The 57671-nt window shown below is 70.4% G+C and carries 49 protein-coding genes, 1 pseudogene and 1 riboswitch (2 of these 51 running past the window's edge); of the genes and pseudogenes, 30 read left to right on the forward strand and 20 right to left on the reverse strand.

From position 1 onward, the window contains the following. Positions 1-573, reverse strand: the 5' end (the start) of a protein-coding gene (locus IE153_RS29600; protein ID WP_189592848.1) for a DNA gyrase/topoisomerase IV subunit A. The gene continues 1884 nt to the left of window position 1, outside the view; the window shows 573 of its 2457 coding nt (coding positions 1-573); it begins with the start codon at positions 571-573; its stop codon lies beyond the left edge, outside the window. 342 nt (positions 574-915) lie between these two features. Between IE153_RS29600 and IE153_RS29605 the strand changes: the two genes are divergently transcribed. The 4 genes from IE153_RS29605 to IE153_RS29620 all read left to right on the forward strand — a co-directional run bounded on the left by IE153_RS29605 (position 916) and on the right by IE153_RS29620 (position 5732). Then, entirely contained in the window at positions 916-2295 is a 1380-nt protein-coding gene (locus IE153_RS29605; protein ID WP_189592849.1) for a M16 family metallopeptidase, read from the forward strand. After that, on the forward strand, positions 2292-3680 hold the full coding sequence (locus tag IE153_RS29610) for a M16 family metallopeptidase (RefSeq protein ID WP_097221345.1): 1389 nt from the start codon (positions 2292-2294) through the stop codon (positions 3678-3680). The genes IE153_RS29605 and IE153_RS29610 overlap by 4 nt, the downstream gene beginning before the upstream one ends. Before the next feature lie 202 nt (positions 3681-3882). Continuing rightward, positions 3883-4047, forward strand: a riboswitch (cyclic di-AMP (ydaO/yuaA leader). Positions 4048-4059: 12 nt separating this feature from the next. Beyond that, positions 4060-4848, forward strand: coding sequence for a M23 family metallopeptidase (locus IE153_RS29615; protein ID WP_189592850.1), 789 nt, complete (start codon positions 4060-4062; stop codon positions 4846-4848). 188 nt (positions 4849-5036) lie between these two features. Next, positions 5037-5732, forward strand: coding sequence for a GntR family transcriptional regulator (locus IE153_RS29620; protein WP_185013679.1), 696 nt, complete (start codon positions 5037-5039; stop codon positions 5730-5732). Between the two features lie 287 nt (positions 5733-6019). On the opposite strand, the gene IE153_RS29625 is transcribed toward IE153_RS29620, so the two are convergent. Next, on the reverse strand, positions 6020-6301 hold the full coding sequence (locus IE153_RS29625; protein ID WP_003993478.1) for an HPr family phosphocarrier protein: 282 nt from the start codon (positions 6299-6301) through the stop codon (positions 6020-6022). Between the two features lie 180 nt (positions 6302-6481). Between IE153_RS29625 and IE153_RS29630 the strand changes: the two genes are divergently transcribed. From IE153_RS29630 to IE153_RS29645, 4 genes are read left to right on the forward strand one after another with little or no spacing between them, the layout of a single operon-like run. After that, a complete protein-coding gene (locus tag IE153_RS29630) occupies positions 6482-9304 on the forward strand; it encodes a bifunctional acetate--CoA ligase family protein/GNAT family N-acetyltransferase (RefSeq protein WP_189592851.1) in 2823 nt (940 codons plus the stop codon). A 51-nt stretch (positions 9305-9355) separates the two neighbouring features. Beyond that, complete coding sequence (locus IE153_RS29635) at positions 9356-9943, forward strand: DUF5998 family protein (protein WP_189592852.1); 588 nt, start codon at positions 9356-9358, stop codon at positions 9941-9943. Further along, positions 9943-11139, forward strand: a complete 1197-nt coding sequence (locus IE153_RS29640) for an alkaline phosphatase family protein (RefSeq protein ID WP_189592853.1) — start codon at positions 9943-9945, stop codon at positions 11137-11139. Before IE153_RS29635 ends, IE153_RS29640 begins: the two co-directional genes overlap by 1 nt. 58 nt (positions 11140-11197) lie before the next feature. Continuing rightward, on the forward strand, positions 11198-11848 hold the full coding sequence (locus IE153_RS29645; protein ID WP_031108015.1) for a thymidine kinase: 651 nt from the start codon (positions 11198-11200) through the stop codon (positions 11846-11848). 103 nt (positions 11849-11951) lie between these two features. On the opposite strand, the gene IE153_RS29650 is transcribed toward IE153_RS29645, so the two are convergent. Next, positions 11952-12755, reverse strand: coding sequence for a VOC family protein (locus IE153_RS29650; protein ID WP_189592854.1), 804 nt, complete (start codon positions 12753-12755; stop codon positions 11952-11954). A 251-nt stretch (positions 12756-13006) separates the two neighbouring features. On the opposite strand from IE153_RS29650, the gene IE153_RS29655 reads away from it, so the two are divergent. Further along, positions 13007-13855 (forward strand): sulfurtransferase, encoded by an 849-nt coding sequence (locus IE153_RS29655; protein WP_189592855.1) that lies wholly within the window; start codon positions 13007-13009, stop codon positions 13853-13855. A gap of 91 nt (positions 13856-13946) precedes the next feature. Here the strand turns inward: IE153_RS29655 and sepH are convergent, their stop codons facing one another. Next, a complete protein-coding gene (gene sepH / locus IE153_RS29660) occupies positions 13947-14975 on the reverse strand; it encodes a septation protein SepH (RefSeq protein WP_189592856.1) in 1029 nt (342 codons plus the stop codon). 471 nt (positions 14976-15446) lie between these two features. Here sepH and IE153_RS29665 point away from each other — a divergent pair, with 471 nt between their 5' ends. Next, on the forward strand, positions 15447-16289 hold the full coding sequence (locus IE153_RS29665) for a hypothetical protein (RefSeq protein ID WP_189592857.1): 843 nt from the start codon (positions 15447-15449) through the stop codon (positions 16287-16289). Here IE153_RS29665 and IE153_RS29670 read toward each other — a convergent pair. Together IE153_RS29670 and IE153_RS29675 are read right to left on the reverse strand one after the other, a co-directional pair. After that, complete coding sequence (locus IE153_RS29670; RefSeq protein ID WP_189592858.1) at positions 16213-17532, reverse strand: D-arabinono-1,4-lactone oxidase; 1320 nt, start codon at positions 17530-17532, stop codon at positions 16213-16215. The two genes, IE153_RS29665 and IE153_RS29670, sit on opposite strands and share 77 nt — an antisense overlap. After that, positions 17492-18733, reverse strand: coding sequence for an MFS transporter (locus IE153_RS29675; RefSeq protein WP_189592859.1), 1242 nt, complete (start codon positions 18731-18733; stop codon positions 17492-17494). Before IE153_RS29675 ends, IE153_RS29670 begins: the two co-directional genes overlap by 41 nt. Before the next feature lie 170 nt (positions 18734-18903). On the opposite strand from IE153_RS29675, the gene IE153_RS29680 reads away from it, so the two are divergent. Both IE153_RS29680 and IE153_RS29685 read left to right on the forward strand, forming a co-directional pair. Beyond that, entirely contained in the window at positions 18904-20031 is a 1128-nt protein-coding gene (locus IE153_RS29680) for a ferrochelatase (RefSeq protein WP_189592860.1), read from the forward strand. Between the two features lie 8 nt (positions 20032-20039). Further along, entirely contained in the window at positions 20040-20855 is an 816-nt protein-coding gene (locus IE153_RS29685; protein WP_189592861.1) for an inositol monophosphatase family protein, read from the forward strand. 121 nt (positions 20856-20976) lie between these two features. Here IE153_RS29685 and IE153_RS29690 read toward each other — a convergent pair whose 3' ends face one another. After that, a complete protein-coding gene (locus tag IE153_RS29690; protein ID WP_179878997.1) occupies positions 20977-21150 on the reverse strand; it encodes a hypothetical protein in 174 nt (57 codons plus the stop codon). Between the two features lie 414 nt (positions 21151-21564). On the opposite strand from IE153_RS29690, the gene IE153_RS29695 reads away from it, so the two are divergent. The 4 genes from IE153_RS29695 to IE153_RS29710 all read left to right on the forward strand — a co-directional run bounded on the left by IE153_RS29695 (position 21565) and on the right by IE153_RS29710 (position 25142). Continuing rightward, on the forward strand, positions 21565-22218 hold the full coding sequence (locus IE153_RS29695; protein WP_003993508.1) for a response regulator transcription factor: 654 nt from the start codon (positions 21565-21567) through the stop codon (positions 22216-22218). Between the two features lie 6 nt (positions 22219-22224). After that, entirely contained in the window at positions 22225-23457 is a 1233-nt protein-coding gene (locus IE153_RS29700; protein WP_189592862.1) for a sensor histidine kinase, read from the forward strand. Between the two features lie 406 nt (positions 23458-23863). After that, complete coding sequence (locus IE153_RS29705; protein ID WP_003993510.1) at positions 23864-24160, forward strand: DUF4193 domain-containing protein; 297 nt, start codon at positions 23864-23866, stop codon at positions 24158-24160. Positions 24161-24173: 13 nt separating this feature from the next. Then, entirely contained in the window at positions 24174-25142 is a 969-nt protein-coding gene (locus IE153_RS29710; RefSeq protein ID WP_189592863.1) for a hypothetical protein, read from the forward strand. Between the two features lie 48 nt (positions 25143-25190). Here IE153_RS29710 and IE153_RS29715 read toward each other — a convergent pair whose 3' ends face one another. Next, entirely contained in the window at positions 25191-25649 is a 459-nt protein-coding gene (locus IE153_RS29715) for a DUF3093 domain-containing protein (protein ID WP_189592864.1), read from the reverse strand. A gap of 58 nt (positions 25650-25707) precedes the next feature. Between IE153_RS29715 and IE153_RS29720 the strand changes: the two genes are divergently transcribed. From IE153_RS29720 to IE153_RS29755, 8 genes are all read left to right on the forward strand, one after another. Beyond that, positions 25708-26292 carry a PaaI family thioesterase gene (locus IE153_RS29720; RefSeq protein ID WP_189592865.1) on the forward strand — a complete coding sequence of 195 codons (585 nt, stop codon included), beginning with the start codon at positions 25708-25710 and terminating at the stop codon, positions 26290-26292. Between the two features lie 77 nt (positions 26293-26369). Continuing rightward, positions 26370-26939, forward strand: a complete 570-nt coding sequence (dut, locus tag IE153_RS29725; protein ID WP_189592914.1) for a dUTP diphosphatase — start codon at positions 26370-26372, stop codon at positions 26937-26939. A 1-nt stretch (position 26940) separates the two neighbouring features. Next, the gene (locus IE153_RS29730) at positions 26941-27693 is read left to right on the forward strand and encodes a DUF3710 domain-containing protein (protein WP_031106683.1); all 753 of its coding nucleotides are present in this window, start codon (positions 26941-26943) and stop codon (positions 27691-27693) included. Positions 27694-27853: 160 nt separating this feature from the next. Next, positions 27854-29020, forward strand: coding sequence for an alginate lyase family protein (locus IE153_RS29735; RefSeq protein ID WP_189592866.1), 1167 nt, complete (start codon positions 27854-27856; stop codon positions 29018-29020). Between the two features lie 173 nt (positions 29021-29193). Then, positions 29194-31737, forward strand: a complete 2544-nt coding sequence (locus IE153_RS29740) for a sensor histidine kinase (protein ID WP_189592867.1) — start codon at positions 29194-29196, stop codon at positions 31735-31737. Then, positions 31734-32417 (forward strand): response regulator, encoded by a 684-nt coding sequence (locus IE153_RS29745; RefSeq protein ID WP_189592868.1) that lies wholly within the window; start codon positions 31734-31736, stop codon positions 32415-32417. The genes IE153_RS29740 and IE153_RS29745 overlap by 4 nt, the downstream gene beginning before the upstream one ends. Before the next feature lie 154 nt (positions 32418-32571). Then, positions 32572-32970 (forward strand): OB-fold nucleic acid binding domain-containing protein, encoded by a 399-nt coding sequence (locus tag IE153_RS29750; protein WP_104781211.1) that lies wholly within the window; start codon positions 32572-32574, stop codon positions 32968-32970. Between the two features lie 3 nt (positions 32971-32973). Continuing rightward, the gene (locus IE153_RS29755) at positions 32974-33708 is read left to right on the forward strand and encodes a DUF3159 domain-containing protein (RefSeq protein WP_189592869.1); all 735 of its coding nucleotides are present in this window, start codon (positions 32974-32976) and stop codon (positions 33706-33708) included. An 89-nt stretch (positions 33709-33797) separates the two neighbouring features. On the opposite strand, the gene IE153_RS29760 is transcribed toward IE153_RS29755, so the two are convergent. The 3 genes from IE153_RS29760 to IE153_RS29770 form a co-directional block, all read right to left on the reverse strand. Beyond that, positions 33798-34472, reverse strand: coding sequence for a potassium channel family protein (locus tag IE153_RS29760; protein ID WP_097221367.1), 675 nt, complete (start codon positions 34470-34472; stop codon positions 33798-33800). Continuing rightward, positions 34472-35143: a potassium channel family protein gene (locus IE153_RS29765; RefSeq protein WP_094053911.1), complete on the reverse strand. Its 672-nt coding sequence runs from the start codon at positions 35141-35143 to the stop codon at positions 34472-34474. Before IE153_RS29765 ends, IE153_RS29760 begins: the two co-directional genes overlap by 1 nt. Positions 35144-35259: 116 nt before the next feature. Further along, positions 35260-36534, reverse strand: a complete 1275-nt coding sequence (locus IE153_RS29770) for an MFS transporter (RefSeq protein WP_229829247.1) — start codon at positions 36532-36534, stop codon at positions 35260-35262. Between the two features lie 434 nt (positions 36535-36968). Between IE153_RS29770 and IE153_RS29775 the strand changes: the two genes are divergently transcribed. Further along, positions 36969-39020, forward strand: coding sequence for an APC family permease (locus IE153_RS29775; protein WP_189592870.1), 2052 nt, complete (start codon positions 36969-36971; stop codon positions 39018-39020). Positions 39021-39251: 231 nt separating this feature from the next. Next, complete coding sequence (locus IE153_RS29780; RefSeq protein ID WP_189592871.1) at positions 39252-40580, forward strand: class I SAM-dependent RNA methyltransferase; 1329 nt, start codon at positions 39252-39254, stop codon at positions 40578-40580. A 1239-nt stretch (positions 40581-41819) separates the two neighbouring features. On the opposite strand, the gene IE153_RS29785 is transcribed toward IE153_RS29780, so the two are convergent. The 9 genes and pseudogenes from IE153_RS29785 to IE153_RS29825 all read right to left on the reverse strand — a co-directional run bounded on the left by IE153_RS29785 (position 41820) and on the right by IE153_RS29825 (position 54952). Next, entirely contained in the window at positions 41820-42284 is a 465-nt protein-coding gene (locus tag IE153_RS29785; protein ID WP_189592872.1) for a barstar family protein, read from the reverse strand. After that, positions 42281-46990: a putative T7SS-secreted protein gene (locus IE153_RS29790; RefSeq protein WP_189592873.1), complete on the reverse strand. Its 4710-nt coding sequence runs from the start codon at positions 46988-46990 to the stop codon at positions 42281-42283. The genes IE153_RS29785 and IE153_RS29790 overlap by 4 nt, the downstream gene beginning before the upstream one ends. A gap of 2 nt (positions 46991-46992) precedes the next feature. Continuing rightward, a complete protein-coding gene (locus IE153_RS29795) occupies positions 46993-47649 on the reverse strand; it encodes a hypothetical protein (RefSeq protein ID WP_189592874.1) in 657 nt (218 codons plus the stop codon). Beyond that, complete coding sequence (locus IE153_RS29800) at positions 47639-48061, reverse strand: hypothetical protein (protein WP_189592875.1); 423 nt, start codon at positions 48059-48061, stop codon at positions 47639-47641. Before IE153_RS29800 ends, IE153_RS29795 begins: the two co-directional genes overlap by 11 nt. A gap of 741 nt (positions 48062-48802) precedes the next feature. Further along, positions 48803-49161 (reverse strand): annotated as a pseudogene (locus tag IE153_RS42450) (ATP-binding cassette domain-containing protein); the annotation flags it as partial. Between the two features lie 371 nt (positions 49162-49532). Beyond that, positions 49533-50084, reverse strand: coding sequence for an EF-hand domain-containing protein (locus IE153_RS29810; RefSeq protein ID WP_189592876.1), 552 nt, complete (start codon positions 50082-50084; stop codon positions 49533-49535). Between the two features lie 134 nt (positions 50085-50218). After that, the gene (locus tag IE153_RS29815; RefSeq protein ID WP_268251867.1) at positions 50219-52516 is read right to left on the reverse strand and encodes a molybdopterin-dependent oxidoreductase; all 2298 of its coding nucleotides are present in this window, start codon (positions 52514-52516) and stop codon (positions 50219-50221) included. Between the two features lie 328 nt (positions 52517-52844). Then, positions 52845-54425 (reverse strand): SpoIIE family protein phosphatase, encoded by a 1581-nt coding sequence (locus IE153_RS29820; RefSeq protein ID WP_189592878.1) that lies wholly within the window; start codon positions 54423-54425, stop codon positions 52845-52847. Then, positions 54422-54952, reverse strand: coding sequence for a methanogen output domain 1-containing protein (locus tag IE153_RS29825; protein WP_189592879.1), 531 nt, complete (start codon positions 54950-54952; stop codon positions 54422-54424). Before IE153_RS29825 ends, IE153_RS29820 begins: the two co-directional genes overlap by 4 nt. Before the next feature lie 267 nt (positions 54953-55219). Between IE153_RS29825 and IE153_RS29830 the strand changes: the two genes are divergently transcribed. The 4 genes from IE153_RS29830 to IE153_RS29845 all read left to right on the forward strand — a co-directional run. Further along, complete coding sequence (locus tag IE153_RS29830) at positions 55220-55624, forward strand: ATP-binding protein (RefSeq protein ID WP_189592880.1); 405 nt, start codon at positions 55220-55222, stop codon at positions 55622-55624. A gap of 228 nt (positions 55625-55852) precedes the next feature. After that, complete coding sequence (locus IE153_RS29835; protein ID WP_229829250.1) at positions 55853-56209, forward strand: STAS domain-containing protein; 357 nt, start codon at positions 55853-55855, stop codon at positions 56207-56209. Then, on the forward strand, positions 56209-57141 hold the full coding sequence (locus IE153_RS29840) for an anti-sigma factor RsbA family regulatory protein (protein WP_189592881.1): 933 nt from the start codon (positions 56209-56211) through the stop codon (positions 57139-57141). The genes IE153_RS29835 and IE153_RS29840 overlap by 1 nt, the downstream gene beginning before the upstream one ends. A 125-nt stretch (positions 57142-57266) precedes the next feature. Further along, a protein-coding gene (locus IE153_RS29845; RefSeq protein ID WP_189592882.1) for an RNA polymerase sigma factor SigF crosses the window boundary here: on the forward strand, positions 57267-57671 show its 5' portion. It continues 444 nt past the right edge of the window; 405 of the gene's 849 nt are visible here — the first part of the coding sequence; the start codon lies at positions 57267-57269; the stop codon falls past the right edge of the window.

Below are 57671 nucleotides of genomic sequence, written 5' to 3' on the forward strand. Positions count from 1 at the left end.
GGCCATGCCGACCGCGATGCCCGAGGCGCCGTTGACCAGGAGGTTCGGGAAGGCGGCGGGCAGAGCCACCGGTTCCTGCTCCTGGCCGTCGTAGTTGGGGTTGAAGTCGACGGTGTCCTCGTCGATCGACTCCGTCATCAGGCTCGTCGCCTCGGCCATCCGGCACTCGGTGTACCGCATGGCGGCCGGCGGGTCGTCGTTGCCCAGCGAACCGAAGTTGCCGTGGCCGTCGACCAGGGGGACCCGCATCGAGAAGGGCTGGGCCATGCGCACGAGGGCGTCGTAGATCGACGCGTCGCCGTGCGGGTGCAGCTTGCCCATCACCTCGCCGACGACCCGGGCGCACTTGACGTAGCCGCGCTCGGGGCGCAGGCCCATCTCGCTCATCTGGTAGACGATGCGGCGGTGCACCGGCTTGAGGCCGTCGCGTGCGTCCGGCAGGGCGCGGGAGTAGATGACCGAGTACGCGTACTCGAGGAAGGAGCCCTGCATCTCGTCGACGACGTCGATGTCGAGGATCCGCTCCTCGTACGAGTCGTCGGGCGGCGGGGTCTTCGTGCTGCGGCGGGCCATCGCTGCCGGCTCCTTCTGTTTCCTGGTCGCTCGCCTACGGGCACTGATGCCGGTGATGAGAGGCCGATCGTGCTCAACCCTTCGGGCCTCCGCGCGCTCGCCCTCTCATCACCGGCGCGCCCTTCGGCTCGCTCATGCTGAAGCGTGAACGAGAACTGACGCGGACCATTGTGGACCGCCGCACTGACAACCGGGACCAGGACCCTGCCCGGGGCGTCTCTCGTGCTGTCGGGCCGAGGTCGCCGCCGGGAACTTCACCAGGGCTTCGCGCGCTTGCATACAGTGGCAGGACCGGCAGGAATCCGCGGTCTGAACAACCGCTCAGCGATCGAAGGGACGTACATGCCCATGGGTCACACGGCCACAGCCCAGGCAGGCTCCGGGGGCCTGACAGCGACCGAGCACCGCCTGGCCAACGGCCTGCGCGTGGTGCTCTCCGAGGACCACCTGACCCCGGTCGCGGCGGTGTGCCTCTGGTACGACGTCGGCTCGCGCCACGAAGTCAAGGGGCGTACCGGCCTGGCTCACCTTTTCGAGCACCTCATGTTCCAGGGATCCGCGCAGGTCAAGGGCAACGGCCACTTCGAGCTCGTCCAGGGCGCGGGTGGCTCGCTGAACGGCACGACCAGCTTCGAGCGGACCAACTACTTCGAGACCATGCCCACCCACCAGCTGGAGCTCGCCCTCTGGCTGGAGGCCGACCGCATGGGCTCGCTGCTGGCCGCACTCGACGACGAGTCGATGGAGAACCAGCGGGACGTCGTCAAGAACGAGCGCCGCCAGCGCTACGACAACGTCCCCTACGGCACCGCCTTCGAGAAGCTGACCGCCCTCGCCTACCCGGAGGGCCACCCCTACCACCACACCCCGATCGGCTCGATGGCCGACCTGGACGCCGCGACCCTGGAGGACGCGCGCGCGTTCTTCCGCACCTACTACGCGCCGAACAACGCCGTGCTCTCCGTGGTCGGCGACATCGACCCGGAGCAGACGCTCGCCTGGGTCGAGAAGTACTTCGGCTCCATCCCCGGTCACGACGGCAAGCCCGCCCCGCGCGACGGGGCGCTGCCGGAGACCATCGGCGAGCAGCTGCGCGAGGTCGTCGAGGAGGACGTCCCGGCCCGTGCCCTGATGGCCGCCTACCGGCTGCCGCACGACGGCACGCGCGCGTGCGACGCGGCCGACCTGGCCCTCACCGTCCTCGGCGGCGGCGAGTCCTCCCGCCTCTACAACCGGCTCGTGCGCCGCGACCGTACGGCCGTGGCGGCCGGCTTCGGCCTGCTGCGGCTCGCCGGCGCGCCCTCCCTGGGGTGGCTGGACGTGAAGACGTCCGGTGACGTGGAGGTTCCGGTCATCGAGACCGCCATCGACGAGGAGCTCGCCCGGTTCGCCGAGGAGGGCCCCACGCCCGAGGAGATGGAGCGCGCCCAGGCCCAGTTGGAGCGCGAGTGGCTGGACCGGCTCGGTACGGTCGCGGGCCGCGCCGACGAACTGTGCCGGTACGCCGTGCTCTTCGGAGACCCGCAGCTCGCCCTGACCGCCGTCCAGCGCGTGCTGGAGATCACGGCGGAGGAGGTCCAGGAGGTCGCCAAGGCCCGCCTGCGACCCGACAACCGCGCGGTGCTCGTCTACGAGCCCGTCGCCGACGAGACCGCCGAGGACACCGGCACCACCGACGCCACCGCAGCCGCGGCCGACGAGAACGAGGAGGCGGCCAAGTGACCGAGCTCGCCACGATGGACTTCCACCCCCGGCCGCAGGCGGGCGACGCCCGGCCGTGGGCCTTCCCGGCCCCCGAGCGCGGCACGCTCGACAACGGCCTGACGGTGCTGCGCTGCCATCGTCCCGGCCAGCAGGTCGTCGCCGTGGAGGTGCTGCTGGACGCACCCTTGGAGGCCGAGCCGGCCGGACTCGACGGTGTGGCCACGATCATGGCCCGGGCCTTCTCCGAGGGCACGGACAAGCACTCCGCGGAGGATTTCGCCGCGGAACTGGAGCGCGCCGGTGCCACCCTCGACGCGCACGCCGACCACCCCGGCGTCCGGCTCAGCCTGGAGGTGCCCGCCTCCCGGCTCACCAAGGGCCTGGGCCTGATCGCCGACGCCCTGAGGGCGCCCGCCTTCGCCGACAGCGAGGTCGAGCGGCTGGTCAACAACCGCCTCGACGAGATCCCGCACGAGCTGGCCAACCCCTCCCGCCGCGGCGCCAAGGAGCTCTCCAAGGAGCTGTTCCCGGCGGACGCGCGCATGTCGCGGCCGCGGCAGGGCAGCGAGGAGACCGTCGCCGCCATCGACTCCGCGGCCGTACGCGCCTTCTACGAGAAGCACGTCCGCCCCGCCACGGCCACCGTCGTGGTCGTCGGCGACCTCACCGGCATCGACCTGGACGCCCTGCTCGGGGACACGCTGGGCGCCTGGACGGGATCCTCGGCCGAGCCGCGCCCCGTGCCTCCGGTCACCGCCGACGACACCGGCCGGGTCGTCATCGTGGACCGCCCGGGCGCCGTCCAGACGCAGCTGCTGATCGGCCGGATCGGGCCGGACCGGCACGACCGCGTATGGCCCGCGCAGGTGCTCGGCACGTACTGCCTCGGCGGCACCCTCACCTCCCGCCTGGACCGTGTCCTGCGCGAGGAGAAGGGCTACACCTACGGCGTACGGGCGTTCGGTCAGGTCCTCAGGTCCGCCCCGGACGGCACGGGTGCCGCGATGCTCGCCATCAGCGGTTCCGTCGACACGCCCAACACCGGTCCCGCCCTCCAGGACCTCTGGACGGTGCTGCGCACCCTCGCCGCCGAGGGACTGACCGACGCCGAGCGGGACGTCGCCGTGCAGAACCTGGTGGGTGTGGCGCCGCTGAAGTACGAGACGGCGGCGGCCGTCGCGAGCACGCTGGCCGACCAGGTCGAGCAGCACCTCCCCGACGACTACCAGGCCACGCTGTACCGGCAGCTCGCCGCGACCGGCACCGTGGAGGCCACCGCGGCGGCCGTGAGCGCCTTCCCGGTGGACCGTCTGGTGACCGTCCTCGTCGGTGACGCGGCGCAGATCAAGGCGCCGGTCGAGGCCCTCGGTATCGGCGAAGTCACCGTCGTCGCCGCCGAGTAGCGGCACGCGGAACGACACGCGCGCAGGGGCCCTGGTTGTCTTCAAAGGCACCAGGGCCCCTTTATGTCCGAATTGGGATGGGAGTTGCCTGTCTGCCCTGTGGGATGCGCTACAAAAGCCGGGATTCGTTTGGGAATTGAAAGTGGCGCCGCTTAGCGTCATCCGGGCTGTTCGTCAGGCAGTGCGCCGCACCCGCGGCACCGGACAGTCATCGCCGAGTCCCCGTACGGCGCGAGCCAGGGGAGCCGGGGACCCATCGCAGTCCCTGGGGTGAATCGGGCGCCCGCGCTGGTAGCGAGGGAGTCCGTAGGAGACCTTCCTGCTCCGAACCCGTCAGCTAACCCGGTAGGCGAGAGGGAAGGAAAGGACCAGCCACCACATGGCGTTCACTCGCGCCACCGGGAAGCACCGTCGTCCCAGCAGGATGCAGCGTTCCACCGCCCGCGCGGCGGGCGTCGCGGCCCTCGCCACCACCGGCGTGATCGGCACCGTGGCGGCCCCCGCCGCCTTCGCCGCCGAGCCGAGCGTCGAGCAGACCGGCCTCACTCCGGTCGTCACCATGAACGACACCGCGGCCCAGCAGATCGACGCCCAGGCCCTCGCGCAGCAGCACGCCGCCGACGAGGCCGCCGCCAAGCAGAAGGCCGAGGAGGCCGCCCGCAAGCGGGCCGCCGAGCTCGCCGAGCGGGCCAAGGAGGCGGCCGAGAAGGCCCGCGAGGCCAAGGAGCGCGCCGCCCGGGAGGCCGAGCGCAAGCGCCTCAACTCCTTCGTGCCCCCGATCTCCGGCTCGTACGTCTCCACCAGCTACAAGGCCAGTAGCGGCCTGTGGTCCTCCGGCAGCCACACCGGCGTCGACTTCCACGCCGCCAGCGGCACCTCCGTCCACGCGGTCGGCGCGGGCACCGTCGTCGAGGCCGGCTGGGGCGGCTCCTACGGCAACCAGGTCGTGATCAAGATGAACGACGGGACGTACACCCAGTACGGTCACCTGTCCTCCATCGGCGTCTCGGTGGGCCAGCAGGTCACCCCGGGCCAGCAGATCGCCCTGTCCGGCGCGACCGGCAACGTCACCGGCCCGCACCTGCACTTCGAGGCCCGCACCAGCCCCGAGTACGGCTCGGACATCGACCCGGTCGCCTACCTCCGCTCGCACGGCGTGAGTGTCTGACCGCACCCTCTCCGCTTCCCCGAAAGCCCCGGCTCCCCGAGCCGGGGCTTTCAGCGTTTACGGCCCCCCGCTGTCCAAAAAATATCCATGGATTGTCGCCTGCCGTCGGAAATTCCGGCTCATTGCAATAGAGTCACGGAACGCACGCCGCTCGTCGGCGTTTCACGGGGATTAAGCGGAGGTCGGTCATGCGTATTCCCGCGCACTCGGTGTGCACGGCCATCCGGGACGACATCGTCGCGGGTGTCCACGCACGCGGCAGCCGGCTCACCGAGGAACTCCTCGCGCGCCGCTACGGCGTCTCGCGGGTGCCCGTCCGGGAGGCGCTGCGCACGCTCGAGGCCGAGGGCTTCGTGGTGACCCGCCGGCACGCGGGCGCGTGCGTGGCGGAACCTACCGAGCAGGAGGCCGGCGACCTGCTGGAGATGCGCATGCTGCTGGAGCCGCTCGGTGCGGCCCGCGCCGCCCAGCGCCGCACCGAGGCGCATCTGAAGGTCCTGCGCGGCCTGGTCCGGCTGGGCCAGGAGCGGGCCCGCCGCGGGAACAGCGACGACCTGCGCTCTCTCGGCGGCTGGTTCCACGAGACGCTCGCCCAGGCCTCCGGCAGCCCCGCGCTGACCTCGATGCTCACCCAGCTCCGCCACAAGATCGCCTGGATGTACGCCGTGGAGGCGCCGGCCAGCCCGGTGGAGTCCTGGACCGAGCACGGCGCGATCGTGGACGCGGTGGCGCGCGGGGACGGCGAGCGCGCGCGGGCGGTCACGGCGCTGCACACCGAGCGCGCGAAGGGCGCGCACCGCCTGCGGTTCGGCTCCGCCCAGGAACGAGCCGACCGTGTGAGGAACTCGCAACATCCCGTAAACACGGCGAGCCCGCGGCATTAACACGGCGGCCGTATACAAAGAGCAGTGAATTCCCGGGGGTTTATTTCCGCTGCCCGGATTCTCGGAATTCCGAGCCGCGTTCACCGGGAATGGCGAAGGGCAGCCCACGCTGACCGGGGAATGGCGTGAAGGGCCCGCCCGCGCCGACCGGGGAATGGCGTGAAGGGCCCGCCCGCGCCGACCGGGGAATGGTGACATCTCACCCACGCCACCCGGGAACGGCGAAGGGCCCGCCCGGTGAATTCGGACGAGCCCCTCGCTGTGCGCCGGATCGGGCGCTCGGTGGATCAGACGGTCTCGGGCAGTTCCTCGAGACCTTCGGAGACCAGCTTGGCGAGCCGGTCCAGGGCGGCGTCCGCGCCCTCGGCGTCGGAGGCGAGGACGATCTCCTCGCCTCCCTGGGCGCCGAGGCCCAGGACGGCCAGCATGCTGGCCGCGTTGACGGGGTTGCCGTCAGCCTTGGCGATCGTCACCGGGACGCCTGCGGCCGTGGCGGCTCGGACGAAGATGGAGGCGGGGCGGGCGTGGAGACCCTCGGCCCAGCCGACGTTGACGCGGCGCTCAGCCATGTGTTGCTGCCCTTCGGTGTTCAGGGTTGTCTAGACCAGTTTCCCATATCGTGAAGCCCACCAGGAGCGGTCCTCGCGTTCCACTCCAGGGGTGCCGTCGGATCGCGGCCTCGACCCGACTGACGCCCTCCACAGACTGCCTCGCGCCCGCTGTCGGACGCTAGCCGTACTCTGGGGCCCATGCAGACCTCGCCGGACCGGCACGAGTATCCCGCCCACTGGGAAGCCGACGTGGTGCTGCGCGACGGGGGTACCGCGCGCATCCGGCCCATCACCGTTGATGACGCCGATCGCCTGGTCAGCTTCTATGAGCAGGTCTCCGACGAGTCGAAGTACTACCGCTTCTTCGCGCCGTACCCTCGCCTGTCCGCCAAGGACGTCCACCGCTTCACGCACCACGACTTTGTGGACAGGGTGGGACTCGCGGCCACGGTCGGCGGCGAGTTCATCGCCACCGTACGCTACGACCGGATCGGCCCGGACGGAACGCCCGCGTCGGCACCCGCCGACGAGGCCGAGGTCGCCTTCCTCGTGCAGGACGCCCACCAGGGCCGCGGGGTCGCCTCCGCCCTGCTCGAACACATCGGCGCCGTCGCCCGGGAGCGCGGCATCCGCCGCTTCGCCGCCGAGGTGCTGCCCGCCAACACCAAAATGATCAAGGTGTTCACGGACGCCGGCTACACCCAGAAGCGCAGTTTCGAGGACGGCGTCGTCCGTCTGGAGTTCGACCTCGAACCCACCGACCGCTCCCTGGCCGTGCAGTACGCGCGCGAACACCGTGCCGAGGCCCGCTCGGTGCAGCGGCTGCTCGCCCCCGGCTCGGTCGCCGTCATCGGCGCCGGTCGCACGCCGGGCGGTGTGGGCCGCAGCGTCCTCGGCAACATCCGGGACGCCGGGTACAGCGGCCGCCTCTACGCCGTGAACAAGGCCCTCCCCGACGGGCAGAAGGAGCTCGACGGGGTGCCCGCCCACCGCTCGGTGCGGGACATCGACGGCCCCGTCGACCTCGCGGTCGTCGCCGTGCCGGCCGAGCACGTCACCGAGGTCGTCACCGAGTGCGGCGAACACGGCGTGCAGGGGCTGGTCGTGGTCTCCGCCGGGTACGCCGAGAGCGGCCCCGAGGGGCGCGAACGCCAGCGCGCACTCGTGCGGCACGCGCGCATGTACGGCATGCGGATCATCGGCCCGAACGCCTTCGGCATCATCAACACCTCACCCCGGGTCCGGCTCAACGCCTCCCTCGCCCCCGAGGTGCCGCGCCCCGGCCGCATCGGTCTGTTCGCCCAGTCCGGCGCCATCGGCATCGCCCTGCTGTCCCGGCTGCACCGGCGCGGCGGCGGTGTCACGGGCGTGACCGGTGTCTCCACCTTCGTCTCCTCCGGCAACCGCGCCGACGTCTCCGGCAACGATGTCCTGCAGTACTGGTACGAGGACCCCGACACCGACGTCGTCCTCATGTACCTGGAGTCCATCGGCAACCCCCGCAAGTTCACCCGCCTCGCCCGCCGCACCGCCGCCGCCAAGCCCCTGGTCGTCGTCCAGGGGGCACGGCACGGCGCCGCTCCCCAGGGGCACGCCGTCCGGGCGACCCGGCTGCCGCACGCGACCGTGTCGGCGCTGCTGCGGCAGGCCGGGGTCATCCGGGTCGACACGATCACCGAGCTGGTCGACGCGGGCCTGCTGCTCGCCCGCCAGCCCCTGCCGGCCGGCCCCAGGGTGGCGATCCTGGGCAACTCGGAGTCGCTCGGCCTGCTCACCTACGACGCGTGCCTCGCCGAGGGGCTGCGACCGCACCCCCCGCAGGACCTGACCACCGCGGCCTCGGCGGCCGACTTCCACGCCGCCCTGTCCCGGGCCCTGGCCGACGACCGGTGCGACGCCGTCGTCGTCACCGCCATACCGGCGGTGGGGGAGGGCCCGGTCGGCGACGCGGCCCTCGCGGAAGCGCTGCGCTCGGCATCGGCCGCTGCCCCCGGCAAGCCGGTCCTGGTGGTCCACGTGGAGCTCGGCGGCCTGGCGGAGGCCCTGTCGGCGGCGGCGAGCACGGCACCGCAGGCCACATCGGATGATCCGCCACAAAACGCTCCGACTCCTACGCCCACAGCGGAACAACTCCCCGCCACCGAGGCCCCGGAAGGCGCCCACCTCATCCCCGCCTACCCCGCCGCCGAGCGCGCCGTCCGCGCCCTCGGCCAGGCCGTGGCCTACGCGCAGTGGCGGCGTGACGCCGCCGAGCCCGGCAAGGTGCCCGAGTACGAGGACATCAACGAGAAGGGTGCCGCCGCGCTGATCGACGGCCTCCTCGCACGCGGCCAGGGACTCACGCTCGGCACGGACGAGACCTGCGACCTCCTCGGTCACTACGGCGTCCAGGTCCACCGCGCCCTCCCTGCCCCCACACCCGACGCCGCCGCCGAGGCAGCCCGCGACCTCGGCTACCCCGTCGCCCTCAAGGCCACCGCCCCGCACCTCAGGCACCGCGCCGACCTGGGCGGCGTCCGCCTCGACCTCGCGGACGAGGAGCAACTGCGCCGCTCGTACGCCGAGTTGACCGAGCTGTTCGGCGCGCCGGAGGAGCTGCGGCCCGTGGTGCAGCGGATGGCGCCACGCGGCGTGGACGTCGTCGTACGGGCCGTCATCGACCCCGCGGCCGGAGCCGTGCTCTCCTTCGGGCTCGCCGGGGCCGCGTCACAGCTGCTCGGGGACACCGCGCACCGGCTGATCCCGGTCACGGACCGCGAGGCGACCTCGCTGGTGCGCTCGATCCGCACCGCCCCGCTGCTGTTCGGCTGGCGCGGCTCCGCACCGGCCGACACCCGTGCCCTGGAGGAGCTGCTGCTGCGGGTGTCCCGGCTGGTCGACGACCACCCCGAGGTCGTCGCGGTCACCCTGGAACCGGTCGTCGTCGCCTCACACGGCCTGAGCGTCCTCGGTGCCTCCGTGCGCCTCGCGCACCCGCCCGCCCGCGACGACCTCGGCCCGCGGACCCTCCCCGCGTACTGACAGGGGGCGAGCTGTCCCTCGCAGTCAGTGGTCCCCCGTAGGATGGGCGTCATGGCCAAGACCAGTACGACGACCCAGGGGCTGCGGGCGGCGATCGAGCGCAGCGGCTACTACCCGGCCCTCGTGGCCGAGGCGGTGGAGGCCGCCGTGGGCGGCGAGCCCATCCGGTCGTACCTGGTCCACCAGGAGACGACGTTCGACCAGAACGAGGTCCGGCGGCACGTGACGGTGCTCGTCCTCACCGACAACCGCTTCATCGTCAGCCACACCGACGAGCAGGCCGCCGACAGCACCTCCCCGACGCCGTACGCCACGACGTCGACGGAGTCCGTGAAGATCGGCCGCATCTCGTCGGTCGTGGTCAGCCGCGTGGTCGCCAACCCCGAGTCGTACAAGCCGGGGACCCTGCCCCGCGAGGTGGTCCTCACCATCGGCTGGGGCGCCGTCTCCCGCATCGACCTGGAGCCGGCCGCGTGCGGCGACCCCAACTGCGAGGCGGACCACGGCTACACCGGCAACTCGACGGCGGACGACCTCAGCCTGCGCGTCAGCGAGGCCGGGGACGGACCGGAGACCGTGCGCGAGGCGCTCGCCTTCGCCCAGTCCCTCTCCGAGGCGACCGCGGACACGACCCGCTGATGGCACACCCCAAGACGGTCTGGGACGACCACCCCGAACCGCTCACCGTCGCCTCCGCGCCCGTCCCCGAGTACGGCAGCGGATCGCTCGCCGACCTCCTGCCCACCCTGGCCGCCGGACTGGGCGTCCCGGACATGAGCGCCGCGATCACCGAGCTGACCCCCGCCGACCGCAACTGCGTGTTCCTGATCGACGGCCTCGGCTGGGAGCAGCTGAGGGCGCACCCCGAGGACGCCCCCTTCATGACGTCCCTGCTCGCCACCTCGCGCGGCGGCACCGGGCGTCCGCTCACCGCCGGCTACCCGGCGACCACGGCCACCTCGCTCGCCTCCGTCGGCACCGGCCTGCCGCCCGGCGCGCACGGCCTGCCCGGCTACACCGTCCGCAACCCCGACACCGGCGAGCTGATGAACCAGCTGCGCTGGCAGCCGTGGAGTCCGCCCCGCCCCTGGCAGCCGTACCCCACGGTCTTCCAGCTGGCGCACGCGGCCGGGGTGCACGCGGCGCAGGTGTCGTCCCCGACCTTCGAGAACACCCCGCTGACCAAGGTCGCGCTCAGTGGAGGAACGTTCCTCGGGCGGCTGTCCGGCGAGGACCGCGTCGACCTCGCGGCCGAGCAACTGGCCGCGGGCGACCGTTCCCTGGTGTACACCTACTTCGCCGAGGTCGACGGCGCCGGCCACCGTTACGGCGTCGACTCCGACACCTGGCGCGGCCAGCTCATGTACGCCGACCGCCTGGTCCAGCGCCTGGCCGAGCAACTGCCGCCGCGCAGCGCGCTCTACGTCACCGCCGACCACGGCATGATCGACGTGCCCTTCGACGAGCAGCACCGCATCGACTTCGACGAGGACTGGGAGCTGAGCGCCGGGGTCGCCCTGCTCGGCGGCGAGGGCCGCGCCCGCCATGTCTACGCGGTGCCCGGCGCGGCGAACGACGTCCTGACCTGCTGGCGCGAGGTGCTCGGCGAGCAGTTCTGGGTAGCCTCTCGCGACGAGGCCATCGCGGCGGGCTGGTTCGGCCCGCGGATCGACGAACGGGTGTACGGCAGGATCGGTGACGTGGTCGCCGCCGCGCGGGACGACGTCCTGCTCATCGCCTCCGAGCGGGAGCCGAAGGAGTCGGCGATGGTCGGCAACCACGGTTCGATGACCCCCGCCGAGCAGCTGGTCCCCCTGCTCGAAGTACGCTCCTGAAACAGCCCCACTCCAAGCCCCACCTCGCCCTCCCACGCCGAAAGGTGCTCAACTCCACATGCCCGAGCTGGTGTTCTTCTGCGGAACGATGGACTGCGGGAAATCGACGCTGGCTCTCCAGATCGAGCACAACCGCTCGGCGCGCGGCCTGCAGGGCATGATCTTCTCGCGCGACGACCGCGCCGGCGAAGGCAAGCTGTCCTCACGCCTCGGCCTGGTGACGGACGCGGTGGAGGTCGGCGACGGGCAGGACCTCTACGGATACCTCGTCGACCACCTCTCGCAGGGCGGCCGCGCGGACTACGTGATCGCCGACGAGGCGCAGTTCCTCGCGCCGGAGCAGATCGACCAACTGGCGCGTGTGGTCGACGACCTGAGCCTCGACGTCTACGCCTTCGGCATCACGACGGACTTCCGGTCCAAGCTGTTCCCCGGCTCGCAGCGGCTGGTGGAACTGGCCGACCGGGTCGAGGTCCTCCAGGTCGAGGCCCTGTGCTGGTGCGGAGCCCGTGCCACGCACAACGCCCGCACGATAGGCGGGGTGATGGTCGTCGAGGGCGCCCAGGTGGTCGTCGGCGACGTCACCCACTCCGCCGACGAGGTCGGGTACGAGGTCCTGTGCCGCCGTCACCACCGTCGCCGGATGACGGCTGCGACGTCCCACGCGGCGGCTCTGTCCCCGGACGTGCTGCCGGTGACGTCCGCCTGACCTGCTGCCGGTGGCGTCGGGCCTGACCTGCGGCCGGCCCGCCGGGCCCCCGGCTCGACCGCTGCCGCGGTCCGCCGCCGGACCCAGCCCCGCTCTCCGGCCGTCAACTCGGCCGCTGCAGCAGCGCGAACCGCGCCCCTTCCGGGTCCGCCACCCTCGCCACCCGCCCGTGGGCGGTGTCGTGCACCGGCTTCAGGACGTGCCCGCCCAGGTGGACGAGATGGTCCAGCGCGTCGTCGACGTCGGCGACCTGGAAGTACGTCACCCAGTGCGGTCCCTGGTCGTGGGGCAGGGTGTGCCCCAGGCCGTGGATGCCGGCGACGGGGTCGCCGCCCAGGTGCAGGGTCACGTAGTCGAAGTCGGCGGAGACCACGGGCTCCTCCTCGTAGCCGAACACCATCCGGTAGAACTTGGCGACGCTCGCCGACTCGAAGGTCAGTAGCTCGTTCCAGGCGGGTGTGCCGGGAACGCCCGAGACGGCGGTGCCGAGGTGTGCGGCGGCCTGCCAGATGCCGAACACCGCGCCCGACGGGTCGGAGCCGATCGCGAGGCGGCCGGCGTCGGCGGCGTCCAGCGGACCCACACCGATCGTGCCGCCGCGGCTGCGTACCGTCCCGGCCGTGAGATCCACGTTCTCCGAGGCGAAATAGGGCGTCCACGCGATGGGCAGATGGCGGTCCGGAGGCAGCCGTCCGATGCCGGCCACCTCTCGCCCGTCGAGCAGGGCGCGCACATACGGGCCGAGCTGCTGGGGCCCCGGCTGGAACTCCCAGCCGAACAGGGCTCCGTAGAACTCCTCGGTCGCGTCCAGGCCGTGCACCATCAGGCTCACCCAGCAGGGCGCGCCGGGTGCGTGCCGAGCGGGTGTGTCACCGTTCGGGTCGGCGGACCCCCGTGCGTCGGTCATCGTCACTCTCTTCTCGGCCTGGCGGTGGCCGTGCTCTCCGCAGCCTGGCGGGGCGGCCCTGTGGGGCCTCCCTTGCCCGGGAGAATGCCCGGTGTGCGGGCCCCTGTCCCTCGCGGCGCGCTTGTCGGCATGTGTCGTTCAGCTGTACAGCATGTGCTTGTTCCCGTACGCCGCGTGATCGCTTCGCTCCGGCCGAGCAGAGTAGCCGGACACGGACGGCTCGGCCACCCCCGTGCGCGAGGATGGGGACCATGAACGCCATCATTTCCGCATCCGACCTCGCGAGGGATCTCGCGGGCGCCCGGCCGCCGGTCCTGCTCGACGTCCGCTGGCAGCTCACCGCGGCCAAGGCGTCCGGGGAGCCGCCGTTCGACGGCCGGGCCGCGTACGAGGCAGGGCACCTCCCGACGGCCGTATACGTCGACCTGGACCGGGAGTTGGCCTCCGCGCCGGGCAAGGGCGGCCGGCACCCGCTGCCCGACCTCGCACACTTCGGTAACGCGATGCGCCGGGCGGGCGTGTCGGCCGGGACGCCGGTGGTCGTCTACGACGGAGGTCAGGGGTGGGCGGCGGCCCGTGCGTGGTGGTTGCTGCGCTGGACGGGTCACCCGGACGTGCGGGTCCTCGACGGCGGGTTGCCGTCCTGGGAGGGGCCGTTGGACACGTCCGTGCCGGCTCCGGAGGAGGGCGACTTCGTGCCCCAGCCGGGGGAGGGGCTGCTCGACGCGGACGCCGCCGCGGCGCTGGCACGGTCCGGGGTGCTGCTGGACGCGCGGGCGGGGGAGCGGTACCGGGGCGAGGTGGAGCCGATCGACCCGGTGGCAGGGCACATCCCGGGTGCGGTGTCGGCGCCCACCACGGAGAACGTGGGGGCCGACGGGCGTTTCCTCCCCGCCGGGCAACTGCGGGCGCGGTTCGAGGGGCTTGGCGTGACCGAGGGGGCGCGGGTCGGCGTGTACTGCGGGTCCGGGGTCTCCGCCGCCCACGAGGTCCTGGCGCTGGCGGCCGCCGGCATTCCGGCGGAGTTGTACGTGGGGTCCTGGTCGGAGTGGTCCTCGGACCCGGCCCGGCCGGTGGCCGTCGGTCCGGACCCGCGGTGACCTGACAACAAAGGCCTGACACCAAAGGCCTGACACGAAGAGAGGGCCGCGCCCGGACAGCGCGGCCCTCGTCCTTCGGCAGCCGACTCGGCTACTCCTGCTTCTTGCGCCGCGTCCCGAACACGATCTCGTCCCAGCTCGGCACGGCCGCCCGGCGACCCGGACGCACGCCGTCCGCCTCGGCCTGGCGGTCGGTGGCACCGATGAGCCGGTCGCGGTGGCTGCCCACGGATCGCGGCATGAGGACGTCCGCGTAGGCGGAACCGGCCGAGGCCGCGGGAGCCGGAGGCTCCTCCTCCTCGACCTCCGCGACGACGGGCTCCTCCTCGGGCTCCGCCGGGGGGAGTTCCGGAACCACAAGGTCGCCGCGGAAGCTGGGCACCGCCTCGAGCAGGCTGGTCAGCGAGTCGCGCTCGCTCGTGGTCTCCTCGATCGGTTCGGACGCCTGCGCGGGCAGGCTGGGCCGCTCGGGGCGATCCAACGGTCTGTCGCGCGGCAGCCTGGCGATGCGGGGGACGAAGGGGAAGCTGGGCTCGGGCGCCGCCAGGTCGTCGGACTCGCCGATCAGGGAGCGCGCCTCGTCGTCGACGGCCTGGACGAGCCGCCGGGGCGGGTCGTACGTCCAGCTCGCCGCGTGCGGTTCGCCCGCGACGCGGTAGACCAGCAGGACCTCCCACGTGCCGTCGTCGCGACGCCACGAGTCCCACTGGACGGTGTCCTTGTCGGCGCCACGCAGCAGCAGCCGCTCCTGTACGGCCTCGCCCAGGGGCGGACCGGAGTTCTCGCCGGGGCGGCGGACCGGGGTCTTGCGGGCCCGCTCGGCCATGAAGGCGCGCTCGGCGAGCACGGGTCCCTCGAAGCGGCGCACCCGGTCGACGGGGATGCCGGCCATCTGCGCGACCTCTTCCGCGGTCGCGCCTGCACGTATACGTGCCTGGATGTCGCGGGGGCGGAGGTGGCTTTCGACCTCGATCTCGATCTGGCCGAGACGGGGACGGTCGCCACGCACGGCGGCGCGCAGGCGTTCGTCGATCGGAAGCGTGTACTCCGTAGAGTCGGCAGCCTTCAGCACCAGCCGTGTGCCGTCATTCGAGACGGCCACGACACGCAGTTCGGGCATGGGGACCTCCCGGGTGGTGCCTGCCGACGTCACGTGCGTCGCTGCTTCCGCTAGTCGAGTGTGGCCTGCCCGGGTGCAGCCTGCCACAACCTTGCCGAGTTGCCCGGCGTGTCGGGCGCGGGCCCTGGATCGCCGTTATGGCACGGTTACCTATTCGCAACGCTAAGTGACGAACTTCATCACCCTGTGCAACTAGCCCCCTCCCGGCGGTCCTTAAAGGCCCTGTACACCCACATGGGAGACCGGACCCAGGGCTCGCAACAGTACTCCATTTGGGCCACGTGCGTGGATTGGCGCGCCGCCCAACTTCTCGCAAGAGGTGGGACTTGGCCGCCGCATGCCCCCATTCCGCGATCTTGAACGTGGGGAACTTCACGTAATCACCAGAATCGGAACTAAGGGTTACGATCGCACGTCCCCTTCTTGTGCAGATGAACGACCGTGTACGGGAAAGGCAGGCAAGGTCCGGGGATGCGTGAAAGGTCCGATGGCGTCGGCGAGTCGAGCGAGCACGGGACGGAGAAGACCAGGCGGATCGACCTGAACGTGCCCCAGGTCGCGGGCGGTGCCGTGGCGGCGGTCCTGGCGGCCAAGCTGGCCTCGTACTTCGGGGTGTACGGCACGATCCTGGGCGCCGGCGTCGTCAGTGTGGTCGCCACCTGCGGCGGCAGTCTCTTCCAGCACTTCTTCAAGCGCACCGGCGAGCAGATCCGGGACGCGACGGCGGTGGCCGCCAGGCCCGCGGCAGGGCCCGCCGGGCAAGCCCCGTCGAGGCCCGGCGAGTTCACCGAGGGCACCGTCTACCGGACGCGGGCCAGGAACTGGAAGCGGCCCGTGCTCGCGGCAGTTGTCGTCTTCGGCGTGACGATGGCCGGAATCACCACCTACGAGCTGGCGTCGGGCCACAACCTCAGCGGCGGCCGCAGCACGACGGTCGGCGACGCGTTCTCCCGCGGCGGCGCCACCGCGCCTGACTCCGGTGAATCGGGCAGCTCGGGCACGAACGGGACGTCCGACTCCGGCCCGTCCGACTCCGGTACCCCCGACGGCGCCGGTACCCCCGACGGCTCCGGCGCCGACGACGCTCCTACCACCGACCCGTCCGGCACCGGCGCACCGCGGGGCGGCAACCCCTCGCCCTCCACCGGCGAGGGCGGCCGTACGGCGCCGAGCCCGAGCCCGACCCCGAGCGTCACCGGGAGCGGGGACGCCGGGAGCACCACCCCCGGTGCGCCCTCTACGCCCCCAGAACCCTCCGCAAGTAGTCGTTCTGGAACCGCCGATCAGGATCGAGACGATCCCGCAGCGCCGTGAACTCGCCGAAGCGCGGATACACCCGGGAGAAGTACTCGGCGTCCCGCGTGTGGATCTTGCCCCAGTGCGGACGGCCCTCATGCGCGGTGAAGATGCGCTCGGCGGCCGTGAAGTACCGCTGGAAGGGCGTGCCCTGGAACATGTGGACGGCGATGTACGCGCTGTCCCGGCCGGAGGCGGTGGAGAGCGCGATGTCGTCGGCCGGGGCGGTGCGCACCTCGACGGGGAAGCTGACCCTGAGGCCGGAGCGGTCGACCATCGCCTTCAGTTCGCGCAGCGTCTCGACGACGGCCGCACGCGGAACGGCGTACTCCATCTCCACGAAGCGCACCCGGCGCGGGGACGTGAAGACCTTGTAGGGGATGTCCGTGTAGGTCCGCGCGGACAGGGCCTTGCTGGAGATCTGGGCGATGGCGGGGATCGTGGCGGGCACCGCCCGGCCCACCCAGTTGGCCACCTGGAAGACGCCGTTGGAGAGGAACTCGTCCTCGATCCAGCTCTTGAGCTGCGGCACAGGCTTCTCGGGACCCGCGCTGCGGTTGTTGCGCTTGGTGTTGGTGCTGCCGGTGTGCGGGAACCAGTAGAACTCGAAGTGCTCGTTCTCGGCCCAGAGTTCCTCGAAGTCGGAGAGGACCTTGTCGAACGGCATCGGCTCCTCGCGGGCCGTGAGCAGGAAGACCGGCTCGACGGCGAAGGTGATCGCGGTGACGATGCCCAGGGCGCCGAGGCCGATGCGGGCGGCGGCGAAGACCTCCGGGTTCTCCTTCTCGGAGCAGCTCAGCACCGAGCCGTCGGCGGTGACCAGCTCCAGGCCCTTGATCTGGGCGGCGATCGAGCCCGAGTCGCGGCCCGTGCCGTGCGTGCCGGTGCTGGTGGCGCCGGAGACCGTCTGCTCCATGATGTCGCCCATGTTCGTGAGCGACAGACCCTCGCGGGCGAGAGCCACGTTGAGCCTCTTCAGCGGGGTGCCGGCCTCCACCGTGACCGTCATGTTCTCGCGGTCGATGCCGCGGATCCCCGTCAACAGTTGAGGGCGGATCAACACGCCGTCGGTCGCGGCTATGGACGTGAAGGAGTGCCCGGCACCGACGGCCTTCACCTTCAGTCCGTCCTCGGCGGCCCGCCGCACGGCGGCGGCCAGCTCGTCGACCGAGGCAGGGGTGACCTCCCGCGCGGGACGTGCCGAGACGTTGCCGCCCCAGTTACGCCACGTGCCGTTCTTTCCGTTCGCTGTGCTGCTCAACGGAGCCTCCCCGACCCGGTGCCGGTCGTTTGAGCCGGCGGAACCCGAGGAAACCCACCGCGACCGCGACGGCCCCGGCCACCGCCGGAACCCCGTACCCGGCACGCGCCCCGGCCGCGTCGATCACCCAGCCGGCCGTGGAGGAGCCGAGGGCGACTCCCGCCGTGAGCCCGGTGCTCACCCAGGTCATGCCTTCGGTGAGCTGCGCGCGTGGTACGTGCTCTTCGATGAGGGACATCGTCGTGATCATCGTGGGAGCGATGGACAGACCCGCAACGAACAGCGCCACGGCCAGAAACGGCAAGTTTCCGACCAGTAGGAGGGGGATCATACTCACGGCCATGGCACAGACGCCCAGCAGCCACCGTCGTTCCGGCGCCCCGGCGAAGTGCAGCAGCCCGAACACCATGCCCGCCATACAGGAGCCCGCCGCGTACACCGCGAGGACGATGCTCGCCGCGGCCTTGTGCCCCTCCTCGTCGGCGAAGGCCACGGTGACCACGTCGACGGCCCCGAAGATCGCCCCGGTGGCGACGAAGGTGGCCACCAGGACCTGGAGCCCCGGCGCGCGCAGCGCGCTGCCGCCGCCGCCCTTCCGCTCGCGCGGGTGCGGCTGGGGTTCGGTGGCGCGCTGCGAGGTCAGCCAGAACACGCCCACGGCCAGGAAGCAGGCGGCGAGCAGCGGACCGGCCTCCGGGAACCAGGCCGTGGACAGGCCGATGGAGAGGATCGGCCCGAAGATGAAGCACACCTCGTCGACCACGGACTCGAAGGAGTACGCGGTGTGCAACTGCGGCGTCCCCCGGTACAGGGCCGCCCAGCGGGCCCGGATCATCGCGCCGACGCTCGGCACGCAGCCGATGCCCACGCACGCCACGAACAGCACCCAGTCCGGCCACCCGTAGTGCGCCGCACACAGCAGCAGGGCCGCCGCGGTCAGGGAGATCAGCGTCGCCGGGCGCAGCGCGCGCCGTTGCCCGTACTGGTCGACCAGCCGCGAGACCTGCGGTCCGGCCACGGCGGCGGACAGCGCGACGGTGGCCGACAGGGCACCGGCCAGGCCGTACCTCCCCGTCAGCTGGGAGATCATCGTGATCACGCCGATGCCCATCATCGACACCGGGATCCGACCGAGGAAGCCCGCAGCGGAGAAACCCTTGGAGCCGGGGGCTGCGAACAGGGCGCGGTAGGGGCTGGGCACGGGGTCTCCGAAGGCTCAGTAAGCTGCGAACGCAGTCGACACAGCTTACGGCCCGGGGCACTCCGATGCACCCGTTCGGAGCAGTCTCGCGGCGCCCGGCACGCCCGCCTGCCGCGGCGGTGTCACCCCGCCGTTTCCCGGCTGTCGGTGCAGGGTGGCAGGATCGACTCATGCCAGACGCGCGCGATGTCAGCCCCTACGACGCCCTGCTCCTGCTCTCGTTCGGCGGCCCGGAAGGCCCGGACGACGTGGTTCCGTTCCTGGAGAACGTGACGCGCGGGCGCGGCATCCCCAAGGAGCGCCTCAAGGAAGTCGGTCAGCACTACTTCCTCTTCGGCGGGGTCAGCCCGATCAACGACCAGAACCGCGCCCTCCTGGACGCCCTGCGCAAGGACTTCGCCGAGCACGGACTGGACCTGCCGGTCTACTGGGGCAACCGCAACTGGGCGCCGTACCTGACGGACACGCTGCGCGAGATGGTCCGCGACGGCCGCCGCCGCATCCTGGTCCTCGCCACCAGCGCCTACGCCTCGTACTCGGGCTGTCGCCAGTACCGCGAGAACCTCGCCGACGCGCTCCAGACCCTGGAGGCGGAAGGCCTGGAGCTGCCGAAGGTCGACAAGCTGCGGCACTACTTCAACCACCCGGGCTTCCTGGAGCCCATGATCGACGGGGTGCTCCGGTCCCTCGCCGAGCTTCCCGAGGACGTCCGGGACGGGGCGCACCTCGCCTTCTCGACGCACTCGATCCCGACGGCCTCCGCCGACACCTCCGGCCCCGTCGAGGAGCACGGCGACGGCGGCGCGTACGTGAAGCAGCACCTGGACGTGGCGCAGCAGATCGCCGACGCCGTGCGGGAGCGCACCGGCGTCGACCACCCCTGGCAGCTCGTCTACCAGTCCCGCTCCGGCGCCCCGCACATCCCGTGGCTGGAGCCCGACATCTGCGACCACCTCGACGAGCGGCACGCGGCCGGCGTCCCGGCCGTCGTCATCGCCCCCATCGGCTTCGTCTCCGACCACATGGAGGTCCTCTACGACCTCGACACGGAGGCCAAGGCCCGAGCCGAGGAGCTCGGGCTGCCGATGCGGCGCTCGGCCACCGTCGGCGCCGACCCGAGGTTCGCCGCCGCGATCCGCGAGCTCGTCACGGAACGCGCCGCCGTCGAGCGCGGGCAGGACGTCACACCGTGCGCTCTCGGCGCCCTCGGGGCGAGCCACAACCTCTGCCCGGTCGGCTGCTGCCCGGCCCGCGCCCCCCGGCCGGTCGCCGCGGGCGCCGACAGCACCTACGCGTGAGGAGACCCGTGACCGACCCCCTGCACACGGACCTGCTCGAACTCGCCCAGGAGGCGGCCCGCCGCGCCGGCGCGCTGCTGCGGGACGGTCGCCCGGCCGACCTCGCGGTCGCCGCGACCAAGTCCAGCCCCATCGACGTCGTCACCGAGATGGACATCGCGGCGGAGAAGCTGATCACGGGCCTGATCGCCGAACGCCGCCCGGACGACGGCATCCTCGGCGAGGAGGGCGCCGCGACGGAGGGCACGAGCGGCGTCCGCTGGGTGATCGACCCGCTCGACGGCACGGTGAACTACCTGTACGGGCTGCCCACCTGGGCCGTCTCCATCGCCGCCGAGCAGGACGGCGAGACCGTCGTCGGAGTCGTCGCGGCCCCGATGCGCGGCGAGACCTTCCACGCCGTGCGCGGCCGGGGCGCCTGGGCCACCGGTGCCTGGGACGGCGAGCGCACCCTGGCCTGCCGACCCGCGCCGCCGCTGGACCACGCGCTGGTCTCGACGGGCTTCAACTACGTCGCCGACGTCCGCGCCCACCAGGCGGATGTGGCGCAGCGGCTGATCCCGCTGCTGCGCGACATCCGGCGCGGCGGCTCGGCCGCGGTCGACCTGTGCGACGTGGCCGCGGGCCGCCTCGACGGCTACTACGAGCGCGGCCTGCACCCCTGGGACCTCGCCGCCGGGGACCTCATCGCCCGGGAGGCAGGTGCGCTGACCGGTGGACGCCCCGGAGAGCGCCCGTCGGGCGCTCTGGCGGTGGCGGGTACCCCCGGAGTCTTCGAGCCCCTCCAGCGCCTGCTGGAGGACTTCGGCGCCTGGCACGACTGAGAGGGGCGGCACCCCGCCCGGCGACGGCCCACGATGCGCCGGACACGAGGTGGACAGGCACCTGCGACGACAAGCGGGCCCCGGCGCTGGATTCGCCGGGGCCCGCTTTCGTACTGCCTGATCAGACGCTCGTCGCGCTGACCACCACTCCGTGCTCGGCAGCGAGTCGGCGCAGGTCGTCGAGCTCGCCCTGCTCCACATCGACGAGGAACTCGTCGCCCTCGTCGCGAGCCCGGGACAGATCGGACTCGGTCGCCCTTATGCGCTGCAGAAGTCCTGCGGTGAATGCGTCCATGCTGCGCCCCCTCGTCCTGGGTCGTGGGTCGTTGGCACGGGGGTGTGCCGTTCGGAAGGGACGATCACGCCGCATGTGGATGCCCAGCGCCGCTCGGCCGGGCGGCGACGGTGCCGGACACCCACGCCCGCCCTGCGGAAAGCGGATTGATGCGCACCGCATGGTGGGGCGGCGCCAGCAGAGCGTGATCGTGGGATGTAAAGCCGTCCTCCCCAAGCTCCCTTCCGTGGAAACCTAACCGGCGGAGAAAATCTCGTATTCCCTCCCGGGGTCAGCGCCCCCACCCGCCTTACCTCCGACTTATGGCCGAAAAGGGCAGGATGGAGGGCAACACACCAAGGCACCGTCGAAGACCCCTGCCCGCGTGCGCCCGGTGCCGGGCCGCGCGTGTGGACATGAGGAAGGACCAGGAACGTGCGCGTACTCGTCGTCGAGGACGAGCAACTGCTCGCCGATGCGGTGGCCACCGGACTGCGCCGGGAGGCCATGGCCGTCGACGTCGTGTACGACGGCGCGGCCGCCCTGGAGCGCATCGGCGTCAACGACTACGACGTGGTCGTCCTCGACCGAGACCTCCCGCTCGTGCACGGCGACGACGTCTGCCGCAAGATCGTCGAACTGGGCATGCCGACCCGCGTGCTGATGCTGACGGCCTCCGGTGATGTCAGCGACCGGGTCGAGGGACTGGAGATCGGTGCCGACGACTACCTGCCCAAGCCGTTCGCGTTCAGTGAGCTCATCGCCCGCGTGCGCGCCCTCGGCCGGCGCACCAGCGTGCCGCTGCCGCCCGTCCTGGAGCGCGCCGGGATCAAGCTCGACCCCAACCGCCGCGAGGTCTTCCGCGACGGCAAGGAGGTCCAGCTCGCCCCCAAGGAGTTCGCGGTCCTGGAGGTGCTGATGCGCAGCGAGGGCGCCGTCGTCTCCGCGGAGCAGCTCCTGGAGAAGGCCTGGGACGAGAACACCGACCCGTTCACGAACGTCGTGCGCGTGACGGTCATGACCCTGCGTCGCAAGCTGGGCGAGCCGCCCGTCATCGTCACCGTCCCCGGCTCCGGCTACCGGATCTGATACCCCGTGGCAACGACTCCCGCGCCCCCGCAGGCGCCGCCCAAGCCGACCTGGGACCCCCGAAGGCCCGTGCCGCCCTTTCCGTGGCTGCGCCCGACCATCCGCATAAGGCTCACGCTGCTCTATGGCGGCATGTTCCTCATCGCCGGCATCCTGTTGCTGTCGATCATCTACCTGCTGGCCGCGCAGGCCCTGAACGTGGGCAGCGACCTGCCGTTCAAGATCGTCGAGGGCAAGGTCACCAGCGACATCTGCAACCTGCCGGACCAGGCGTCGCCCGCCGAGTTCAACAACGCCATGAACGCGTGCGTCAACGAGCAGCGCCGGCACGCTCTGGACAGCCTGCTCAGCCGCTCGCTGCTGGCGCTGCTGGGCCTGGCGGTCATCGCCTTCGCCTTCGGCTACGCCATGGCCGGGCGCGTGCTCTCCCCGCTGGGCCGGATCACCCGCACCGCCCGCGCGGTGGCGGGCTCGGATCTCTCCCGCCGGATCGAGCTGGACGGCCCGGACGACGAGCTGAAGGAGCTGGCCGACACCTTCGACGACATGCTGGAGCGGCTGCAGCGGGCCTTCACCGCCCAGCAGCGCTTCGTCGGCAACGCCTCGCACGAGCTGAGAACGCCGTTGGCGATCAACCGCACGCTCCTCGAGGTGCATCTGTCCGACCCGAACGCGCCGATGGAACTCCAGCAGCTCGGCAAGACGCTGCTGGCCACCAACGAGCGCAGCGAGCGGCTCGTCGAGGGCCTGCTGCTCCTCGCCCGCAGCGACAACCAGGTCGTCGAGCGTGGACCGGTGGACCTCGCCGAGGTCGCCGAGCAGGCCGTCGACCAGGTGCACGCCGAGGCCGAGAGCAAGGGCGTGCTGATCCGGGGCGAGCAGAAGCCCGCGGTGGTCCAGGGCAACGGCGTGCTGCTGGAGCGGATCGCGCTCAACCTGGTCCAGAACGCCGTGCGCTACAACGTCGCCGAGGACGGCTGGGTCGAGGTCACCACCGACGTCCAGCACGGCCAGGCGGTCCTGGTCGTGTCCAACACGGGCCCGGTCGTGCCGGCGTACGAGATCGACAATCTCTTCGAGCCGTTCCGGCGGTTGCGCACGGAGCGGACGGGCAGTGACAAGGGCGTCGGGCTCGGGCTCTCCATCGTCCGGTCCGTGGCCCGGGCACACGGCGGGCACATCTACGCTCAGCCGCGTGAGGGGGGTGGACTCGTCATGCGCGTCACGCTGCCGATCTGAGATCATGTCGCCGATCAACTCGGCGGCACACGGGGATGTTCGCTTTGCGCGGAATTTCTGAGGCTGCACCGCGCGTACACCGTGTGTGATCGATCACAGGGACGCCTTTCCGGCCATCTACTCTCCGTGATCATGCACGCTGTCGGAAAGCCGGGAAAATCCCGGTTTTCGGGGGTCTTGATCACGGGAAGTACACGGTGAGACGCCTTTGGCGTGCAGCATTCGGACCGTGTACGGTCCCCATCGCCATCCAAGCCGATCACTCGTCAGGAGTCCGGTTGGGTGTCGATTGAGTAACAGACCTTGATGTGAGGCAAAATCTCCGCCTCAGGTCGGGCACAAGTCCGGCCTCTCACGCGTTACGTGCGCTGGAGACACCGCAGACACCCAGAGGGGGAGAGCGACCATGGCAACCGATTACGACACTCCACGCAAGACCGACGACGACGTCGACTCGGACAGCCTCGAAGAGCTTAAGGCTCGGAGGAATGACAAGTCGGCCTCCGCCGTGGACGTCGACGAGTTCGAGGCCGCGGAGGGCCTCGAGCTGCCCGGAGCCGACCTCTCCAACGAGGAGCTGGCCGTCCGGGTGCTCCCGAAGCAGCAGGACGAGTTCACCTGCATGAGCTGCTTCCTGGTCCACCACCGCAGCCAGCTGGCCCGCGAGAAGAACGGTCAGCCGATCTGCCGCGACTGCGACTGAGGACGGGTCGGCCGTGACTGGCTCGACCCCTGCCTGGAAGCGCCGCTTCTCCAAGCGGAAAGCGGACGAAGGGCCGATGGACGGCCCGCAGTACGGCGCGCGTGACGACGAGCGAGGCTCCACCGGTACGGGGGCGGCCTCGCTCGAACCGGCAGGCCGGGGTGACCTCCCGGCGTCCGTGGACGTCCCCGCACCCGTCGCGAGACGGCGGGCGGGGACGATCCGGGAGCGGGCCAGGGAAGGCGCCCGCAAGGGCGGCGACCGGGCCCGGGCCGGTCTCGCCTACCTCGCCGACCGCATCATCGAGCTGGCCCCGCGCGTCCCCGTACGGGACCTGGCGACGCTGCGCAGGCAGTTCCCGGGCCTCGGACCCGAGGAGCTCGCGGACAAGCTCGTGGCGGGCGCCGCGAAGGCGACGGCGACGGTCGGCGCGGGCGTCGGCGCGGCCGCGATGCTCCCCGTGCCCCCGGCGATGCCGACGGAACTGGCCGCCGAGGTCACCGGCGTCGCGGCGATCGAGCTGAAGCTGATCGCCGAACTCCACGAGGTCTACGGCGTACGGCCGCCCGGCAACCTCAAGCAGCGCAGCACCGCGTACCTCGACTCGTGGTCGGGGGAGCGCGGCATCGACGCGACCAAGCCGTCGACGCTGAGTACGGCACTGAACAGCCGCATGAAGCGCGAACTGCGGCAGCGGATCATGAAGCGCATGGTCCGCAACATGCCGAACCTGATGCCGTTCATGGTGGGAGCCGCCGTAGGGGCGGTCATGAACCGGGGCGAGACAAGAAAGCTCGCCGAGCGGATCCGCCGCGACCTGCGCAAGATCCAGGTGCCCTGGGAGGCCCTGGAGGCGCTCCCCACCCTGGAACGTCCGGTGGACGCCCTGGAGATGAACGAGATCACCAGAGACCCCCTGGGCCGCCACGAGGGCCACCGGCCCGACGGCGGACACGGCGGCCGGCACGGCGAGGGGCGCTGAGACCGGCTGCCGTCGCACAGCGGCCGGGTGACGCCCCGCGCAGGTGTGCTAAGCCGACGTCTCCGTCCGCAGCGCCTGCGCCAGCCGCTCCGGCTCCCGCGTGGACAGGTACAGGTACGGAGTCGGGTCCTGCGGGTCCGTGACCTCCACGCGCAGGGCCGTGGGGATGTACGCGCGCAGCAGGAGGAAGGCGCGCGGATCGGCCTTGTAGGTGCGCCAGGCACGGGCCTCCTCCGCGTCCAGCACCTCCGCATCGCCCAGTGCCGCCAGCGGGATCTTCGCCTCGCCCGCGATCAGGGAGTCCCCGACCACCCGGATGCGGACCGAACCGTAGGAGCTCGCTGCGACGGCCGCGACCGCGGTGCCCCCGGCGAGGCCGCCGAGCATCGGCAGCGTGCCGAAGGGAAGCAGGATCAGGGCCATCGAGACGCCCACGAGGAACGAGATCAGCCACCAGGTCCGCGGGGCGGTGAGGCGTTCTTCGTACGGGGCGGCGGAGAGCTGCATGAGGCCAAGCTTGACACGGTGTCCGGAAGGGGCCGACGCGCGGGTAAGGTCTCCGGCTGTGAGTGGTACATCCGCAGCTCTGCAGCCTCCGGCCGACGCCGTGCAACCGGTGCGACACCCGGACGCACCCGCGCCCGGCGAGCTCCTCGGCGCGCACTACGGCCAGTGTTTCGGCTGTGGCGGCGAGCAGCCGCACGGGCTGCACCTGGAGGCGCGGGCCGGCGAGGGCGTCTCGCTCACCGCCGAGTTCACCGTGCAGCCGGCCCACCAGGGCGCTCCGGGCCTCGCGCACGGTGGCGTGCTGGCCTCCGCCCTGGACGAGACCCTCGGCTCGCTGAACTGGCTGCTGCGCACGATCGCGGTGACCGGACGGCTGGAGACCGACTTCGTGCGGCCCGTGCCCGTCGGCACCACGCTGCATCTGGAGGCGGAGGTGACGGCGGTGGCCGGGCGGAAGATCTACTCCACCGCGACCGGACGCGTCGGCGGTCCCGGAGGGCCCGTCGCGGTGCGTGCGGACGCGCTCTTCATCGAGGTGAAGGTCGACCACTTCGTCGACCACGGCCGCCAGGAGGAGATCCAGGCCGCCATGAGCGACCCGGACCAGGTCCGGCGCGCCCGCGCCTTCGAGGTGAACCCGTGAGCCCGACCGGACCCGGTAACGCCACCGGTCCCATGAGGCCCGACAGCACCGCCAGCCCCGTCAGCCCGGAAAGCCCCATGACCCCCACGAGCCCCGTGACTCGGCCGCCGCTGGATGTGCTCATCCGGCGTGTCGATCCGGACGTACCGCTTCCGTCGTACGCGCAGCCCGGTGACGCCGGGGCCGATCTGCGCACCACCGAGGCGTGCCAACTGGAGCCGGGTGAGCGGGCCGTGCTGCCCACGGGAGTGTCTGTGGCGCTGCCGGAGGGGTACGCGGCCTTCGTGCACCCGCGATCAGGCCTGGCGGCCCGCTGCGGCGTCGCCCTGGTGAATGCCCCGGGGACGGTTGATGCCGGGTACCGTGGGGAGATCAAGGTGATCGTGGTGAATCTCGACCCGCGCGAGGCCGTGCGGTTCGAGCGCTTCGACCGGATTGCCCAACTGGTAGTCCAGCAGGTCGAGAAGGTTCGCTTCCAAGAGGTGGCAAAACTTCCCGACTCGACGCGGGCCGAGGGGGGCTTCGGATCCACCGGAGGCCATGCGGCGGTGGACGGGACGAGCGGCACAAGCGGTCAGGCCGCCATGGGCGGTCAGGCGGGTGGGAATCGATACGCTTCGGTCGTATCCGACCGGGAAGGACAGTGACGTGTTCGGACGTCGCAAGAAGAGGGATGCCGCCGAGGACGCGGCCGGCGAGGCCGAGCAGGTCGTCGACGGTGTCGACACTGAGGCGGACGACGAGCGCGAGCGCCTGAGGCTCGAGCCCGCGCCGCGCCCCGACGGGCCCTGGGACGACTCGGAGGTCCGTGACCCGGGCGAAGGCCGGGTCGACCTGGGCGGCCTGTTCGTGCCGGGCGTCGACGGCATGGAGCTCAGGGTCGAGGTCGCGGGCGACGCGATCGTCGCGGCCACCGTCGTGCTGCGCGACAGCGCCATCCAGCTCCAGGGCTTCGCCGCCCCCAAGCGCGAAGGCATCTGGGGCGAGGTGCGCGAGGAGATCGGCACCGGCATCACCCAGCAGGGCGGCATCGTCGACGAGGTCGAGGGGCCGCTGGGCTGGGAGCTGCGTGCCCAGGTGCCCGTACAGCTGCCGGACGGCACCGGCGGCTTCCAGGTCGTGCGGTTCGTCGGTGTGGACGGCCCCCGCTGGTTCCTGCGCGGGGTCATCTCGGGCCAGGGCGCGGTGCAGCCGCAGGCCGCCGGGCTGCTCGAGCAGATCTTCCGGGACACGGTCGTGGTCCGCGGCGAGGGCCCGATGGCGCCCCGCGACCCGATCGTCCTGAAGCTGCCGAACGACGCCCAGATGGTCCCCGAGGGCGTCCAGCAGGAAGAGGGCTCCCGTTTCGCGGGCGGAATGGGCCAGCTCCAGCGCGGACCGGAGATCACCGAGGTCCGCTGACCCCGCAGAGACACCAGGGCCGTACCCCCACCGGGGGTGCGGCCCTTTCCCGTGCGCGGAACCTTGACGACGCATTGGTCTGTACCTACCGTCTCCGTCCAACGCGTCTGTTCATAAAGGCGCTTCACGTTCACATACGAGAACGGAAGGCCCCCCACGCATGCGCAGAACCGCTCTCCTCGCGGCCTCGGCCGCCCTCGTCGCCGGTGTCCTCGCCTGGCCCGCCGACGCCGCCCCCGCCGCCTTCGCCCACCCCGGAGTCACCGTCTCCAAGGGCCAGTTGGACTTCACCCGGTCCAAGGTCAACGCCGGCGCCCAGCCCTGGAAGGGCGCCTTCGACCAGATGATGGCGAGCAGGTACGCCGACCTGAACCGCACGCCCAGGCCCCGGGCGGTCGTCGAATGCGGTTCGTACTCCAACCCCAATCTCGGCTGCACCGACGAGCGCGAGGACGCGATCGCCGCGTACACCCACGCCCTCGCCTGGTACCTCACGCGCGACGAACGGCACGCCCACAAGGCCATCGAGCTGATGGACGCCTGGTCCGCCGTGATCAGGGACCACACCAACAGCAACGCGCCCCTGCAGACCGGCTGGGCCGGCTCGTCCTGGCCTAAGGCAGCCGAGATCATCAAGTACACGTACACCGGCACCTGGGCGAACTCCGGCCGCTTCGCCACCATGCTCCGCACCGTCTACCTCCCCGAGATCATCAACGGCTCGAACTCCAACGGAAACTGGGAGTTGTCGATGATGGAGGCCGCCGTCGGCATCTCCGTCTTCCTGGAGGACAAGGCGTCGTACGACAAGGCCATGGCGAAGTTCCGCACGCGCACGGCCGCCTACGTCTACCTGGAGTCCGACGGCGCGTTGCCGAAGACCGTGCCGAGCCAGAACCTGAACACCCGGGAGAAGATCGTCAAGTACTGGCAGGGTCAGTCGACCTTCGTCAACGGACTCAGTCAGGAGACCTGCCGCGACTTCACCCACACCGGCTACGGCCTCTCGGCCATCTCGCACGTCGCCGAGACCAGCCGCATCCAGGGCCAGGACCTCTACGGCACCGACGTGGGCGAGCGGCTGCGGCACGGGCTCGGCTTCCACGCCAAGTACCAGCTCGGTGCGGGTGCCGAGGGCCGGCTGTGCGGCGGCTCGCTCAAGCTCGGGCTAGGGCCGGTGACCGAGGTCGGCCACAACGCCCTGGCCAACCGCCTCGGGCACGCCATGACCAACACCGCGACGCTGACTCAGCGGGGACGTCCCGCCGGCAGCAACAACCTCTTCGTCGCCTGGGAGACCCTCACGCACGGCGACAACCCCGCCTGACCCCCTGACCGACCGGGCGCCGGGCGGGGACCCGGCGCCCGGTCCGCCCTCCGGGCCGCGTCAGAGTTCCGTCAAAGTGCGTCCCGGAACCGGGCCTGGAGCCCGAACGCCGTGCACTCCGGCCGTAGGGTCGACGCTGCGCAGTCGGCAGACCACCGGAAGACAATGGGGCCATGGCACGCGGCAAGCTTCGGATCCACCTGGGCGCGGCACCGGGCGTCGGCAAGACGTACGCGATGCTGTCCGAGGCGCACCGCCGCGTCGGGCGGGGCACGGACTGCGTGGTGGGCTTCGTCGAGCACCACGGACGGCCCCGCACCGAGGTGATGCTGCACGGCCTGGAGCAGGTGCCGCGCCGGGAGCTGGAGTACCGCGGCGGTGTCTTCCCCGAGATGGACCTCGACGCCGTCCTCGCCCGCCGCCCCCAGGTCGCCCTGGTGGACGAACTCGCCCATACCAACGTCCCCGGCTCCCGCAACGCCAAGCGCTGGCAGGACGTGGAGGAACTGCTCGCCGCGGGCATCGACGTGGTCTCGACCGTCAACATCCAGCACCTGGAGTCCCTCGGCGACGTCGTCGAGTCGATCACCGGGGTGCGGCAGCAGGAGACCGTGCCGGACGAGGTGGTGCGCCGGGCCGACCAGGTCGAGCTGGTCGACATGACGCCCGAGGCGCTGCGGCGGCGGATGGCGCACGGCAACATCTACCAGCCCGACAAGGTCGACGCCGCCCTGTCGAACTACTTCCGCCCCGGCAACCTGACCGCCCTGCGCGAGCTGGCGCTGCTGTGGGTGGCCGACCGGGTCGACGCCCACCTCACGCAGTACCGCAGCGAGCACCGGGTGTCGGCGATCTGGGGCTCGCGCGAGCGGATCGTCGTCGGTCTGACCGGCGGGCCCGAGGGCCGCACGCTGATCCGCCGGGGCGCCCGGCTGGCCGAGAAGGGCGCCGGCGGTGAGGTGCTGGCCGTCTACATAGCCCGCAGCGACGGACTGACCTCGGCCTCGCCCAAGGAACTGGCGCTGCAGCGGACTCTGGTCGAGGATCTTGGCGGAACGTTCCACCATGTCGTGGGCGACGACATACCCGCCGCACTGCTCGCCTTCGCCCGCGGTGCGAACGCCACCCAGATCGTGCTGGGCTCCTCGCGCCGCAAGACGTGGCAGTACGTCTTCGGCCCCGGGGTCGGCGCGACGGTCGCCCGGGAGTCCGGGCCCGACCTCGACGTGCACATCGTCACCCACGACGAGGTCGCCAAGGGCCGCGGTCTGCCGGTGGCCCGGGGCGCGCGCCTCGGGCGCTCCCGGCGGGTGTGGGGCTGGATCGCCGGTGTCGCCGGCCCACCGCTCCTCGCGGTGCTGCTCAACACCGTCGACCTCGGCCTCGCCAACGACATGCTGCTGTTCCTGGCGCTGACGGTGGCGGCGGCCCTGCTCGGCGGGCTGCTGCCCGCCCTGGCATCGGCGGCGGTGGGCTCCCTGCTGCTGAACTACTTCTACACACCGCCCTTGCACCGGTGGACCATCGCCGACCCGAAGAACATCGTCGCCATCGTGATCTTCGTGGCGGTCGGCGTGGCGGTGGCCTCCGTGGTCGACCTCGCCGCCCGCCGCACCCACCAGGCGGCCCGGCTACGGGCCGAGTCGGAGATCCTGGCCTTCCTCGCCGGCAACGTGCTGCGCGGCGAGACCGGCCTGGAGGACCTGCTGGAACGGGTCCGCGAGACCTTCGGCATGGAGTCCGCGGCCCTGCTGGAACGGGCCGGCGACGTCGAACCGTGGACCTGCGCCGGGCGCGTCGGCCGGGGACGTCCCGTCGAGCGGCCCGACCAGGCCGACGTGGACATACCCGTCGGGGACCACATGGCCCTGGCGCTGACCGGTCGCGTGCTGCCCGCCGAGGACCGCCGGGTGCTGGCCGCCTTCGCCGCCCAGGCCGCCGTCGTCCTGGACCGCCGCCGGCTCCAGGAGGAGGCCGACCGGGCCCGCACGCTCGCCGAGGGCAACCGCATCCGTACGGCCCTGCTGGCCGCCGTCAGCCACGATCTGCGGACGCCCCTCGCCGGCATCAAGGCGGCGGTGACCTCCCTGCGTTCCGAGGACGTCGAGTGGTCCGAGGAGGACCGCGCCGAGCTGCTGGAGGGCATCGAGGAGGGCGCCGACCGCCTCGACCACCTCGTCGGGAACCTCCTCGACATGTCCCGGCTCCAGACCGGCACCGTCACCCCGCTGATCCGGGAGATCGACCTCGACGAGGTGGTGCCGATGGCGCTCGGCGGCGTCCCCGAGGGCAGCGCCGGCCTGGACGTGCCCGAGACGCTGCCCATGGTCGCCGTCGACCCCGGTCTGCTGGAGCGGGCGGTGGCCAACCTCGTCGAGAACGCCGTCAAGTACAGTCCGCCCGGCGCGCCGGTGCTGGTCGCCGCCAGCGCGCTGGCCGACCGGGTCGAGGTGCGGGTGGTCGACCGGGGGCCGGGCGTCCCCGACGAGGCCAAGGAGCGCATCTTCGAGCCCTTCCAGCGCCACGGCGACGCCCCGCGCGGTGCGGGCGTGGGGCTGGGGCTCGCGGTGGCGCGCGGCTTCGCCGAGGCCATGGGCGGCACCCTGAACGCCGAGGACACCCCCGGCGGCGGACTCACCATGGTCCTCACCCTCAACGCGGCGGGAACCCGCCCGGAGCTCCACCCCGCGGCAGAACCGGAAAGGCAGGCCTCATGACCCGCGTCCTCGTGGTCGACGACGAGCCGCAGATCGTGCGCGCCCTCGTGATCAACCTCAAGGCACGCACCTACGAGGTCGACGCGGCCCACGACGGCGCCACCGCCCTGAAGCTCGCGGCGGCCCGCCACCCCGACGTCGTCGTCCTCGACCTCGGACTGCCCGACATGGACGGCGTCGAGGTGATCAGGGGGCTGCGCGGCTGGACCCGGGTGCCGATCCTGGTGCTGTCCGCGCGGCACTCCTCCGACGAGAAGGTCGAGGCGCTGGACGCGGGCGCCGACGACTACGTCACCAAGCCGTTCGGCATGGACGAGTTGCTGGCGCGGCTGCGGGCCGCCGTCCGCCGGGCCGAACCGGCCGGCGGCGGCGAGGACGACGTGATCGTCGACACCGGCGAGTTCACCGTCGACCTGGCCGCGAAGAAGGTCAACCGCTCCGGCAAGGACGTACGGCTGACCCCCACGGAGTGGCACCTGCTGGAGGTCCTCGTGCGCAACAGCGGCCGCCTGGTCGGGCAGAAGCAGCTGCTCCAGGAGGTGTGGGGGCCGTCGTACGGGACGGAGACCAACTATCTGCGCGTGTACATGGCGCAGTTGCGGCGGAAGTTGGAGGCGGATCCCTCGCATCCGAAGCACTTCATCACCGAGCCGGGGATGGGGTATCGCTTCGAGAAGTGAGGGGCGTGATCGGCGGCCGGGGGTCCGGGGGTTGTCCCCCGGGGGATGCCGTATCACCGAGCCGGGGATGGGGTATCGCTTCGAGAAGTGAGGGGCATCGTGTCGGGAAACGGGCTCCTCGCCCTTCGTCAGTAGGCCCCGGTACGCTTCAGATATGAGTGCTGTTCCTCGTTCCGAAAAGCCGGTGGGCCGGTTCCGGCGCATGCTCGACCGGCTCTCCTCGTCGCAGGAGGACCTGGAGTCCGAGGAGCTGCGCGAGGACACCGAGACGGCCGGCTGCATCCGGATCGGAGACTGCCAGGACCGGCAGATAGTGACGGTTACTGGTACCTTGCGCACGGTCACCCTTCGGCCGCGCGCCGGAGTCCCGGCCCTGGAGGCCGAGCTGTTCGACGGCTCCGCCGCGCTGGACGTGGTGTGGCTCGGCAGGCGCTCCATCGTGGGGATAGAGCCGGGGCGCAAGCTGATCGCATCGGGCCGGATCTCGATGAGCCGGGGCCGCCGGGTGCTGTTCAATCCCAAGTACGAACTGAGACCCCTCGGACGGGAGTAGCCGGTGACGTCGCTCGACAAGCCGACCGAAGAGACATCTGCGGACGACGCCCGGGCGGTGACCGAGGCCGCCCTGTTCGAGGCGTTCGGCGGCGTGCGGGGCATGGTGGAGACGGTGGTTCCCGGTCTCCTCTTCGTCACCATCTACACGATCAACAAGGACCTGCACCTGTCGGCGATCGCGGCGCTGGCCGTGTCGCTGGTGCTGGTCGTGGTCCGGCTGGTGATGAAGGACACCGTCAAGCACGCCTTCAGCGGTGTCTTCGGCGTGGCCTTCGGTGTCGTCTTCGCGATGATGACCGGCAACGCCAAGGACTTCTACCTGCCCGGCATGCTCTACACGCTGGGACTGGGCCTCGCCTACATCATCACCACCCTGTGCGGCGTGCCGCTGATCGGGCTGATCCTCGGCCCGGTCTTCAAGGAGAACCTCTCCTGGCGCACCCGGAACCCCGGCCGCAAGAAGGCCTATGCGAAGGCCAGCTACGCGTGGGGCGCGATCCTGCTCGCCAAGTGCGCGATCCTCTTCCCGCTGTACTGGTGGGCCGACACCACGCAGCTGGGCTGGGTCCTGATCGCCCTGAAGATCCCGCCGTTCCTGCTCGCGGTGTACCTGACGTGGGTCTTCCTGGCGAAGGCGCCCGCACCCATCGACGTGTTCGCGGAGATGGAGGCGGAGGAGAAGGCGGCCGAGGAGCGGGAGCGGCAGGCCGCAGCCGCTCGGTCCGCCGAGCAGTGACCCTCTGGAGCTTGATGACCCTCCGCAGCTGACGGAAAGGGGCGTCCCGAGTGCTCGGGACGCCCCTTTCCGTTCGCTCGGCGACCGGCTCAGCTCGCCGCGTCGCGCCGCACCGACAGCAGGTCCTCCAGCTGCTCCTCACGGGCCTGGGCGGCCACGAAGAGGAGTTCGTCGCCGGCCTCCAGGGAGTCCTCCCGGGAGGGGGTCAGGACGCGGTTGCCGCGGATGATCGTCACCAGGGACGTGTCCTGCGGCCACTCGACGTCGCCGACCTGCGTGCCGGCCAGGGCCGACTCCTCCGGCAGGGTCAGCTCGACCAGGTTGGCGTCGCCGTGGCTGAAGCGGAGCAGGCGGACCAGGTCGCCCACGCTCACCGCCTCCTCGACCAGGGCCGACATCAGACGCGGGGTGGAGACGGCCACGTCCACGCCCCAGGACTCGTTGAACAACCACTCGTTCTTGGGGTTGTTCACGCGGGCGACGACGCGCGGGACGCCGTACTCCGTCTTCGCCAGCAGGGACACGACCAGGTTCACCTTGTCGTCGCCGGTCGCGGCGATCACGACGTTGCAGCGCTGGAGCGCCGCCTCGTCCAGGGACGTGATCTCGCAGGCGTCGGCGAGCAGCCACTCGGCCTGCGGGACGCGTTCGACCGAGATGGCGGTCGGCGCCTTGTCGATCAGCAGGACCTCGTGGCCGTTCTCCAGCAGTTCGCCCGCGATCGAGCGGCCGACGGCGCCGGCTCCGGCAATGGCGACCCTCATCAGTGACCGCCCTCCTCTTCGGGACCCTTGGCGAACGCCGCCTCGACCTTGTCGACCTCGTCGGTGCGCATCATCACGTGCACCAGGTCGCCCTCCTGCAGCACCGTCTGCGAGGTGGGCAGGACCGCCTCGCCGAGCCGGGTCAGAAACGCCACGCGCACGCCGGTCTCCTCCTGGATCCGGCTGATCTTGTGGCCGACCCAGGCGGTGGAGGTGTGCACCTCGGCGAGCTGGACGCCACCGGTGGGGTCGCGCCACAGCGGCTCGGCGCCGGAGGGGAGCAGACGGCGCAGCATCTGGTCGGCCGTCCAGCGGACCGTCGCGACGGTGGGGATGCCCAGGCGCTGGTAGACCTCCGCGCGGCGCGGGTCGTAGATGCGGGCGGCGACGTTCTCGATGCCGAACATCTCACGGGCCACGCGCGCGGCGATGATGTTGGAGTTGTCACCGCTGGAGACTGCGGCGAAGGCGCCGGCCTCCTCGATGCCCGCCTCGCGCAGGGTGTCCTGGTCGAAGCCGACACCGGTGACCCGGCGGCCGCCGAACGAGGAGCCCAGCCGGCGGAAGGCGGTGGGGTCCTGGTCGACCACGGCGACCGTGTGCCCCTGTTGCTCCAGGTTCTGGGCCAGTGCGGAACCCACCCTTCCGCACCCCATGATGACGATGTGCATGGCCTCACACCACGCTTCCCGCAGACCTTCCGGCCTGCGTCAGTGTTCTGCTCATGTCTCTCTCTCGGCTCGCCGGGCAGCACTTCGCGGCCTTCTGTGCGGGCCGCCAGGCACCATCATGCCGGGAACGCCGGGTGTGATCCCGTTCGGTGTCCGCACGCCCGGCCGATCGCTCGTGTCCAACGTATAGGCAAGGCCGGGGGAGCCCACCAGGGCCCTGGGATGCCGAAGGCCACCCAGAGCGCGACGGTGTAGCCCTGCACCGTCCCGGTGCTGACGGCGTCCGTGCCGTTCCCGTGGTCCTTGAGGTACGACGTGGTGACACTCGTGGCGATGGAGTTGAGCAGCGCGGTGCCGAACGCGGCCCCCACCTGCTGCACCGTGTTGTACGCCGCCGACGCGACCCCCGCCTCGGCGGGGTCGAGCTGGACCGTGGCCATGTTCGTCGCCGTCGCGAGCAGGCAGCCGAGTCCGATGCCGGTGAGGATCATGGACGGCGTGAGGTACACCGGGAAGACATGGGAGCTGTCCACCTCCAGTTGCGTGAGGATCAGCATTCCGGCGGCCGACGACAGCAGGCTGCCCGCGATCAGGACGTCGGGGGCGGTCCGGCGGTGCAGCTTGCCGGCGATGAGCATCGCGCCGACGGTGGTGCTCACCGCGTTCACCAGCAGCGTCATGCCCGCCTTGACCGGCGAGTAGCCGAGGATGGTCTGCGTGTAGTACCTCACGAACAGGTAGAAGCCGAACATCGCGGTGAACATCAGGCACACGGAGACGAACGCCGTGCCACGGACGCGATGGAGCAGGATCCGCAGCGGCAGCAGCGGATGCCGCGTCCTGGCCTCCACCAGCACGAACAGGGCCAGCAGCAGCACACCGCCGATGAGCAGGGCGAGCACCGTCGGGTCGCCCCAGCCGTGGGGTTCCGCCTGAGTGAAGCCGCAGACGAGTGAGGCGAGGCCGGCGGCGCTGAGCAGCACCCCGCGGACGTCCAGGTTGCGCAGGTTGCCGCCCGGGCGGTCGCGCAGGATGAGCGGGACGCCGAGCAGGGCGATCGCGGTCATGGGGATGTTGATGTAGAGGCACCAGCGCCACTTGGCGTACTCGGTGAGCAGCCCGCCCGCCACGACTCCGAGAGCCGCTCCGCCCGCGCCGACACCGGCGAAGACGCCGAAGGCCTTTCCGCGCTCGCGCCCGTCGGTGAACGTGAGGATCAGCAGCGACAGCGCCGCCGGTGCCAGCAGCGCGGCGAAGACCCCCTGCCCCGCGCGTGCCGCGAAGAGGGTGCCGGCGTTGCCCGCCGCACCGCCGAGCGCCGCCTTCGCCGCCGCGTTCCTCCACGCCTGGCTGGACGGCGCCCCGCCCCGCCGCAGCGCCCTGCACGGCACCGTGGCCGGTGCCTACGCCTGCACGATCCCGTCGACCCGGGCCGCCGGCATCGGACGCGACGAGCTGCACGCCGGAGTGGCGGAGCGGGAGCGCTCCGAACGGCCGGAGCCCTCCCGCACCCCGGCACCTCCTAGCGCGCCCCCTGCGACACGTCCTTGCGGCGGCTGATGCTGCGCACGCTCGCCACCGTCAGGATTCCGAGGGCGACGAGGGTGGCCGCGGCGCCGATCAGCTGGGCGGGCGTGTGCATGGGACCTCCAGAGGCGGCAACGGCCGGGAAACGGACGGGGCTTAGTCATATAGGCATGCGAAGCGGGTGACCTGCGGAATCCGCAGCCGCATGCGCCTCTGAATTCACTCGGAGAGCAGACGGAACGCCGATGAGGGGTGGCGGGTGGGCACCCCCGCAATCGAACGCCTACGATCCTCTGTTGTGTCCAAACTGACCGACGTGCCCAAACGGATCCTGATCGGGCGCGCACTGCGCAGCGACCGGCTGGGCGAAACGCTCCTGCCGAAGCGCATCGCACTCCCCGTCTTCGCCTCCGACCCGCTGTCCTCCGTGGCGTACGCGCCCGGCGAGGTGCTGCTGGTCCTGTCGATCGCGGGCGTGACGGCGTACCACTTCAGCCCGTGGATCGCCGTCGCGGTCGTCGTGCTGATGTTCACCGTGGTGGCCTCGTACCGGCAGAACGTGCACGCCTACCCCAGCGGCGGCGGCGACTACGAGGTGGCGACCACCAACCTCGGACCCAAGGCCGGCCTGACGGTCGCGAGCGCGCTGCTCGTCGACTACGTCCTCACCGTCGCGGTGTCGATCTCGTCCGGCATCGAGAACCTCGGCTCCGCGATCCCGTTCGTCGTCGAGCACAAGGTGCTCTGCGCGATCGGCGTGATCGTGTTGCTGACGCTGATGAACCTGCGCGGGGTGAAGGAGTCCGGCTCGCTCTTCGCGATCCCGACCTACGTCTTCGTCTTCGGCGTCTTCATCATGATCGCGTGGGGTGCCTTCCGCGGGCTGGTCCTGGACGACACCATGCGGGCACCGACGGCGGACTACGTCATCAAGCCCGAGCACCAGGGCCTGGCCGGCTTCGCGCTGGTCTTCCTGCTGCTGCGCGCCTTCTCCTCCGGCTGCGCCGCGCTCACCGGCGTCGAGGCGATCTCCAACGGCGTGCCGGCCTTCCGCAAGCCCAAGTCCAAGAACGCCGCGACGACGCTCGCGGCGATGGGCCTGCTGGCCGTCACCATGTTCTGCGGCATCATCGCGCTGGCCGCCGCCACCGACGTCCGCATGGCGGAGAACCCCGCCAAGGACCTCATCCACAACGGTGTCCCGCTCGGCCCGGACTACGTCCAGAACCCGGTGATCTCCCAGGTCGCGGAGGCCGTCTTCGGCAAGGGCAGCTTCCTGTTCATCATCCTGGCCGCGGCCACCGCGCTGGTGCTGTTCCTCGCCGCCAACACCGCCTACAACGGCTTCCCGCTGCTCGGCTCGATCCTCGCCCAGGACCGCTACCTGCCGCGCCAGCTGCACACCCGCGGCGACCGCCTGGCCTTCTCCAACGGCATCGTGCTCCTCGCCGGCGCCGCCGGACTGCTCGTGGGGATCTACGGCGCCGACTCCACCCGCCTGATCCAGCTGTACATCGTCGGCGTGTTCGTGTCCTTCACACTCAGCCAGACCGGCATGGTCCGGCACTGGAACCGCCACCTGGCCACCGAGAAGGACCAGGCCAAGCGCCGCCACATGATCCGCTCCCGCGCCATCAACGCCTTCGGCGCCTTCTTCACCGGCCTCGTGCTGGTCGTCGTCCTTCTCACCAAGTTCACGCACGGCGCCTGGGTCGCCCTGCTCGGCATGGTGATCTTCTACGCGACGATGACGGCCATCCGGAAGCACTACGACCGGGTCGCCGCCGAGATCGCCGCCCCCGAGGGCCCGAGCGACGACCTCGTACGGCCCTCGCGGGTCCACTCGGTCGTACTGATCTCCAAGATCCACCGCCCGACACTGCGCGCCCTGGCCTACGCCAAGCTGATGCGCTCGGACTCGCTGGAGGCGCTGAGCGTCAACGTCGACCCGGCGGAGACCAAGGCCCTGCGCGAGGAATGGGAGCGGCGCGGCATCGACGTACCGCTGAAGGTCCTGGACTCGCCCTACCGCGAGATCACGCGGCCGATCATCGAGTACGTCAAGGGGCTGCGCAAGGAGTCCCCGCGGGACGCGGTGTCCGTGATCATCCCCGAGTACGTGGTCGGCCACTGGTACGAGCACCTGCTGCACAACCAGAGCGCCCTGCGGCTCAAGGGCCGGCTGCTGTTCACGCCCGGGATCATGGTGACCTCGGTGCCGTACCAGCTGCAGTCCTCCGAGGCGGCCAAGCGGCGGGCCCGCAGGCAGCAGGACTGGAACGCGCCGGGCTCGGTGCGGCGCGGTCCCGCGCAGGTGCGGTCGAAGGAGTCCTCCGACCACAAGAGCTGACGATCTCCTGAGACGACGGCTCGTGTGACGCGTGCTCGTGTGACGCGTGCTCGTGTGACGCGTGCTCGTGTGACGCGTGCTCGTGTGACGCGTGCTCGTGTGACGCGTGCGATCCGTGTGACGGTACGGCTCGTGTGAAACGGCCGGGTGACAGCCACGTAGACTGGTGGGCTGTTGTCCGGCCGTTTCCGTTCGGCCCTTCCCCCTCACGCGTTATGGAGTCACCCCGCCATGCAGGCAGAACCGAGGAAGTCGCTGGTGGGGGAGGAGTACGAGGTCGAGGTCGGCCCCGTCGCCCACGGCGGTCACTGCATCGCCCGCACGTCCGAGGGCCAGGTGCTGTTCGTCCGGCACGCGCTGCCCGGCGAGCGGGTCGTGGCGCGGGTGACGGAGGGCGAGGAGGGCGCGCGGTTCCTGCGCGCCGACGCCGTGACCGTGCTCGACGCCTCCAAGGACCGGATCGACGAGCCCTGCCCGTTCGCCGGCCCCGGCCGCTGCGGCGGCTGCGACTGGCAGCACGCCAAGCCGGGCGCGCAGCGGCGCCTGAAGGCCGACGTCATCGCCGAACAGCTCCAGCACCTCGCCGGGCTCACCCCGGAGGAGGCCGGCTGGGACGGCACGGTGCTGCCGGCGGAGGGCGACAAGGTGCCCGCGGGCCAGGTCCCCGCGTGGCGCACTCGCGTCCAGTACGCCGTCACCGCCGACGGCCGGGCGGGCCTGCGCCGGCACCGCTCGCACGAGGTGGAGCCGATCGACCACTGCATGATCGCCGCGGAGGGCGTCAGCGAGCTGGGCATCGAGAAGCGGTCCTGGACGGGCATGGACTCTGTCGAGGCGATCGCGGCGACGGGCTCCCAGGACCGCCAGGTGATCCTCACCCCTAAGCCGGGCGCGCGCCTCCCGCTCGTCGAACTCGACCGCCCCGTCTCCGTCCTGCGGGTGGACGAGCGCTCCGGCGGTGTCCACCGGGTGCACGGCCGCCCCTTCGTCCGCGAACGCGCCGACGGCCGCACGCACCGCGTCGGCAACGGCGGTTTCTGGCAGGTCCACCCGAAGGCCGCGGAGACCCTGGTGACCGCGGTCATGCAGGGCCTGCTGCCGCGTAAGGGCGACATGGCCCTCGACCTGTACTGCGGCGTCGGCCTCTTCGCCGGCGCCCTCGCCGACCGGGTCGGAGACCAGGGCGCCGTCCTCGGCATCGAGTCCGGCAAGCGGGCGGTGGAGGACGCGCGGCACAACCTCGCCGACTTCGAGCGGGTCCGCATCGAACAGGGCAAGGTCGAGAGCGTGTTGCCGCGCACGGGCATCGAGGAGGTCGACCTGATCGTCCTCGACCCGCCGCGGGCGGGCGCGGGCCGCAAGACGGTGGAGCATCTGGCGTCGCTGGGGGCACGGCGGATCGCGTACGTGGCGTGCGATCCGGCTGCGCTGGCACGGGACTTGGGGTACTTCCGGGATGGGGGGTACCGGGTGCGGATGCTGCGGGCGTTCGATCTGTTTCCGATGACGCACCATGTGGAGTGCGTGGCGATTCTCGAGCCCGCCGCAAAGGGACGCTGACCTGCTGATTTTCTGATTTCCCAGGTTGCGGGCAGGTCACGTCGACATGTTTCCGTAGGTGAATGGTGTGGAGCCTTGCCCTATGTCAGGGACGGCTCCGGCCTGCGGTTCGACCAGCTACCAGCTGGGTGTCGGGCACCGAACGGTGGCATGGGCACGGTCGGGCGGTGGCCACTCGTGACGCTCATCCGACGCTCGTTCTGATGACATGTCATCGCTTGTCGCCGGGTGGTCCGAAGGCCGCCTTCCGCCTCCCTTTTCCCCACCGCGAGGGAGGACCCCGGGGCCCGTACGGCAGCGGGCCTACGGGGCACTCACCGCAAGGAGAAGCTCTCCGGCCGGAGCTCGCACACGGCCACGTGGGAGCAGGAATTTCGGTGACACGCAGTCGTCCCGCAGAAGGCGACAAGATCCGTAGAGCTCTTGATGACGATGACGTGTCTGCCGCCCCGAGGGCGGAGGTGCCCAGCGATACCGACTGACTCATGCACTGGCCCCTGCTTCGGCACGGGGACGAGCAGCGGACCGTGTTCGCCGTCGAGTCTGAGTGTTCCGTGCCGCGAGACCGCCTGGTTTTCCTTTTCGGGCGAGACCGACCTGTTTCGACGCTGATTCTGGCGGGACATCACGACGCTCCCATCTTTCATGGCCCTGTGCTCCTTGCTCTCATGCGAGATGGCAGATCGGCCTGCCTAGTATTGGAACAGGAGGCGGTCGCGTACCGAAAGGTGGGGTGTCACCTGAATTTCTAATGTGCCTGTGCACTCGCCCGTGTGGAAATCGATGGAAATGCGCTTGGTTGATTGACCTGAGGTGAAGGAAAGGCGAGTTGCGGATTCACGGAAGAAAACCAGCATCTCAATTCCCCGATCGTTCATCCAGCGGATTCTCACGGACCTAGCCAGTACATCGTAGGAAAAAATGAGAGACTGTCCCGAATTATCCTGCACAGTGAGAACCCGTGCGTCGCTCTCTTCCGAATCTGGCCATTCGCCGACGGCCTCCTGGACCTCTTCGTCGTCGGGGATGAATGAACTCTCGGTATACGTCGGCCTTCACTTTCCACTGTGCGGTGGCCAGTGGTTCAGACTGCCTGAATGCTCACATTTGGGCCACTGCCGCGGAAAAGGACTGCGGAGAGTCTATGCCCGCCCTCCGGCGATCTGCCAGGTGCTCTCGACACCAAGTGCTCCGTGCGGGCGTAGAGGACCGATTCGGTCACGCCGAATTCACCGGGCCTCAGTAGGTCCTGATTTCGCGGAGTACCTCCTCATGGACGTCGGGCGGGCACAGCAGTACGGCCTGAAAAGTGATCTTCTCCTGGCCTGGAAGCTCGGGCTTTCCCGCCCAGAACTTAACGGCGTCGTTCAGAGCACGGAAGAGGATTTCACGTTCTTCGGTGCTTTCGGAAAGCGCGACGTCGGCGTCATCGATGGTGATGAGGAAATGCTTGGCGTTGATCCAGTGTAGATCGGTCAGGCAGTCCCGCAGTGCGTTCCAGTTCCAGCCGAAGTAGTCCGGGAGGCGCAGTGCTTCGTAGAACTGAGTGAACACCCCGTCGGAGTCGTGCATTTCCTGTCCTCGCATCCGGGCCGAGTAGATCAGTCCGGTGGGAGGCAGGGCGCGTGCAGCGGAGAGCGAGGAGTCGGTCGGGACGACACAGGCTTCTTCCTCGTTACGTTCCCACCAGGTGGCGTTGCTCATCGGCCGGTCTCCATCACGATGTAGGTCTGATAATGGGTCGGAGTGTAGTACGCCGATCCGTCCGACCCGGTCACGACCCTCTCGCCGCCCCATTTCGGGTTGTCGATCGACTGTACCGTGCCCCATTCCGTATAGCGGATACTATTCCCCTGACTGTCGAATTCCGGAAGTTTGTAGGCGCCGCCCTTCCCGCTGTTCTCGAATGGCTTGGGGATGGACGGTCCCATGAGCTGAGGGCCCGCGCCCTGAGCCTCCACACCGAACTCGCGAATGTCACGGAGGACCGCTTCGGACTCCGCCGGAACCTTTGTGGGAATCCACCCGCTCAGCTTTGATGTGTCGCCCAGGGTCTGGCCCACTTGGTAGTTCGGTGAGAGTCCCAGTGGGTCGGCGCCTGTGTGGGGATTGTCGACGTATGTGACCGGATTGGGCGCGGGTGTGAGGCCGAGGGGGTCCGGAGCCGTGTAGCGGCCGGTCTCGGGATCGTAGTGGCGGAAGTAGTTGTAGTGGAGGCCGGTTTCGGGGTCGTAGTACTGGCCGGGGAAGCGCAGAGGAGTGTAGGTGCTGCTGTCCCGGGACCAGGCCGTGGTGCCCCAGAGCGTGCTGCGGGTGCGCCAGGCGATGTCGCCGGACTCGTCGACAAGTTCGGTGGGGGCACCGACAAGGTCGGTGGCGATGGCGAAGAAGCGCCGGTCGATCTCCTCCTGGCGGGCATCCGCGGTGAGGATCCGTTCGGTTTGGGCGATTGGGGTCAGGCCGCGGTGGTCCCAGGTGAGCGCCACGTGATGGGCGATGTCCTGCGACGCCGTGATCTGCTCGCACAGGGTGGTGCCGTCCCAGGTGAAGCGGACCTCCTCGATGACCGTCTCGCCATCGGAAGCCAGGCGTTGTTTGGCGGTGCGTCGACCCAATGGGTCGTAGCGATAACGCCAGCGGGTGCCGTCGGGAGTGATGACGGAGGTGAGGCGGTCCTCGGCGTCCCACTCGTAGCGCCAGGTGTCGGGTTTGCGGGAGAGGCGGGTCCTCTGGCGCAGGGTGACGCGGCCGTGGGCGTCGTGTTCGTAGCGCACATCTCCGGCGCGGGTGAGGGAAGTGCCGTGGTACGTCCGGGCTCCAGTGGCTTCCTGGCCGGGATGGGAGGCAGGCCAGGAGGCGGAGATCTGATTGCCGCTCGCGTCGTAGGCGTACCGTTCGCTCCAGCCGTCGGCGATCACGGCGGTGACGCGGCCGACCGGGTCGAGGCCGAAGGTGCGGGTGCCCGACAACCGGTCGGAGACGACGGAGAGGTGGCCGTCGGCGCGGTAGGTGTAGGTGCGGCTGTTGAGCACGCGTCCGTCGGTGATCAGGTGCTCGGCGGACAGACGTCCGGCTTCGTCCCAGGCCGAGGTGACGGTGAGGGAGCCGAAGACGCGGGACAGTTCACGGCCTGCCGCGTCATGGGTGAAGGTGACCTCCTGACCACCCGTGGTCAGCAGGCCGGGGCGGCCTGCCGTGTCATGGGTGTAGGTGGTGACATGGCCGGTGGGGGTGACACGTCCCACGCGACGGCCCACGGCGTTGTAGCGAAAGGTGGTGGCGCGGCCGTCGATGAGTTCCGTCTTGATCAGGCCGCGTCGGTCGTACTGCCGGATCAAGTCGCCGTCCGGGCCGGACGCCCGCAGGAGGCGCCCGGCCGGGTCGTACGCGTAGCTGGTTGTCCGACCGGCGGCATCCTTACAGATGACACGGCCCAGCTCGTCGTGAGTGAAGGAGATGACGTCACCGAGCGGGTCGATCCGCGTGGTCAACTGCCCTACCGCGTCGAGGCGGTAGTCGATGGTGCGTTCGTCGAAGTCGGTTTCCGAGACCAGGCGGCCGGCCGCGTCGTACCGGTAGCTCCAGCCCAGACCTTGTGGGTTGGTGACACGGGTAAGGCGTAGGGCGGTGTCGTACTCGAACGCATAGCGGGCACCGTCCGGCCCGGTGCGGGCAGCGAGGAGGTCGAAGTGGGTGTACTCGAACCTGGTCACTCCTCCAGCCGGGGAGGTGTGGGTCAGGCAGTTGCCCTCACCGTCGTAGGTCCATGACTCGGTGGCGCCGTCCGGGGCCGTACGGCGGGCGAGTTGCCCGTCGGCGTTCCAGGTGAGACTGGTGACTCTGCCCACAGGGTCGACGGTGCTTACGAGTCTGCCGAGAGCATCGCGTCCCACGCGGGTCGTGCCGCCGGCCGGGTCGGTTACCTCCACCGGCAGGCCCGCGGCGTCGCAGACCACCTGGGTCGTGGCGCCGAGGGGGTCGGTGACGGAGATGATGCGGCCGGCGTCGTCGTAGGCGTAGCAGGTGGCGTGGCCAGCCGCGTCGGCGATTCTGATCCGATTGCCGCGCTCGTCGAATTCCTGTGTGCGGCGGGTGCCGTCCGGCTCGTGGAACTCCACCGGCAGTCCAAGCGGGCCGCGCACGATGCGCAATCCAGTGCCGTCGGGCCGAGTGACCACGACGAGCCAACCATCCTCGTCGTAGGCGTAGACGGTGGTGCGACCGAGTGGGTCGGTGCGGGTCAGGAGGTTGCCGTCGGCGTCGTAGGTGAAGCGGGTGGTGTGGCCGAGGGGGTCGGTGGTGGCCAGGAGACGGCAGCCGGGGCCGAACAGGTGGCGGGTCGCGTGCCCGTCGGCGGTGGTGAGTGTGGTGGTGCGGTGGCCGGTTTCTGGGTCGGGCTCGGTGTAGGCCAGGGTGATCTGGACGTGGCCGGCCTCCCCGCCCTCCGCCACGACGCGGTCGCGGTCGTCGTAGACGTAGTCGTAGCGGCTGTTGTTGGAGTCGATCCAGGCGATGACGCGGCGGCGGTCATCGTAGACGAAGGTGGTGGTGGCACCGGAGGGTTTGGTGACGGTGGTGAGGTTGCCGTCCTGATAGCCGTATTGCATCAGGGGCAGGTCCGCGCCGCCCTCGCCCGCGCCGGCCAGGGACAGGGCGGTGACCAGGCCGTCGGCGAGGGACAGCTTCACCTGGTGGCCCGCCGAGTGGACCAGGGCCAGCGGCAGGCCGTCCTCGCCGCGGTCGACGGCGATGGTGTGGCCCTTGAGTTCGGTGATGCCCGACAGCCAGGCGACGCCGTCGTCCCCCGGTTCGCTGCCGGGCGGGGCGGTGAAGTGGAAGACCAGGCCGCTGTCGGGGTCGGTGACGGTGTAGTCGCCGTCGGCGTCGCGGGCCAGCAGGGTGCGGGCTCTGCCCGATGACGGGGTGGTGGGCGCGCCGGGGACCGGATGCGGGTACGGGATCAGGAGACCGTCGGCGGTGACGTGGATGACACCGACCGCATCGACCTCCAGTCGTTCGTCGACGGTGGACGTCCAGGAGGGCCCCAGGAAGCGGCCGACCGTGCAGCCGGACTCGGTGCGGCGGGTGAAGAGCAGCGGCAGGATGCCGGGCAGTTCGACATCGGTCTGGGGCAGGAACATCCGGCCGGAGGCGAGGTCGACGGGGTCGGTGCCGTCAGTGGTGCGCTCGCCGTCGGGGCGGTTGTGGGTGCCGTCGGGGGCGTCGTCGACCAGCTTGCGCGCCCGTGCGGCGTCGGCGGCCTCCTCGGCGATGCGGATGCCCTTCACCGCGGCGCCGCCGCCACCGGTGGCGGCGGTCAGCGCGAGGTCGGGAATCAGCCTGCCGAAGCCCTCGGCCGGGTCCTTCATGAAGTCGCTGACCATCTGCTTGCCGGTGCCGACCGGGTCGTTGGCGGCGACGATCAGTCCGGCGGCGAGGCTGTTGAGGGAGGTGGCGTACTCGGCCGGATGCGTGATGTTGTACGGATCGACGGGGTTGACGCTGCGGACGAAATTGAGGATGCCCGCCGTGCCCTTGATGATCCCGCCCCCGACATGGTCGCCCATGATCTGGAACTCCTGGAACCCGCCGGCCAGTTGCTCGGCATAAGAGGGCTTCCGCGGGGCCATGTCACGGGCGGCGCGGACCGCGGTGCGTGCCGTCTCCGCCGCCGAGTTCCGCTGCTTGCGGGCCTCGGCGAGGATGTCCTGCGCCTCCTGCATCAGCTTCTTGCCGGGGTCCTCGAACGTCGCCGCGGGCCTGGGCGGGAGCGAGGACGGGTCGCGCTTGTCGGCGGGCTGGGCGTTGTAGCGATCGACGGCACTGTTGAAGTCGTCGACCTTCTTGCGGTGGGCCTCTGCGGCGTCCTCGGAGGCCTTGACACCCTCCTTCCACTTCTCGATCGCCGTCTGCGCCTGTCCCTGCGCCCAGGTGACCGTGCCGGCGAACGCGTCGAGCGCGCCGATTGCCTTCGCACAGGCGTCGGCGGCGGCGTACCACTTGGGCGGCTGGGTGCTCACCGCGGTGCGCAGCGCTTCGGCCGTCTCGCCCTTGAGCCGGGAGGAGTCCAGGCCCTTGAGACCGTCACCGGCGTCGTCGAAGGCCGACTGGAAGGCGCGGAGTTTGGCGGCGGTGGCGTTGATCTTGCTCGGGCTGCCGTAGATCAGCTTGGTCTTGTCCTCGGTCTGCCCGAGGTCCATCTCGTCGACCTCGGCGCCCATCCGGTTGGCGACCGAACGGGACTGCTCGCGCACCCAGTCCGCACCGGACTCCCAGCCGACGTCCTGCAGCCGGTCGGCGGTCCAGTTGCCGGCGTCCTCGACCCGGTTGCCGGCCCATTCGACACCGTCCTCGACGGCGTTCTCGACCGAGTCGGGCGTGATGTCGCTGAGGAAGTCGCCTATACCCACCGTCAGTTCCCCCCGGGCTCGCCCTGCTGCTGCGCCTGCTGGGCGCGCTCCTCCGGCGACGGGCCGAAGGTGTTGTCAAGCGCCTGGTTCCACTGCTCCTCGGAGACCCCCGACGCGTCGATGATGGCCTGCGACCGCCGACCGCCCTCGCCCTCGGTGAGGACCGTGCGGCCGGTGTCCTTCCAGGTCTGCTCGATGTTCTCGCCGGCCTTGTCGAACGACTCCGTGCTCCAGTCCGGGTTCAGGTAATCCGGCGTGACGATGTCACCCCAGCCCTGCCGGGCGATCTCCTCCTCGGTGGCGTGCGGGTTGCCGCCCATCACGGAATTGACGCCCACCTTCAGCGTGCCCTCGACGTACTGGTCGTGCTCCCACTGGGTGCCCGCCGCCAGGCCGAGGCGGTTCGCGAGCGCGCTGGCGTCGCCCACCAGGGCCCGCACACCCCACTCCCAGCGTTCGCAGAAGTCCTCGAAGTCGACCGAGAGGCCGTGGTGCCCGGCCTCCATCCCGGTCATCGCCAGCTCTGAAAAGCCCTTGCCCATCACCGAACCGGTGGCGCCGCCCAGATCACCGAGTCCGTCGATGGTCGCGCCCACGCCCTGCGTGAACTTCGCGACAGACGCCTTGTCGAACTGCAGATCGGCCCCGTCAACGCCCATGGCCGCGCCCCTCCTCCGCCTCGCCGGAGTCGACGGCGACGCCGTCCGCAACGACGCCCACGACCGGGGGGAAGAACATCGACGCGTCCTCGGTGGCGATGTCGACAGCGAGGCCGGCGGGTTCGTCCAGGGACGGCACGACCTCGTCGACGATGCGCGCGCCCAGCAGCGCCGCGTAGTCCATGGGCTGATCACCGGATCCGTGCAGCAGAGCGAACCGGGCCAGTGCGACCTCGTCGGTGAACCCGCAGATCCACCGCACCCCGCCCGACCACGCCGACCAAAGGCCCCCACCGGCCGTCGGCACCAGAAGGACCGAGCGCCGCATCTCACCGACCAGCGCACGAGGGTCACCGACTCCCCTTCTCTGCTCGGCGATTCGCTCGGCGAGCGCTGTCCTGGTCTGCTGCACGGCCTCTCCCCCTCCTAGGTGACTGATGGCACCGTAGATCACGAAGACGCACGCGAACATGTCGGCGGTTCTCCTGGAAGCTCATCATGGCCCTGCATGGCGCCCTCAGTTCGAGACCGCTGTGGAGACAGGGCCAGTCCTCACGTGCAGTTTCGCGCCATGGGCCGGATGTGCAGGTTCGAACATGTCCGTCACGCGGCCGCCCGGGTGCGGGACGCGAGTTGGGGGAGGCGTCCCGGATCTGGCGATGTGCAGCGGCAACTCCACGAGCCCCTGCGTGGGGACCTGCAACAGGTGCATCCGGCAGGCGCCGCCGGGACTTCTCCCGTACAGCGCGAGGTATCACCGCCGTGGTCGGGGAACTGGTGGCTGACGTCCTGTTGGCTCGCCTGGTCGAAGCGGTTGAGTAAGGAACCTGTCCCGGCCGGTCGTGACGCTCGTTTGACGCTCCGAGTGCCCGAAGGCGCCTCCGGCAGACCGGAAACTGCAGCTGACCTGCTGGTATGTCACGAACATCGTATTGCGGCATGTTTCCGATGACGCACCATGTTGAGTGTGTGGCGATTCTCGAGCCTGCTAAGAAGGGGCTCTGACCTGCGGTTCTTCTGAGTTGCTCAGGCACCGCCAGGTGGGCTCGACCTGTTTCCCGGAGTACATCACATGGAGCTGGCACTTCCAGCTCGCGGCATCTGTGACCTGCGGTTTGGTCACGTCCAGCAGTTGGCTCTCCTGGATCGGGCACGGGAGGAAGGTCACCTGCGGCGCGCCCGTGCGGGGATGGCGGGCCACCTCGCTTGTCACGCCGTAGACCTCGGCCAGCAGCCGGGACGTGAGGATCTCCACAGGGACGTCCAACTGGTGACGGATGTCGAGGCGGTTGGTCGGCTCGTCCAGGACGAGGAGGGAGGACCGCTGGGCGAGGACGCGGGCGATGAGGACACGCCGGCGTTCGCCGCCGGAGAGTCGGTCGAAGGGGCGATCGGCCAGGTTGGTGCGTCCACCGCGTCCAGGGCCGTCTCGATCAGTTCGACGTCCTCGGGGGTGTCGCGGTCGAGCAGGCGTTTGTGCGGGGTGCGGCCCATCGCGAGGTGCCGTCGGGCCGCTGAACTCGGGGGTCCTGGCGCGGGGAACGACCCCGCCGTCCCTCATGTACGCGTACACGTCGGAGGCGACTGTTTGTTCGATCTGGTTGGGCTTCAAGTTGGTGGTCCGCAGATCGTTCGTGGTTCCGTCCGGGCCGGGCTCGGTCGTAGTCGTGGCCGGTTTCCGAGCGCCGCTGGTCCTCGCCCACCATGGCGGAGCGTTTGAGATCCTGCCCCTCGCCTTTGGAGGTGTACTCGCCCATGGCCGGGCCGTCGCCGTTCGGGTACGGCGACAGGCCGAAGGGGTCGCAAACGGTGTGCGGGTTGGGCATGTAGGCGACCGCCGACCGCCCGCACAGCAGTGGTGTGGGCGGTCGGATCCCGGGCTGTCAGGCTGTGACCCTGCCGAAGAGGTGGTTGGCAGGAGCATCCGGGTCGTTGCCGTAGAAGAACTCGGTGAGGGCCTGGTGGAATTCGGCGCGGTCCAGCCCACCGGAGCCGTCCCTGTCCAGAGCGGCGAAGATCGTGGCGCAGTCCTCGCCGGGCACACCGGCGACCGAGTCGAACATCTGCTGGAACTCGGCCTGGTCGATCTTGCCGTCCGCGTTGAGGTCGACGAGGTCGAAGAAGCAGTCGGTGACCGGCGCGATTTGCTGCGGATAGAGGGCGGGGTCGGTCAGGACGCTCCTGAAGCCTTCGGTCATCTCCCGCAGATCGACCTTCCCGTCACCGTCCTGGTCCATGGGGGCGATCACATTCGTCCAGAACCCGTCCATTCCCTCGATGAGTCGGCGGGCGGTCGCGGAGTCCGGCGCGGCGTCTCGGGCGGCGATGTAGCGCTCGCTCATCGCGCGGACGTCTTGCTGGGTGATGAACCCGTCGCCGTCGACGTCGGCGCCCCTGAACCACTGGCCGTACTTGAGGTCTTGAAGTGCAGTCACGACTGCGCACAGTATTCATCTGATTACGCAAATGCAACACGGGGAGTGGAGCCTCTGGCAGCCGGGGCGGCCCGCTGCGCGCTTGACGACGGCGAACACGAAGGACCTGCTCGAAGAGGCAGGCAGCTTGCGTGTCAGTGTTCGAGGTGTGGTGGTGCGAAGGCGAGCACATCCGGAAGGGGGCCGTCGTAGAGCTCGACGTCGACGAGCGCGCTGTGGGCGCTCGGTCCCTGGGACAGGCGCGAGCACCCTCGGTCGGCCGTGAGGGTGTTCGGATTGCCGTGGCGGTCCAAGGTGCCGCTCCGGCCCGGCTGGGCCGGGTCCCACCATGCTCCGGTGGACAGTTGGATGACGCCTGGCATGACGTCGTCCGACAGGACTGCGCCTGCCAGGCAGCTGCCGCGGTCGTTGTGGACACGTACGATCATGCCGTTCTCGATGCCGCGGGACGCGGCGTCCAGCGGATTGATCGTCACGGGCTCACGGCCACGGATCTTCGACTTGAGGCTGTGGCCGCCGTTGTCGTACTGGCTGTGCAGGCGTGAGGCGGGCTGATTCGAGATCAAGTGCAGCGGGAATCGGTCCGACAGGCCGGCACGGAGCCACTCCACTGGTTCGAACCACGTCGGATGCCCGGTGCAGTCGTCGTAGCCGAACGAGTCGATCTCCTCGGAGAAGATCTCGATCCGGCCCGACGGGGTCGTAAGGGGAAAACGCTGCGGATCTGCGCGGAGCGCCTCGAAGCTGCCGGGGAACGGGCCGCTCAGCGCCGGCAGCTCAGCCGTGGAGCTTCGCCAGAAGTCGTCGAAGCTCGGCAAGGCCCCGTCGTCGCCGAGGTCGGCCCTCGTCTGCTCGTAGAGGTGCCTGACCCATTCGATCTCGGAGCGTGACTGCGTGAACTCGCGCTCGTATCCGAGCCGGGAGGCCAGGGCGGTGAAGATGTGGTGGTCGGTGCGTGACTCGCCCGCCGGCTCACGGACTTTCGGCATCGCGACGAGGTGGGGGTCGGAGAATCCGGCGGCGAAGTCGTCGCGCTCCAGGCTGGTGGCGACGGGAAGGACGATGTCGGCGAACTTGGCCGTGGTGTTCCACCAGGCTTCGTGAACCACCACCGTGTCAGGGGTCTGCCAGGCGCGGGTCAAGCGGTGGAGATCTTGGTGGTGATGGAACGGGTTCCCTCCGCACCAGTAGATCAGGCGGAGCTCGGGCAAGGTCAGGCGCCGGCCGTCGTAGTCGATGGTCTTGCCCGGATGCAGCAGGGTGTCGGCGATCCGTGCGACAGGGATGAAATCCGCCACAGGGTTGGGAACCCGGGGAATCGACGCCACGGAGGGCCGGCCGGGGGCGACGCCGGTCGCGTCCATCGTCGCGTAGCCCGCGCCCCAGCCGCAGCCGGGCCGCCCCATCGAGCCCGCCATGGCAGCCAGCACGACCGACATCCAGATCGGCTGTTCGCCGTGGTCCGCCCGCTGTATCGCGTAGTTGACCATGATGAGCGAACGGTGCGTGGACAGGCGGCGAGCCAGTTCAGTGATCGTGTCCCGGCTTATGCCCGTGATCCTCGCTGCCCAGGCGGCATCCTTGGCGACGCCGTCGAGTTCGCCGGTCAAGTAGGAGGAGAAGCGGTCGAACCCGACGCAGCAACGGCGAAGGAAGTCCTCGTCGTGCCAGCCGTTGACCAGCATGGTGTGTGCGATGCCGAGCATCGCGGCGGTGTCGGTGTTGGGGATGACGGGCAGCCACTCGGCGTCGAGGAAACCGGCGGTGTCGCTGCGGATAGGGCTGATGTTCACGAACCGCACCCCGGCCGCACGGCACTTTCGCTGAAGGTCCTGCGTCTGGTGTCTGGCCAGTCCGCCGGGGTTGATCTGGCTGTTCTTGAGGGCCAGCCCTCCGAACGCCACCACAAGCTCACAGTTGTCGGCGATCTCGTCCCACATCGGCATCCGGGACTGGTAGCTCCACGGAGCTCCGCCGATCACATGGGGGAGGATGACCTCCAAAGCCGCGGTGCTGTACGTGTTGCGAGAGTCGGTGTATCCCCCGCCCAACGCCAGGAACCGGTGGAGTTGCCCCTGGGCGTTGTGGAACGCGCCCGCACTCGCCCAGCCGTAGGAGCCGCCGAACACGGCGCTGTCTCCGTGCTGTGAACGCACTCGGCGCAGTTCCTCGCTCACCAGGGTGATCGCGTCGTCCCAGCTCACCTCCACGAAGGCGTCCGTGCCCCTGGCCGTGTCGTGGGCGCGCGGCAGGCCGTTCAGCCAGCCCTTGCGCACCGCGGGGCGCAACACGCGGGCGCTGTCGTCGGCGGCTGTCACCATTCCGGGTCCGATGGGCGACGGCGCGGGGTCGTCGCCCCTCGGCTCGATTCGCACCAGCCGACCAGAGTCAACCACCGCGACAAAACTGCCCCAGTGCGTCGCAACCGTCATGCGTCGTTCCACGATGCATCAACCCCGTCTCTGAACTTCCCCGGCTCTGGGACAGCGGCCACTCATGTCACAGGGGCTCCACGTCAGTTGACGGGCCGCAGGACACAGACTCCCCCTGCGGCCCGCTGCCCAACCCTGTAGGTGCACGAGCCTCCCAACGGCCGCACGGAAGCGCCGTCCGCGTCGACTCGCCTCACGGAGCATGTGTCGTCACGGGCCGGCAATACGACCGGCGGCACGGTATCCATCCCCACCTCCCGAGATCTCCCGCCCGCCGCAGCCGCCGAACGGGAAGACCCTGGCAGCCGGGTCGGCGGAGCAGGGCACGTCAGGACGGTGAGGGGAAGCGGACGGTGAGCAGGGCCCGGTCGTCGGGGAACGCCGCCTCGGGCTGGTGGTGCAGGAATCGGTCGCACAGCTCGGCGATGTCCAGGCCGCTGGTGGTGCGGGCGAAATCGGTCAGTCGCCGCATCCCGATGGCGAGGTCTTCGCGACGGCGCTCGATCAGCCCGTCGGTGTACAGCAGCAGCGTGTCGCTCTCGGCCACGGTGGTGTCGGCCTGCCGGTAGCGGATGCCCCGGACGGGGCCGAGGGGCGGGGAAGTGGCGTGGGCGAGGTAGGTGCTGGAGCCGTCGGCGTGGATGAGCAGCGGCGGCGGGTGGCCGGCGGTGGCGTACATCAGGGTGCGGGTGCGGCGATCGAAGACCAGGTAGCAGGCGGTGGCCATCCGCCCTGGGTGATAACGGCCGAGGAAGGTGTTGACTTCGTCGAGGACGGCGGCGGGGTCGGTGCCGCAGCGCGGCACGATGTTGCGCAGGGCGGCGGTGATCTGTGCCATGACGGTCGCTTCGCGCAGTCCGTGACCGGCGACGTCGCCGATGCTCAGGCCGATGTGATCGGAGTCCACGTCGTAGACGTCGTACCAGTCGCCGCCGACCGAGAGCAGGTCACTGCCCGGGGCGTAGCAGGTGGCCGACTCCAGACCGGGCAGCTGTGGCAGCTGGGGCAGCAGACTGAGCTGCAGGCGTTCGGCGACCCGGTGCTCGTGCTCGTGCAGCCCGGCCCGGCGCAGAGCCTGGGCGATCTGCTGGGCGACCGCTGTCACATGCTCGGGAGCGGTGGCGCTGAGCGAACCGTAGACGATCAGCATGCCCAGGGGGACGCCGTCCGCCTCCAGGGACAGGGCCAGGGGAACCGCGTCCGCGGCTTCACGAGTGAGCGGGCCGTCCGAGGAAGAGGGCCGGTCCAGGTCGGTCCAGCCGCCCGCGCCGACCGGAAGGCCGTTGTCCTCCGGCTGTAGGGGCGGTACCAGCCGTGACGAGTGCAGATAGAGCTCCGCCGCGGTGGCCCCCAGGGCTGCCGGCGCCACCTCGCTGACAGCGCGGGAGACCTCCGCGAGAGTGATCGCTCCGGCCAGGGCGGCGGTCAGGTCGTACAGGTGCTGCAACCGGGCACGGGCGGCCTGTTCTGCGGCCAGCAGCCGCGCCCGGTCCACTTCTGTGGCCCGGCGGAAGGCCACCTCCCGGTTCAGCGCCTCCACCTGCTGGCTGAGCACGACGAACCGGTCCGACGCCCCGGCCTCGACGAGATGCAGCTGCACGGCCGGCTGCGGGCCGTCCCACCACGTGGCCCGCGCCCCGTGACAGCGAAAGCGCCGCGTGCGGCCGTCGGCGTCCTTGAGGACCAGCGCGCCGGGCACGGGACTGCCGCTGCGCAGCCACACAGCAAACTGCTGACGCAGCTGCGGGGTGTCGTCCGGCCGTAGATCGAACACGCTGGCGCCCGGGCGCAGCCGGTCGTCACAGCGGCGGGCAGCGGGGTTGGCGGCCAGCACGCGGCCGTCGGCCCCGCACAACAGCACCGGATGGGGCAGCGGTCTGGTGATGGCCCGGAAGAGGCCAAGGGTCATGGAGCCACAGCCCGGTCGCCGAAGTACTCACGGCCACTCACCGTCTCGACATCCACGTCGGGCACCAGGTGCACCACCACTCGGCAGCCCGCGTCGCCGCGCGCGATGGTCTCCTCCAACTCCACCCGCGCGTAGCCCAGATTGCGGGCGGCGACGGTACCGAAGACGTTGGACGTCATCATGCACATCGACTCCCGGCCCACCACCTTCTCCGCGAACGGGCACACCCGGTTGCCCAGCACGATCTTCGTGTCGTCGTGCTCGATGACGTAGAAGTCACCCTTGATACGACGCTTGAGGTCCACCAGCGCCTCGGCGACCTGCTCACCCGTGAGACGGTCGGTTCCCAGTGCCTTGAGGTACATCTCGTCGATCTGCGTGCCGACGGCCTGCCCCACCAGGCTGACGTAGCCGGACGCCTCCTCCAGACCGATCACCGACTCCAGCGACGTCGCCAACTCACGCACCAGAGTGCGCAGGAACACATCACGGTCCAGCGGAATCTCCACATCCGAAATCTGTTCCATGCCGGCTCCCTCGTCCTCGGGCCCCGGTGGCAGCGCGACCGGCGTGGCCTCATGTCGTGTGCGGGAGTGATTCTGCCAGCGCACTCCAGCCCGCCACCACCAGTCCCGTCGACAGCGGCGATCAACCCTTCACAGGATCAGCCCGTCACCCGACGACACAGATGGTTCACCAGGCAGGCAGGGGTAACCCGGCAGACGACTGCGACCGGCTGTACGCAGCGCCAGCCGGCGGCAGAGCAGGGCCGCCACCCAGGCTGGAGGAACCTCGTGAACGGCGAACCGACCATCCCGTCCTGCGAGTCGCGCTTCCCCGCTGTTACGGCGAGCATCGCGGCCGCCCGGCACTGGGTCCGCGACTGCGTGGAAGGTTTCGGCGGTCCGCTGCACCAGCACCGGATGATCCAGACCGCCGAACTGCTCGTCTCGGAACTGATCACCAATGCCATCCGCCATGGCGTCGGCCCACCCCTGATCCGGCTCACCTGGAACGGCCGGCTGCTGCGCATCGCGGTCAGCGATGACAGCGACCGCCGGCCGCGCATGCGTGCCACCAAGAACACCGAGCCCGGCGGCTTCGGCATGCAGCTCCTCGAACGGCTCGCGCACCGCTGGGGTGTCACCCCGCGCCACCCCGGCAAAACGGTCTGGGCGGAACTCAGCCTCGCTCCCTGAGCTCGCCCTCCCGCCAAGCCTGAGTTGGCATGGGCGCCACTACAGGAGGACACGTACTCGGTCGCATGAGCTCCACCAGCTCACGCCGTCGGGACCCGCGCAGGTCAGGCCCGGCCCGATTCTCTCGCGTGGCCGGACTGGGCGTCCGCCGTGTCCTGACCGGGTATCGTGCATGGCGATCGATATGAGCCGCCGTGCGGCCGAGCCCGGGGAACTGGGGGCAAAAGCGTGGATGTCGCACCTGGCGTGGGCGGGCCCTCCGCCGCGCCGCCACGTGAGGCGGTACTGCAGATTAATCCGTTGCCCGACAGTTCGGGGCTGGGGGCGATCGGGGAGATCAGCATGAACACACGGACGGTCTGGCAGCAGGCGCTGCAGCAACTGGTCGAGCGTGGCACGGACGTGCATCACGTGGATCTGTCCCGGGTGCGCTTCGTGGATGTGGCCGGCGTGACGGACCTTGCGGTCACCGCCCAGCGTCTCCCCGAGGGACAGCGGATCGTACTTCACCGACCTCCGGCGCAGCTGCCGCGCATCCTCGAACTCTTCTGGCCCGGGCTTTCCGTGATCGAGGTGGCTGCGTGATGACCACAGTGCCCTCGCACGAGCCGTTCGTGCACCCGGCGCTCTTCTACGAGGGGACCGACCAGTACGTCGCGGGAACGGTTCCCTTCCTGCGGGAAGGGCTGGACGCCGGTGAGCCCGCGGCCGTCGCAGCTCCGCCGGATCGTTTGAAGCTGATCCGCGAGGGGCTCGGTGAGCGAGCGGCACAGGTCCGTTTCATCGACATGACCGAGGCCGGCCGCAACCCGGGCCGCATCATCGCCAACGTGCTGCGCAAGTTCGCCGACGCCCAATCCGGCGCCCGCCGGGTCCGTATCATCGGCGAGCCGATCTGGCAGGGCCGTTCCGCCGACGAATACCCGGCGTGCGTCCAGCACGAAGCGCTGATCAACGCCGCTTTCACCGGGCGCGCGGTGACCATCCTCTGTCCCTACGACGCTGGGCAACTAAGGCAGCAGGCGCTCCGTGACGCCCTGGCGACCCACCCGGTCGTCATCGACGCCGACGGTGAGAGGCAGTCCACCGCCTACGGCCCCGAAGAGATCATTGCTCGCTACAACGAGCCCCTGCTCGCTCCACTCGATGCTGCGGCCTGTACTTTCGCCGCACCGACACTGCCCGAGACTCGCGACTTCGCTGTGTCCCGGGCGCGGGCCCTGGGCGTGTCCGGCGTGAGCCTGGGCGACCTGGAACTCGCGGTGGCGGAGCTGACCACCAACAGCGTCGTCCACGGCGCCGGCTCGGGGACGCTGCGGATCTGGGCCGAGAGCGACCGCATCGTCTGCGAGGTCCACGACGGCGGACAGCTGACCGATCCGCTGGCCGGCCGCCGCCCGCCGAATCCCACGCAGCCCGGCGGCCGCGGACTCCTGCTGGTCCACCAACTCGCCGACCTCGTCCGTGTCCACACCGGCCCCGACGGCACCACCATTCGCTGCTACCTCCCCAGCTGACACGACCAGGTAGCGAGCCTGCTCAACACAGCACAGGTATAGGTGCGGGAAGACGGGGTAGACGCTGCGCCGTCGGCCGTTTTGCAGGCGATAGCGGTCGGCTCGAACTTTGGGAGGGGCACAGCATGGCGCTCATGAGCATTCCGGCGGCACTGGACGCACGAACGAGCGAGCTGCCGGAGGTCGCCGACCCCTCCCGGGTTGCGCCAAAAGACGCTCGCCAGCTCTCCAAGCTGTTCTTCGAACAGCTGACGGTCCTGGAAGAGGGCACGCCCGAGTACAGCTACGCCCGCAGCACACTGATCGAGATGAACATGTCCCTGGTCCGGTACGCGGCCGGCCGTTTCCGTAGCCGCGGCGCGGAAGAAATGGAGGACATCGTCCAGGTCGGCATGATCGGTCTGATCAAGGCCATCGACCGGTTCGAGCTGACGCGCGAAGTGGAGTTCACCTCCTTCGCGATCCCCTACATCGTGGGCGAGATCAAGCGGTTCTTCCGCGACACCACCTGGGCCGTGCACGTGCCGCGC

Origin of the sequence: Streptomyces massasporeus (genome assembly GCF_014648995.1) — a bacterium.
In the GTDB taxonomy this organism is placed as follows: Bacteria; Actinomycetota; Actinomycetes; order Streptomycetales; family Streptomycetaceae; genus Streptomyces; species Streptomyces massasporeus.

Bases quoted from the DNA above. Each gene is read 5' to 3' on its own strand.
- IE153_RS29630 (WP_189592851.1), top strand. From the start codon at position 6,482: ATGCAGACCTCGCCGGACCGGCACGAGTATCCCGCCCACTGGGAAGCC.
- IE153_RS29840 (WP_189592881.1), top strand. From the start codon at position 56,209: ATGACCACAGTGCCCTCGCACGAGCCGTTCGTGCACCCGGCGCTCTTC.
- IE153_RS29785 (WP_189592872.1), bottom strand. From the start codon at position 42,284: ATGAGCAACGCCACCTGGTGGGAACGTAACGAGGAAGAAGCCTGTGTC.
- IE153_RS29795 (WP_189592874.1), bottom strand. From the start codon at position 47,649: ATGGGCGTTGACGGGGCCGATCTGCAGTTCGACAAGGCGTCTGTCGCG.
- IE153_RS29815 (WP_268251867.1), bottom strand. From the start codon at position 52,516: ATGACGGTTGCGACGCACTGGGGCAGTTTTGTCGCGGTGGTTGACTCT.
- IE153_RS29750 (WP_104781211.1), top strand. From the start codon at position 32,572: ATGAGTGCTGTTCCTCGTTCCGAAAAGCCGGTGGGCCGGTTCCGGCGC.
- sepH (WP_189592856.1), bottom strand. From the start codon at position 14,975: ATGCCCGAACTGCGTGTCGTGGCCGTCTCGAATGACGGCACACGGCTG.
- IE153_RS29650 (WP_189592854.1), bottom strand. From the start codon at position 12,755: ATGACCGACGCACGGGGGTCCGCCGACCCGAACGGTGACACACCCGCT.
- IE153_RS29625 (WP_003993478.1), bottom strand. From the start codon at position 6,301: ATGGCTGAGCGCCGCGTCAACGTCGGCTGGGCCGAGGGTCTCCACGCC.
- IE153_RS29645 (WP_031108015.1), top strand. From the start codon at position 11,198: ATGCCCGAGCTGGTGTTCTTCTGCGGAACGATGGACTGCGGGAAATCG.
- IE153_RS29615 (WP_189592850.1), top strand. From the start codon at position 4,060: ATGGCGTTCACTCGCGCCACCGGGAAGCACCGTCGTCCCAGCAGGATG.
- IE153_RS29765 (WP_094053911.1), bottom strand. From the start codon at position 35,143: ATGCACATCGTCATCATGGGGTGCGGAAGGGTGGGTTCCGCACTGGCC.
- IE153_RS29620 (WP_185013679.1), top strand. From the start codon at position 5,037: ATGCGTATTCCCGCGCACTCGGTGTGCACGGCCATCCGGGACGACATC.
- IE153_RS29655 (WP_189592855.1), top strand. From the start codon at position 13,007: ATGAACGCCATCATTTCCGCATCCGACCTCGCGAGGGATCTCGCGGGC.
- IE153_RS29760 (WP_097221367.1), bottom strand. From the start codon at position 34,472: ATGAGGGTCGCCATTGCCGGAGCCGGCGCCGTCGGCCGCTCGATCGCG.
- IE153_RS29665 (WP_189592857.1), top strand. From the start codon at position 15,447: ATGCGTGAAAGGTCCGATGGCGTCGGCGAGTCGAGCGAGCACGGGACG.
- IE153_RS29780 (WP_189592871.1), top strand. From the start codon at position 39,252: ATGCAGGCAGAACCGAGGAAGTCGCTGGTGGGGGAGGAGTACGAGGTC.
- IE153_RS29740 (WP_189592867.1), top strand. From the start codon at position 29,194: ATGGCACGCGGCAAGCTTCGGATCCACCTGGGCGCGGCACCGGGCGTC.
- IE153_RS29825 (WP_189592879.1), bottom strand. From the start codon at position 54,952: ATGGAACAGATTTCGGATGTGGAGATTCCGCTGGACCGTGATGTGTTC.
- IE153_RS29690 (WP_179878997.1), bottom strand. From the start codon at position 21,150: ATGGACGCATTCACCGCAGGACTTCTGCAGCGCATAAGGGCGACCGAG.
- IE153_RS29745 (WP_189592868.1), top strand. From the start codon at position 31,734: ATGACCCGCGTCCTCGTGGTCGACGACGAGCCGCAGATCGTGCGCGCC.
- IE153_RS29715 (WP_189592864.1), bottom strand. From the start codon at position 25,649: ATGCAGCTCTCCGCCGCCCCGTACGAAGAACGCCTCACCGCCCCGCGG.
- dut (WP_189592914.1), top strand. From the start codon at position 26,370: ATGACCCCCACGAGCCCCGTGACTCGGCCGCCGCTGGATGTGCTCATC.
- IE153_RS29635 (WP_189592852.1), top strand. From the start codon at position 9,356: ATGGCCAAGACCAGTACGACGACCCAGGGGCTGCGGGCGGCGATCGAG.
- IE153_RS29680 (WP_189592860.1), top strand. From the start codon at position 18,904: ATGCCAGACGCGCGCGATGTCAGCCCCTACGACGCCCTGCTCCTGCTC.
- IE153_RS29735 (WP_189592866.1), top strand. From the start codon at position 27,854: ATGCGCAGAACCGCTCTCCTCGCGGCCTCGGCCGCCCTCGTCGCCGGT.
- IE153_RS29605 (WP_189592849.1), top strand. From the start codon at position 916: ATGCCCATGGGTCACACGGCCACAGCCCAGGCAGGCTCCGGGGGCCTG.
- IE153_RS29705 (WP_003993510.1), top strand. From the start codon at position 23,864: ATGGCAACCGATTACGACACTCCACGCAAGACCGACGACGACGTCGAC.
- IE153_RS29820 (WP_189592878.1), bottom strand. From the start codon at position 54,425: ATGACCCTTGGCCTCTTCCGGGCCATCACCAGACCGCTGCCCCATCCG.
- IE153_RS29640 (WP_189592853.1), top strand. From the start codon at position 9,943: ATGGCACACCCCAAGACGGTCTGGGACGACCACCCCGAACCGCTCACC.